Below are 48,751 nucleotides of genomic sequence, written 5' to 3'. Positions count from 1 at the left end.
GGCTGCGCCGAGGAGCGCAGACGCAGGCGGGATCAGGGCCGCAGCTGTTTGAGCGAAGCGAGTTCTGCGGACCCCCGTCGGAGTCGAGCACCGCAGGTTGCCCGCAGCGAAGCGAAGGGACGCAGACAGCAGGGTCGCCTTTTCTTTGGCTACTTTCTTTTGGCGAAGCAAAAGAAAGTAGCTCGCCCGCCGGGGCGAGACCCGGCCCCGGGAAGAAACCAACCAGCAAGCAGGCAAACGGTTCAAACCGCCTCCTCCTCGACCACGCGCCGCGTATTCCCCCCACCCAGCCGGTCGAACGCAAGATAGATCACCGGCGTGGTGAACAACGTGAGCAGCTGGCTCACGATCAGGCCGCCGAAAATGGCCAGGCCCAGCGGGCGCCGCAGCTCGGCGCCGTCGCCGAAGCTCAGCATCAGCGGCACGGCGGCGAACAGCGCGGCCAGCGTGGTCATGAGAATGGGCCGCAAGCGCAGCAGCGCCGCCTGGTGGATCGCCTCGCGCGCGGACTTGCCCTGGTTGCGCTCGGCGTCGATGGCGAAGTCGATCATCATGATCGCGTTCTTCTTGACGATGCCGATCAGCAGGATGATGCCGATGATGCCGATCACCCCCAGGTCGTTGCCGGTGATCATGAGCGCCAGCAGCGCACCCACGCCAGCCGAGGGCAGCGTCGAAAGAATGGTGAGCGGATGCACGTAGCTTTCATACAGCACGCCCAGCACGATGTAGACGCACACCACCGCCGCCAGAATGAGCCAGAGCTGGTTCGACAGCGAACGCTCGTACGCGCCCGAGGCGCCCAGGAAGCTCATGGTGATGCTGCTGGGCAACCCGATTTCCTTGGCCGCCGCGCGGATGGCGTCGACCGAGGAGCCGAGCGACACGCCCGGCGCGGTGTCGAAGTTCAGCGTGCTGGCCGGGTACTGCGCCACGTGCGTGATCTGCAGCGGCGCCTGCTGCTCGCTGATGTTGGCAATGGCCGAAAGCGGCGTGGCCGTGCCCGAGCCGGCAATCAGGCTGAGCTGGCCCAGGCTCTGCGGCGTGTTCACCATGCCCGGCATGGCCTCGAGGATCACCCGGTACTGGTTGGTCTCGGTGAAGATGGTCGAGACGATGCGCTGGCCGAAGGCGCTGTAGAGCGCGTCGTCCACCGTGCTCGCGGTGATCGACAGTCGCGCGGCCGTGTCGCGGTTCACGTTCACGAAGGCCGCCAGGCCCTGCGCGCCCGCGTCGCTGCTCACGTTGCGCACCTTGTCGGAGGTCTGCAGCCGCGCCACCAGCTTCGTCATCCATTGGGTGATGGCGGCGCTGTCCACGCCTTCGAGCGACACGCGGTATTCGGTCGGGCCGGTCTCGGCGTCGATGGTCAGGTCTTGCGTGGGCTGCAGGTAGAGCGTGACGCCGGCCACGCCGCGCACGCGCTCGCGCAGCCGGTCCATGATCTTCTGCTGGTTGTCGTGGCCGGGCTTCAGGTTGATCAGCATGCTGCCGGTGTGCAGCATGGTGTTGTTGGCCGCGTCCACGCCCACGAAGGAGCTGAGGTTCTCCACGTCGGCGTCTTCGAGGATGGCATGCGCCGCCTGCTGCTGCAGCTGCGCCATGCGGTCGAAGGACACGTCCTGCGCGGCCTGGATGCGCGCCTGCAGCTGCCCGGTGTCCTGCGTCGGGAACAGGCCCTTCGGAATCGAGAGGTACAGCACCACCGTGAGCACCATGGTGAGCAGCGCGACCAGCAGCGTGAGCGGCTGGTGGTCGATCACCCAGTGCAGCGAGCGGTCGTAGCGCACCATCACGCCGTCGAAGAAGCGCTGCGCCCGCGCGCCGAGGCCCTGGCTGGCGGTGTCGCGCTTCGGCTCGTGCTTGAGCCAGCGCGCCGACATCATCGGCACCAGCGTGAGCGACACCACGGCCGAAATCAGGATGGTGATGGCCAGCGTCACCGCGAACTCGCGGAACAGCCGGCCCACCACGTCGCCCATGAACAGCAGCGGAATCAGCACCGCGATGAGCGACACCGTCAGCGAGATGATGGTGAAGCCGATCTGCGTGGCGCCCTTGAAGGCGGCCTGCAGCGGTTTTTCGCCCTCCTCGATGTAGCGCGCGATGTTCTCGATCATCACGATCGCGTCGTCCACCACGAAGCCGGTGGCGATGGTCAGCGCCATCAGGCTCAGGTTGTTCAGGCTGTAGCCCAGCAGGTACATCAGCCCGAAGGTGCCGATGAGCGAAATGGGCACCGCGATGCTGGCGATGACGGTGGCGCGCAGGCTGCCCAGGAAGGCGAAGATCACCAGCACCACCAGCACCACGGCCAGCACCAGCTCCATCTCGACGTGCTCCACCGACGCGCGGATGCCGGCCGTGCGGTCGCTCAGCACGGAGATGTTCAGCCCGGTGGGCAGGCCGGCCTGCAGCTCCGGCAGCTGCGCCTTGATGGCGTCGACCGTGGCGATCACGTTGGCGCCGGGCTGGCGCTGCACGTTCATGATGATGGCCGGGGTCAGCCTGGTGCTGCCGTCGACCTTGCTGCCGGCCCAGGCGCTGAGCTGGGTGTTCTCGGCGCTGTTGACCACCTGGGCCACGTCGACCATGCGGATCGGCGCGCCGTTCTTGTACGAGACGATGAGGTTCTTGTAGTCCTCGACCGTGAGCAGCTGGTCGTTCGAGTTGATGGTGTAGGAGCGCTTGGGGCCGTCGAAGCTGCCCTTGGCGCCGTTGGAGTTGGCCGCCGCGATGGCGGTGCGCAGCGTGTCCAGCCCGATGCCGTTGGTGGCCAGCGCCTGCGTGTTGGCCTGGATGCGCACCGCCGGGCGCTGCCCGCCGCTCAGCGACACCAGCCCCACGCCGGAGACCTGGCTGATCTTCTGCGCGAGCCGGGTGTTGACCAGGTTCTGCACCTCGGTGAGCGGCAGCGTGTCTGATGTGATGGACAGCGTGAGCACCGGCGCGTCGGCCGGGTTGACCTTGGCGTACACCGGCGGCGCCGGCAGGTCGGCCGGCAGCAGCGAGCCGCCGGCGTTGATGGCGGCCTGCACCTCCTGTTCGGCCACGTCCAGCGTCTGGCCGAGCGAGAACTGCAGCGTGATGATCGACACGCCGGCCGCGCTGGTGGAGCTCATGCGGTCGAGCCCCGACATCTGGCCGAACTGGCGTTCCAGCGGCGCGGTGACGGTGTTGCTCATGACCTCGGGGCTGCCCCCGGGGTAGAGCGTCTGCACCTGGATGGTCGGGTAGTCGACCTGAGGCAGGGCCGACAGCGGCAGGAAGCGGAACGCCACCAGGCCGGCCAGCACGATGGCGACCATCAGCAGCGAAGTCGCCACCGGTCGAAGAATGAACGGGCGTGAGGGACTCATCGGTCGCGGCGCTTGCGGTCGGTCTGTCTGTCTGTCTGGAGCGCTATCGGTCAGCGCATCGTGCCGCCGGGCGCGGCGGGCGGCGTGCCCGGCTGCACCGCGGGCGCGGCCGGAGGCACAGATGGGGTGGCCGAGTCGGTTGAAGCCGGCCGCTGCCGCGTGCCCGCGCCTTCCGCGCCGCCTGCGCCGCCCGCGCCGCCCGCGCCACCTTCTCGCCGGCCACCTCCGCCAGCACCGCCGCGCTCGCCGCGATGCCCGCGGCGCTCCCCGGAGGCCGCGCCCGCCGGCGGTGCCGCCGGCCGGTCGACCGTGGTCTGCACCCGCGCGCCGTCCTTCAGGCGGTCGCCGCCCTCGGTCACGACCTGCTCGCCGGCCGCGAGGCCGGAGGTGATCGCGACGTTGTCGACGCTCGACTCGCCGCGCGTCACCGTGCGCTGCGCCACGGTGCTGTCGTCCTTCAGCACGTACACGTAGTCGCCGTTGGGCCCGTGGCGCAATGCCGTCACCGGCACCACCACCGCGCCGCTCACGGTGCGCAGCAGCAGCCGCAGGTTGACGAACTGGTTAGGGAACAGCGCGTTGTCGGCATTGGAGAAGCGGGCCTTGGCCTTGACGGTGCCGGTCGCGGTGTCGACCAGGTTGTCGAGCGTGGCGAAGGTGCCGGTGGCGAGCCTGCGCGTGCGCGTGCGGTCGAAGGCGGTGGCGTCGAGCTTCGCGCCCTGGGCCAGGCGGTCCTGCACTTCGGGCACGCGGTCTTGCGGTATCGCGAATTCGACGTCGATCGGCGCGATCTGTGTGATGGTGGCGATGCCGTTGGTGGCGCCGGTCGAGATGTAGTTGCCCGCGTCCACCGGCCGCAGGCCGATGCGCCCGCTCACCGGCGCGGTGATGCGGCTCCAGTTGAGGTTGAGCTTCGCGGTGTTCTCGTTGGCGCGGTCGATGGCCACGGTGCCTTCGAGCTGCTTGACCAGCGCGGCCTGGGTGTCGACGTCCTGCCGCGCGATGGAATCCTGCCCGAGCAGGGTCTGGTAGCGCGACAGCGTGACGCGCGCCGCCGCCAGCTGGGCCTCGTCACGCTGGCGAGCGCCGCTGGCCTGCGCCAGCGCGTTCTGGAACGGCTGCGGATCGATGGTGGCCAGCACGTCGCCCTTCCTGACCATCTGCCCTTCCTGGAAGAGCACCGCGGTGAGCACGCCCGACACCTGGGGCTGCACCACCACGTTGGCCAGCGGCGTGACCGTGCCCAGCGCCTCGAGCTGCACCGGGATGTCGGCCTGCCTGGCCGTCGCGATGCCGACCGTGCTGACGGCCGCGCCGCCGGGGCCGCCGGGACCGCCGCCGCCGCGTGCACCCGGGCCACCCGCGCCGCCCGGGCGCCCGCCCGGGGCCGCGCCCGGCGCACCCGCGGGCGTCTTCGCGCGCTGGATCAGGTACCACGCGCCGCCCCCCAGGGCCGCGAGCAACAGCAGCGTCAGCAACGCCCCGACCCAGCGACGCCTGCGCACCTGTGGATGTGTGGGAGACACGTTGGCGGGCAGGGGCTCGGGTGGTTTTTCTTGTTCCATGGGCTGTGCGTGCGAAGGGGGCGAGGTTCGACCTAGAGTACAGCGCGGAATGGTAGCCGCGGAGTTTGCTGCGCCGTAAAGCGTCGGTAAAGCTGCCGCCCGTGCCGCAGTTCACGCCCGCCTGGCGCAGTTCGCGCCGCCGCCCGGCATTTCGTCGCACGCCGGTGGCCGGCAGGGGTCGGGCCCGGCAAAGTCCGCTCCATCGATTCTTCTCCCGCCCTTCGGCTTTTCTTCATCTTTCAACGGAGCGCCACCATGCTGATGCAAGTCATCCTCCATACGCCCAAGTGGGTGTTCGCCGTTTTCTTCCTCCTGCTCTGGCTCGGCGCCAGGCAGCTCCTCACCAACGAAGTGAGCCTGTCCCGGGTCACGCTGATGCCCGTCGCCATGGGCGGCCTGTCGCTTTACGGCGTGATCTCGGTCTTCGGCGAATCATTTGGCGCGCTGCTTGGCTGGGCCCTGGCCGCTGCCGTGCTGCTGGCGCTGGTGCTGCAGCGCCCGCTGCCCGCGGCCACCCGCTACGACGCCGCCGAGCGCCGCTTCCACGTGGCCGGCAGCCCGGTGCCGCTGATGCTCATGATGGGCATCTTCCTGACCAAGTACGTGGTGGGCGCGGCCCTGGCCATGCACCCCGAGCTGGGCCACCAGGCCGCCTTCGGCATCGTGGTGCCGACGCTGTACGGTGCCTTCACCGGCGTCTTAGTGGCCCGCGCGGCACGCCTGTGGAAGCTCGCCATCCGTACTGACGCCATGTCGGCCGGCGTGCGCGCCGCCTAATATCGGCAACCGGCCCCAAGGAACTGCCACCATGAACGCGCTCTTGCTCATTCTCAAGATCTCCGTCACGGTGGTGCTCGTCGCCTCCATCGCCGAAGCGATGGTGCTTTCCCTGCGCAACGGCTGGCGCAGCTACGACTGGAAGGCGTCCGGCGTCTCGGTGGTCGACTTCCTGGTTCGCGAATACCCGCTGCGCTGGCTGTTGCCGCTGGCCTTCTGGACCGGCGCCATGGACTGGTTCTACGCCCACCGCCTGTTCACGCTGCCGATGGACCACTGGACCGGCTGGGCCGCCTGCTTCATCGGCCAGGAGTTCTGCTATTACTGGTACCACCGCGCGGCGCACCGGGTGCGCTGGTTCTGGTGCACCCATGCCATCCACCATTCGCCGAACCAGCTGAACCTGTCGGCCGCCTACCGCTTCGGCTGGACCGGCCGCCTCACAGGCACCCTGGCCTTCTTCATGCTGGCCCCGCTGCTGGGCATGCCGCCGAAGGTGATCCTGCTGATGCTCACGCTGAACCTGCTGTACCAGTTCTGGATCCACGCGACATGGATTCCGCGCCTCGGCCCGCTGGAATGGTTTCTGAACACGCCCTCGGCACACCGCGTGCACCATGCCTCGAACCTGGAATACCTCGACGGCAACTACGGCGGCGTGCTGATCGTGTTCGACCGGCTGTTCGGCACCTACATTCCAGAGCGCGCCGACCTGCCCTGCCGCTACGGGCTGGTGAACCCGATCACCACGAACAACATCTTCGAGATCGAGTTCACGCACTGGCGCTCGCTGTTCCGCGACCTGGCCTCGGCGCGATCGGTGCGCGCCTTCGTGGGCTATCTCGTGAAGCCGCCGGGCTGGAAGCCCGACGGCCCCGGCGACACCACGGAAGAACTGAGGCAGCGCGCGGCCCTGCAGGCAACGCCTCCGGCCCCGTCGGCCACCCCTGATTTCATTCCTGTCCAGTACAACAAGGAGCTGTCATGAATCCCTCCTCCGACAACACCCGGCCCTCCGACGTCGAACGCCTCGCCCGCCGCCGGGCCGGCGCCAAGATGGGCTGGTACATCCACGCTTTCGTCTACGTGCTGGTGAATGTGGGCCTGGTCACGATCTCGGCCGCCAACGGGCGCAGCTGGGCCATGTATCCGCTCATGGGCTGGGGCCTGGGGCTGCTGATCCACGGCGCGGTGGTCTGGTTCATCGCGCCCGGCGGCGGCTTCTACGACCGCCTGGTGGAACGCGAGCGCCGCGCGCTGGGCGCCGGGGACCGCGGGTGAGCCTGGAGCAGGCCCCGCCACTTCCCCGGTTCGGGTCGGCAAACCTGCGGGACATGCTCCGGCATGGCCTGATCACCGCCGTCTTCTGCTGCCTCATTGCCACGGCGCTCACCATCACCGAAGGCGGCGGATGGGCCGCGCACCTGGTCTATTCGCTGTCGATCGGCACGGTGAGCTGGCTGTTCATCGACTGCGGCCGGCTTCTCCTCACCGGGCACCATGAAATCCACTGGCCCGGCGGCCCCTGGGGCCTCCTGCTGGTGGTGGCGGGCGTGTTCGTCGGCTTTTTCGTCGGCAACCTCATCGGCGACGCATGGGTCGGCGCGCCTGCGTTCGACTTTCTCGACATCCGGGGCCACAAGCTGGCCACCGCCGCCGTCATCACCATCGTCGCCACGGTCTGCATGTGCTTCTTCTTCTACAGCCTCGGCAAGAGCAAGCACATGCAAAGCCAGATCGAGGTGGCCCAGCGCAACGCCACCGAGGCACGGCTCAAGCTGCTCGAAACGCAGCTGGAGCCGCACATGCTGTTCAACACCCTGGCCAACCTGCGGGTGCTGATCACCGTCGACCCGGCGCGCGCCGTGGCCATGCTCGACCGGCTCAACAGCTACCTGCGCATGACGCTCAGCGGCTCGAGGGCGCTGTCGCATCCGCTGTCGGCAGAATTCGAGCGGCTGGCCGACTACCTCGAACTGATGTCGGTGCGCATGGGCGAGCGCCTGCGCTACACGCTCGACCTGCCCGAAGCACTGCGCGACGTTCCCGTGCCGCCGCTGCTGCTGCAGCCGCTGGTCGAGAACAGCATCCGACACGGGCTCGAGCCCAAGGTGGAAGGCGGGGAAATCACCGTGCGTGCGCGCCAGGACGCAGGCCAGCTGGTCATCGAAGTGATCGACACCGGCGTCGGCCTCGATGGCGCGCCGCCCTCCGAGGGCAGCAGTTTCGGGCTGGAGCAGGTGCGCGAGCGGCTGGCCACCGTGTATGGCGCGCAAGGCGCCCTTCGCCTGGCGCCCGGCGGCACCGGCGGCACCTGCGCAACTTTGAATTTCCCCCTGCCCGTTTGAGATTCCAGGATGACCCCGACAGCCCTCATTGCCGAAGACGAGCCCCTGCTCGCACAAGCCCTCAAGGCCGAACTGGCCGCCGCCTGGCCCGAACTGCAGGTCGTCGCCATCGCGGGAGACGGCCGCAGCGCCGTGCGCGAGGCGCTGCGCCTGCTGCCGCAGGTGCTGTTCTTCGACATCCGCATGCCAGGGCTGGACGGCCTGGGCGCCGTGGCCGAGCTGGCCGACTGCTGGCCCGCCGACCAGGCGCCAATGCCGCAGCTGGTGTTCGTCACGGCCTATGACGAATACGCCGCGCGCGCCTTCGAGGCCCAGGCGATCGACTACGTGCTCAAGCCGGTGCAGCCGCAGCGGCTTCGCAAGACCGTGGCCCGGCTGCAGCAGGCGCTGGCCGCCCGCCAGCCCGCGGCCACGCCCGCCGTGGCCGACGAGGCCCTCGAGCGCACCCTCGCCCAATGGCGCCAGGTGCTGAGCGCCGCGGGCGCGGGCGCCGAAGCCGTCGCACCGCCGGCCGCCCCGCTGCGCATGATCGCCGCCAGCGACGCCGGCGGCAGCACCGTGCGCATGGTGCCCATCGACGAGGTTCTGTATTTCGAAGCCGCAGACAAATACCTGCGCGTGCTGACCGCCACGCACGAATACCTGATCCGCACGCCGCTGAAGCAGCTGCTGCCCCAGCTCGACGCCGACACCTTCTGGCAGGTGCACCGGGCGGTGGTGGTGCGCAGCGCGGCCATCGAGTCGGTGCACCGCGACGAGGCCGGCAAGATGCACCTCATGCTGCGCGGGCGCGCCGAGAAGATCCCGGTCAGCCGCCTTTATGCCCACCTGTTTCGCGCCATGTGAAAAACCGGCTTCCGCCGCACCCATGAAAAAAACCGGCCCTCGCGAGGGCCGGTTTTTCATTCAGTCACAAAAGCCGTTGCAAATTAGCGCCAGTGGCCATGACCGCGGTAGTAGCCACGACTGTAGTAGCGCGGGCCGTAATAGGCCGGCGGGCCGTAGTAGACCGGGGCCGGACGGTAATACACCGGCGGCGGGTTGTAGTAGACCGGCGCCGGCGGCGCGTAGTAGACGGGTGCCGGCGGCACGTACACAGGGGCCGGAGCCGGGTAATAGCCCGGGTTGCCCACGCCGACAGCCACGCCTGGCACGCCGACGCCGATCGACCAGCTCACGTCGCTGCGAGCGCTGGCCGAGGTGGCCGCAAACAGTGCACCGGCTGCCACGACACCTGCGGCGGCCCATTTGAAGAAAGTAGAACGTGTGAGGCTCATGATGTGGACTCCTTGTTTGGGGCGCTGCGTTCGGGTCTGAACCGCCCATGTACGTATTGAACGCGGCAAATGCAAACGGGGTGCACCCACCAATGTGAAGAGAGTTGCCAAAGGTAACGCCCAAAGGGCGCCCTCTAGAATGCCGCAATGACCTCCCCGACCGACAAAAACGGCGCCAAAACGACCGCTGCACCGAGCAATTTCCTGCGCCACGTGATCGAGAACGACCTCGCACAGGGCGCCTACGCAGGCCGCAAGTGGGGCGGATCGCCCGGCAGCGCCGCCCACCACGCCCAGGGCATGGCCGATCCGGCCAAGGTGCGCATGCGCTTCCCGCCCGAACCCAACGGCTACCTGCACATCGGCCACGCCAAGAGCATCTGGCTCAACTTCGAGCTGGCCAAGGAATACGGCGGCGTGTGCCACCTGCGCTTCGACGACACCAACCCCGAGAAGGAAGACCAGGAATACGTCGACTCCATCCGCGACGCGGTGAAATGGCTCGGCTACGAAACCTACCTGGCCGACCGCCCCAGCGCGCCCGGCACGCTGCAGGAGCACGAGTACTTCGCGAGCAACTACTTCGACTTCATGTACGAGGCCGCCGAATACCTCATCGGCGCCGGCCTCGCCTACGTGGACGAGCAGACTGCCGACGAAGTGCGCGCGAACCGCGGCGACTTCAACACGCCCGGCACCGACAGCCCCTTCCGCACCCGCACGCCCGAGGAAAACCTGGCGCGCTTCCGTGCCATGCGCGACGGCCAGGTCGCCGACGGCGCCGCCATCCTGCGCGCCAAGATCGACATGGCCAGCACCAACATCAACATGCGCGACCCCGCGCTGTACCGCGTGCGCCGTGCCCATCACCACAACACCGGCGACAAGTGGTGCATCTACCCGATGTACACCTACGCGCACCCCATCGAAGACGCGCTGGAGCAGATCACCCACAGCATCTGCACGCTCGAGTTCGAAGACCAGCGCCCCTTCTACGACTGGCTGCTCGACCGCCTCGCCGAAGGCGGCCTCGTCGCCAGCCCGCACCCGCGCCAATATGAATTCGCGCGCCTCAACGTCACCCACGTGATGACCAGCAAGCGCAAGCTGCGCCAGTTGGTCGAGGAGAAATACGTCGACGGCTGGGACGACCCGCGCATGCCCACCATCGCCGGCCTGCGCCGCCGCGGCTACACGCCCGAAGCGCTGCGCCTGTTCTGCGAACGCAGCGGCACCACCAAGTCGGGCGGCTGGATCGACTACGCCAGCCTCGAGGCCGCGCTGCGCGACACCCTCGACCCCGTCGCTCCGCGCGCCATGGCCGTGCTCGACCCGGTCAAGCTCGTCATCACCAACTGGGGCGAGCTGATGGGCGGCGACGACTCGCTCGACGAATGCTCGGCCCCCGTGCATCCGCACCACCCCGAAATGGGCAAGCGCGAATTCAAGCTCGGCCGCGAAGTGTGGATCGAGCGCAGCGACTACGAAGAAGTGCAGCCCAAGGGCTTCTTCCGCCTGTTCCCCGGCAACAAGGTGCGGCTGAAGTACGGCCACGTCATCGAATGCACCGGCGGCACCAAGGACGCCGACGGCAAGCTCGTCGAAGTGCAGGCCACGCTGGTGCCCGACACCAAGAGCGGCTCGCCCGGCGCGGACGCGATCAAGGTGAAGGGCAACATCACCTGGGTGGCCGCCGCCGATGCGGTGCAGGCCGAAGTGCGGCTGTACGAACGGCTCTTCGCGGAAGCCAACCCCGGCAGCGGCGAGCTGCTGGACGAACTGAACAAGGCCAGCCTGGAAGTGTGCTCGGCGTTCGTCGAGCCCTCGCTGGCAAAGGCCGAGCCGGGCGTCGGCATCCAGTTCGAGCGGCACGGGTACTTCGTGCGCGATTCGAAGGGCGGCGCCGACGGCAAGCTGGTGTTCAACCGCGCAGCGGGCATGCGGGACAGCTGGGGCAAATAAGTCGGCCCGCTGACCTCCAAGGCGAAAGCCGGGGCCTCGATGGCTCCGGCTTTTTTTCTTTTGTCAGTACGCGCCCGGCCGCTTGTAGACCACGCCCAGCACCGCGCTGTTCTCGTCCGTGGTGCAAACGGCGGGCCGCGCTTGCGGCCCGACCTTCAGGTTGATCGTGTAGACCCCGTCGCGCGGCGTCGAACCGCTGTCCACCACGATGCTGGCCGGTGGCACCCGCAATTCACGCGCGGCGGCGGCAACGCAATTCTTGACGCTCGCCTCGGGCGCGCCGCCGACGCGCAGGGACGTGCTGCTGCAGGCCGCCATCAGAAAACCCGCCGCCGCCACGCAAGCGAGATGAATAGAGCTTCGCATCGTCATTTCCGGGTTCTCCTTGGTGATGAACCCATTGGAGCCACCCACCGCGGCGAATGTTGCAGGACAGACCCGGGCTATCCTGTCGGCTCATGAACCTTCCGAGCCCTTCTTCCCGCCTGATCCGCTTCAACAAGCCCTATGGCGTCCTCAGCCAGTTCACGCCCGAGGGCCGCTGGCGCGGCTTGAAAGATTTCATCGACATCCCCGGCGTCTACGTGGCCGGCCGGCTCGATGCCGACAGCGAAGGCCTGCTGCTGCTCACCGACGACGGCAAGCTGCAGGCGCGCATCGCCGATCCGCGCTTCAAGATGGAAAAGATCTACTGGGTGCAGGTGGAAGGCACGCCCACAGAAGAGGCGCTTGCTGCGCTGCGCAACGGCGTGCAGCTCAACGACGGCCCCACGCGCCCCGCCAGGGCGCGCCTGCTCGACCCGCCGCCGCAAGTGTGGGAGCGCCAGCCCCCCATCAGGGAACGCAAGAGCATCCCCACCGCGTGGCTTGAACTGGCGATACGCGAAGGCCGCAACCGCCAGGTGCGGCGCATGACGGCCGCCATCGGCCTGCCGACGCTGCGGCTGATCCGCGCCGCCATCGGGCCGCACACGCTCGAAGGGCTGGCGCCGGGGAGCTGGCTCGGCTGACCCTGTCCCGCATCGAAGAACCTTCAACGACATCTATTCATGCCAATCAATTTCGACTTTTCCGACCGCGCGCCTTCCATGCTGAATCGCCGCTCTGCCCTGCTCGGCGGCCTCGGCCTGCTCGCGATGCCCGCCGCACAGCTCGCAAACGCCGCGTCGCCCAAAAAAGCGCGGCCACCCGCGCACGCCGATGTCTGGCCGCACGCATCCCAGGTGCCGGGCGGCGTGGCCCGCCTGTCGCTCGGCCCGGCTGCAAAGCGGCCTGCTGCCTTTGCAGGCGACATACCTCTGCTCGTGCTGGGCGACGCCATCGAATGGACCGCGGTGGTCGGCATTCCCCTCGCCGCCGAGCCGGGCGAAGCCAGCATCACAGTGCGCCCCGAAGGCCGCCCGGAAAGGCAGATCGCCTACACCGTCGCCCCCAAGCAATACCGGGAGCAACGCCTCACGGTCGCACCGCGCACCGTCGACCTGGCCCCCGAAGACCAGGCCCGCTACGAGCGCGAACGCGAACACCTGAGCGCCGTGATGGCCACGCTCACCGACATGCGCCCCGACGCAGCGCTGCAGATGCGCGTGCCCGTGCCGGGCCGCCGCTCCAGCTCGTTCGGCCTGCGCCGGGTGTTCAACGGCCAGTCGCGCAATCCCCACAGCGGCATGGACATCGCGGCGGGCACCGGCACGCCCGTGCTGGCGCCGCTGCCCGGCAAGGTGATCGACACGGGCGACTATTTCTTCAACGGCGGCACCGTGTGGCTGGACCACGGCGGCGGACTGCTCACGATGTACTGCCACCTCAGCCGTGTCGACGTGAAGGTCGGCGACGTGCTGAAGACCGGCGAGAAGCTGGCCGCGGTCGGCGCGACCGGGCGGGTGACCGGGCCGCACCTGCACTGGTCGGTGATGCTCAACCGGGCGATGGTGGATCCGGCGTTGTTCGTTGCGGCTTGAGGCGTTCGAGGCATTGCCGCACAGCACTACACTGCGACCATGCGCCCTTCGGAAGCCTTGTCCCTGCATCGCGCTCGCATTCGCGAGATCGTGCTGAGTCACCATGTCAGCGGAGTTCGGGTTTTCGGCTCCGTATCGCGCGGCGAGGACGGTGCAGACAGCGACCTGGATCTGCTGGTGGACCCCACCGAGCAAACTACGCTCATGGACATTGGCGCCATTCGCTACGAACTGAAAACCCTGCTTGGCATCGAGGTGGATGTACTCACCCCTGCCGGCCTGCCTCCCAAGTTCCGTGATCGTGTTCTGCGCGAAGCGGTGCCTCTATGAGTCGCAGCGATCCGCGGCGAGTCGTGGACTATCTGGGCCATATTCTTCAGGCCATTGACAACATCCTCGAGTACACGACTGGCTTCACGCTGGAAGGCTATCTCGAAGATCGGAAGACACAGGATGCCGTCGTCCGAAACCTGGAAGTGATCGGCGAGGCCAGCAACAACGTCGTCAAGCACCATCCGGAGTTTTCGTCGATGCACACTGAAATTCCTTGGCGCATCGCATACGAAATGCGAAACGCGCTCTCGCATGGCTATTTCACTGTCGATCACACCATCGTCTGGCAGACAGTGCAGAACGATTTGCGGCCGCTTCGCGTGCAGATAGCCAAGTCGACCCCGCTCGCCTAAGTCGCCTTCGGCCGCGCCGTACTCCAAGCAATCACCGCCAGCAACACCACCTGCAAAGGCAGCCGCGCCACCAGCGCCCAGTGGGGCACGTTCGCGAACAAGTCCGCCCGCTGCAGCATGTAGACATTCGCGGGCGTCACCGCAAGAGTCAGCAGGAACAGCCCGATCCCCGCAGCCCGGCGCATCGGCCGCCACAGCAAACCGGCCGCGCCCAGCAGTTCGAAAACGCCGCTCACCCACACGGTCTCGCGCGGCCATGGAATCCACGGCGGCACGATTTGCATCTCGGCTTCGGTCGCCACGAAATGCGCGACGCCGCCGATGGCGAACCACAGAAAGACGAACACCAGGCCCGCCACACGCCAGCGGCTCATGGCGGGCATCGTGGTCATCGAACAGCCGGCCTCACAGCGGCTTGGTCAAATACACCGCTTCGCGCCCGACGATCGTGCGCTGCGCGGGCATGAAGATCGTGCAGTCGTCGCACAGCGCGCGAATCTCTTCGTCGCCGTTGGTGGCGATCAGTTCGCCCTTGGCAAAGGTTTCGAAGCCGATCAGCGGGCGCACGAAGGCGAAGTCTTCCGACTTGATGACGTAGGTCTGCAGCAGTTGGAAGCGGCGTTGCGCCTCGGGCGGCGGCGTGGCCGGGTCTTTGTCGACGAGGCCGAAGTACGCGAGGAAGTCGTAGGTGACGGCGGTCGCGAGCTCCGACGCGGAGCGCAGGAAGTGCTGGCCGCACTCGACCACCATGGCCACGCCCTTGCCGTCCGGGCCGCCGTGGCTGCCGTACTGGATCAGCGGCGTGCCCGAGCCCAGGCCGTCGGGCATCACCAGGTGCACCGACGGGCGCCCGATGGCCAACGCGACCTTGGCGTTGCGCTCGAACGCCGGGTACACCCAGAACGGCACCACGGGCTGGCTGGTCGAATGGATGTCGAGGATGTGGTCGGCCGCCTCCACCACCGGGCGCAGGATGCGCGCGCGGCGCAGCTCGGGGCTGTCTTCCTTGCCGTCGAGCCACTCGGGCGACCAGATGCGGTTCAGGTTGTGCACGATCTGGCGGCTGTCGAAGGGCGCCTCTTCCTTGAACGACTCGTAGGCCTCGATGTTGGCGAAGGCCACGGTGAGCGTGCCGATCTTCGGGCGCACGTTGTTGTCGAGCAGGTGCGTGGCGGCGGTCATGCCGCAGATCTCGTTGCCGTGCGTGAGCGCGTTGATCAGCACGTGCGGGCCGGGCTTGCCCGACTCGAAGCGGTGCACGTAATCGATGCCGACGTTGCCCTTGCGGTAGGCGGAGAGGTCGCGGGGGAGGACTTCGAGGGCGGGAGGCGATTGGGTCATGGGGCTGTGGGGGAGTGAGCGGAGCAGCCGGCAAGTTTGCTACAGGCCGGGCATTCCTGCTTCAGACCGCGGCGCCAAGTCAACGAGCGCATACCGCGTCGCCTTGCCTTGCCCGCTTCGCTCGAGCAGCCCTGCTGCGACAAGCTCGGTCAGTTCGCGGTAGGCCGTGGCACGCGATACACCGGCAATGGCCACGTATTTCTCCGTGCTCATGCCGCCGAGAAATCCGCCCGGCCCCGCGTCGTACAGCTTGTTCAGCACCTTGCGCTGACTCGGCGTGAGCGCGGGGTGCGCGGCATCCAGCGCAACCCAGAAGTTGGTCTTGGCGCCTGCCGCCTGGATGTGCGCCACGGTCGACAAACAGGCTTTCTCGACACAGCCTGCAAACCAGCGCACCCACGCCGTGACATCCATGCCGTCCTGCGCGCTGGCCACCTGCAACTGGCTGTAGTAGCCCCCTCTGTCGAGCCACAGTTGCTGCGACATGCTGAAAAGCCGCTGATTGCTGCGCAGGTCCTGTGCGAGCGCCAGGTCGCTCAGCGCACGGCCGATGCGGCCGTTGCCGTCTTCGAAGGGATGGATGGTCTCGAACCACAGGTGCGCAATGGCGCTGCGGACAATGCCGTCCATCATCGGCTGCTCGCGGCCTGCCTCGAACCATTCGAGCAGAGCCTTCATGAGGCCCTGCACGTCGCGCGAAGGCGGTGCCTCGTAGTGCACCACGTCTGGCTTGCCAAGCCTTGGGGTGACGATCTGCATCGGCTCTTCGTGCACACGGTACCCCCCGGTGACGATGCGCGTGATGCCGCTGCGCCCGTTCGGAAACAGGGCTGCATGCCAATCGAACAGGGCCTCTTCCAACAGCGGTTCACTCCAGCGCGCAAGGGCCGCTTCGACGATGTCGAGCGTGGCTTCGGTGCGTTCGTCCCGAGGGACGCGGCTTGCGGGCGTCAGCCCCAGCCGACGGGCAGCGGAAGCACGCACCGAATTGACCTGCAGGGTCTCGCCCTCGATCTGCGCGGTGGCGATGGCCTCTTGTGTCCACTCATCGAGCTGAAGTTCGGCAAGGTCGACCAGTTGAAGGTTGCTGGCCACGCCCAGCATGCGCCCCTGTGCCAGCCGCGCCGCGGCCAGCGCGGGCTGCAAAGCATGCGCGTCCACCTCGAACCGAGGCCATTTCCTGTTTTGCCAAATCCACATGAAGCGCATCTTAGGCAAATACGCTTCAAAAATGAAGCGCATTTGCTCACAATACGCTTCAGCAAGACGGGACTACCAGTTCACTTCACGCTCCGGCGTCGCCGAAATATGGTGGATCGAAAGGTCCGCCCCGTCATATTCCTCTTCCTGCGTCAGCCGCAGCCCGACCGCCTTCTTCAGCGCGCCGTACACCGCCCATCCTGCCAGGCCAGCCCAGACGACGCCCATCAGCGTGCCGATCAGCTGCGCCCACACGTTCACCCCGCCCATGCCGCCCAGCGCCTGCGTGCCGAAGATGCCTGCCGCGATGCCGCCCCAGGTGCCGCACAGGCCGTGCAGCGGCCACACGCCGAGCACGTCGTCGATCTTCCATCTGTTCTGCACCAGCGTGAACATCTTGACGAAGATCGCGCCGGCCACGCCGCCCACCACCAGCGCGCCCAGCGGGTGCATCAGGTCGGAGCCGGCGCAGATGGCCACCAGCCCCGCGAGCGGGCCGTTGTAGACGAAGCCGGGGTCGTTCTTGCCCATGGCCAGCGCGACCAGCGTGCCGCCGACCATCGCCATCAGCGAGTTGACGGCGACGAGGCCGGAGATCTTGTCGATGCTCTGCGCGCTCATCACGTTGAAGCCGAACCAGCCCACGCACAGCACCCATGCGCCGAGCGCCAGGAACGGAATGTTCGACGGCGGGTGTGCGCTGAGCGAGCCGTCGCCCCGGTAGCGGTTGCGCCGCGCGCCCAGCAGCAGCACGGCCGGCAGCGCGAGCCAGCCGCCCACGGCGTGCACCACCACCGAGCCGGCGAAGTCATGGAATTCGTGGCCGGTGAGCGACGCTATCCAGCCCTGGATGCCGAAGTGCTTGTTCCACGCGATGCCTTCGTACAGCGGATAGACGAAGCCGACGATCACCGCCGTGGCGATGAGCTGCGGCCAGAACTTGGCGCGCTCCGCGATGCCGCCCGAGATGATGGCCGGAATGGCCGCCGCAAAGGTCAGCAGGAAGAAGAACTTGACCAGCTCGTAGCCGCTTCTTGCCGACAGTTCGGTGGCGCTCACGAAGAAATGGGTGCCGTAGGCCACGCCGTAGCCCACCAGGAAGTAAACGATGGTCGATACCGAGAAGTCGACCAGGATCTTCACCAGCGCATTGACCTGGTTCTTCTTTCGGACGGTGCCGAGCTCCAGAAAGGCAAAACCGGCATGCATGGCCAACACCATGATCGCGCCGAGAAGGATGAACAGCGCGTCAGCGCCCTGTTTGAGTGCGTCCATTGAAGCTTCTTGCAGTTTTTTGGTTTGATTTGGTGCAACGCACCCGAATTGCTCGGAGCGGCGCCATAAGCAAGCAAAAAAGGTGCCTGAAAGCTCCTTGATGGTGCAAAACGAACCAATAACGGGCTTGCCCAGCCCGGCCACGCACCGGATCAGCCCGCGCCGGCGCGCAGTGCGTCCCGGTAGCGGCGGCTGCAGGGCACCGTGGTGCCGTCGTGCATGTGCAGCCGGGCGTCGCCGCCGTCCAGCGGCTCGATTTCCTTGACGCGACCCAGGTTCACGGCGTGGCTGCGGTGCACGCGCGCGAAGCGGTCGGGGTCGAGCTGGGTCAGGAAGTCGGTGAGCGTGGCGCGCAGCAGGTAGTCGTGGCCGTTGACGTGCAGGCCCACGTAGTTGCGTTCGGCCTGCAGCCAGTCGATGTCGGTGGCGGCGATGAGGAATTCGCGGCGCAGCTTTCGCACGAGGAATCGTTCGGGGCGCGGGGGCGGCGGTGGGGCCGTCTCCGGCACGGAGGGCGCCGCCTCTGTCGCCCCCTCCTCCGACGCATCGAGCACCCGGGCCTCTCCCTGCAGCCGCAGCAGGAACCGCCGATACACCCAGATGCCGAAGATCATGCTGGCGTACACCCGCACGTCCTTCAGGTACTCATAGCCCCACTGGGCGGTCCAGCTGGAAAAGCCGTAGTGCGCGCCGGCCATCGAATAGACCAGCGAGCGCAGCCCGAACATGCCGGCCACGTGGACCACGCTGACCGCGACGCTGGCCGCCAGGTGCCAGGCCAGAAAGCGGACCCAGTGCCTGCTCGCCAGCGGCGCCAGCCAGCGTTCGATGGCCACCAGCGCCGGCACCAGCAGCAACAGCACGAAGTGGCTCGACACCTCCCAGGTGACGACTTCCCAGCGGGCATGCGGCACCGCGCGATTGCCGACATCCGCGATCGCGACCAGGGTGCTGAACGCGGCCTGAAGCGTCATCAGCACGATCCAGAAGCCCACCTCGACATAGCGGCGGATCGGCTCGTAGCGTTCGTAGAGGTTCTTGCGTGGATCGCCCATGCTCGGAATTCTCGCGAACTTGCCCCTGGGACCGGCGAATTTCGTCCCTTGGGGCCACCGCTCGTCACAAAGCGGGGGCAATCCGTCCCGGCGGCGCGCCGCCGCGGGGCCGTGCGGCCGAACATCGCGGCCTTCCAGATTCGAGGCCCCAAGATGCACCCCGCCGCCTACATTCCGCCAGACCATCGCCGCCACGACATCGACGCCCTGCGCGCGCTGGCATTCCTGTTCGTCATCCTCTATCACGTGGGCATGTACTACGTGGCCGGCTGGCACTGGCACCTCAAGAGCCCTCACGAGGCCGAATGGCTGCGCTGGCCGATGGCCATGCTCAACCTCTGGCGCATGGACCTGGTGTTCCTCATCTCCGGCGTGTCGCTGGGTTTCCTGAGCCGCGGCCAGGGCACCTGGGCGCTGCTGCGCAGCCGGGGCCTGCGGCTGATGCTGCCGCTGGCCTTCGGCATGGCGGTGATCGTGCCCTACCAGGCCTACGCGCAGGGCGTGGCCAACGGCATGGTGGCGCCGGGCTTCGGCGCCTTCCTGCTGCGCTACCTGTCGATGAGCGCGCCGTGGCCGAAGCAGGCCTTCGACGGCGCGGAGTTCGGCATCACCTGGAACCACCTCTGGTACCTGCCCTACCTGTTCACCTACACGGCCATCGTGGCGCTGACGCTGCCGCTATGGAAGTCCGCCGCCGGGCAGCGGGTGCGGCGCGGCTTCAACGGACTGCGCGGCTGGAAGCTGCTGTTGCTGCCGGCGGTGCCGCTGCTGCTGTGGACGATGCTGCTGGCCTCGCGCTTTCCGGCCACCCACAACCTGGTGCGCGACTTCCACCTGCACAGCATCTACTTCACGATGTTCCTCTACGGCTACTGGATGGGCGTGGACACCGGCGTCTGGAAGGAACTGGAGCGGCTGCGCCGGGTGTCCCTTGCGTTGGCGCTCGCGGTGATCGCCACTTTCTTCACGTTGCGCGCCGTCACCAGTGGGCCGCCCTCGGGGCTGTCGATGGACGTGCTGCGCGTGCTCTACCTGTGGCTGACGGTCTCGGCCATCCTGGGCTACGGGCACCGGTACCTGAACCGGACCTGGCCCTGGCTGCGTTGGGCCAACGAGTCGGTGTACCCGTGGTACGTGCTGCACCAGACGCTGATCATCGCGGGTGCGGTGCTGCTGGCCCCGCTCGCGCTCGGGCCGGTGGTCGAGCCCGCGCTGCTGGTGGCTTTGACCATCTTCGGCTGCTGGGCGCTGACCGACGGGCTGGTCCGCCGCGTCAACTTGCTGCGGCCGCTGTTCGGGCTGAAGCTCAGGCGGCCGGCTTCGCGGCAGCCTCTTCCACCGGAACCAGAATGGCGTTCCCCGTCGCCACGAGCTTGAGGGCATCGCCCTCGCCCTGCGCATAGAGCTCGGCCGCCGCAAACACCTGCTTGCGCCCGGCCTTCACCACTCGCCCCCGCGCCACGAAGGCGCGGCCAACGGCGGGCGAAATGCAGTTCACCGAGAAATGCGACGCCAGCACGCGGCCCGCCACGCTGGCGGCCGCGAAGCCGCTCACGGTGTCGAGCAGCGCGCCGATCATCCCCGCATGCAGGAAGCCGGCGTACTGGCCCATGTCTTCCTCGCGGAAGTCCATGCGCAGCTCGGCTTCGCCGTTGGCGGCGCTCGTGACTTCGAAGCCGGCCCAGCGGTTGAAGGCGGCGGTCTTGTTGATGGCCTGGATGGTGTCGAGCATGGCGTGCAGTCCCTTGAAAGCGATGCAGGCCACTCTACGAACCGCCCCCCGCATTCGTCGTCGCGCGCGTGACCGCCCACGCGCCGGCGGTTGCCTTGGCGACAGCGGCCGAAAATTTTCTTGCGATGCCTTAACCCCTTTCGCGCGGCCCGTCCGTAGCAGTGGGGGTCTGTCCCACTTCTTTCTTCGAAGGCATCCCATGAAAGCAACGACCCCCGTCTTCCTTCGCGCCACCGCCGGCGCCGCCGTCCTGCTGGTGCTGAGCTTCAGCGCGCAAGGGCAGGCCGCCACGCAGCCGGCAGCCTTTTCCGGCTCGCGCATCACCCAGGTGAAGGTCTATCCCGGCAGCGCCACCGTTGATCGCGAGGCGCGGGTGGCGGCCGGAAGCCGCTCGGTCACCTTCGCCTGCCTGCCGGCAGGGCTGGACGTGCAAAGCCTTCAGGTGTCGGCCGACGCATCGGTGCGCGTAGGCGAGACCTCGGTGCTGAGCGAGGCGCGCGAGCTTTCCGCGCAGTGCGCGACCAGCGCGCTGGATGGCCGCATCCGCGAGTTGGAAGATCAGAAGGCCGCGCTGCAGGCCGAGAGCGATGCGCTCGGCATGGTCAACGGCTACCTCAAGGGCCTGGCCGGCAGCGGCGGCGATGCGCCCCAGGGCGCCCGCGCACCCATGGATGCGCGCAACCTCGTCGCCATGACCGAGGCGATGCGCCGCACCGGGCAGGACTCGCTGCTCAAGCAACACCAGATCCAGCGCCGGCAGACCGACATCGACCGCCAGCTCAACCCGCTGCTCGCCGAACGCACCCGCACCCAGGGCAGCGGCGAGCAGGTGATGGCCGTGACGGTCACGCTGGCGGCCAGCGCGGACGCCGACGTCAGGCTCAGCTACCAGGTCAACGGCCCCGGCTGGACGCCCAGCTACCGCGCGCTGCTCGACAGCGGCACCGGCAAGGTCCGCATCGAGCGCCAGGCGCTGGTGGCACAGGCCACGGGCGAAGACTGGCGCGGCGTGAAGCTGGTGCTCTCCACCGGCCAGCCGCGCCGCGAAACCACCGGGAGGCTGCCATCGGCATGGCGCATCGGCGTGGAGCCGCCGCCGCCGCCGGCGCGCACGCGCAACGAAGAGCTGGCGCCGATGCCCGCCGCGCCGATAGCCATGGCCCCCGAGAGCGCCAGGCAGTTGCGGGAGCGCCGTGCGCCGCTGTTCGACGTGAGCGTGTTCGACAGCAGCTTCGCCACCGAGTTTTCAGTGCCGCAAAGCATCGACGTGCCCTCCAACGGCCAGCGCGTGACCCTGGCGCTGGGCCAGCATGAAGACACCGCCAGGCTGGTCGCCCGCACCAGCCCGCGCGTGGATGCCAGCGCCTTCCTGGTCGCCGACATGGCGCAGCCCGACGGCGTCTGGCCGGCCGGCCCGATGCTGCTGTACCGCGACGGCGCCTTCGTCGGCAACGGCCGCTGGAGCCCGCCCACCGATGCCCGCCTGACGCTGTCCTTCGGCCGCGACGAACTGGTGCGCGTGCAGGCCGAGCCCGAGCGCGACAACCAGGGCACCGGCGGCTTCGCCGGCTCGCGCGCCGAGCGCAAGGTGCAGCGCGCCTACGTGGTCGAGAACCGCCACCGCACGCCGGTCACGGTGGAGGTGCTGGAAGCCGCGCCGGTGTCGGTCGACGAGCAGGTGCGCGTGAGCTCGCAGTTCGCGCCCAGGCCCGACGACCTGTCGTGGAACAAGCAGCCCGGCCTCACGATGTGGCGCTTCGACCTGGACGCAGGCAAGTCCGCCCGCGTGGCGGCCGACTACACCATCGGCTACCCGAAGGACGCGCGGCTGCAGATGCGCTGAGCGCCTTCGTCCGCGGACCGAGCGCGTATGAACCTCGGGCTTGCGGGCCGCTCCTCAGATCCGAGTCAGGCCGGCGTGGCATCCTCATGGACCCAATCGCTTATCCATGGGAGAAAAAACGTGAGAAGGATTCATCGGCGAGGCGCGCTGGCCTTGTCGGCCGCGTGCGCGGCGTCCGCCCTGCTCGCCGTCTCGGGCTGCGAACGGAAAAGCGCGCCCGCCGCTGCCGCCGCCGCACCGCCGGAACCCGCCCTGCCGGCCACCGCCATCGGCAGCGTGGAAATCACGCAGGAAGACATCGACTGGTTCCGCCGCAGCAAGGCCGAGTGGATCGACTGCGAATCCGGCGCACCCGGCATCGTGCCGCCCGACCTGACGCTCGAGCAGTTCGGCGAAGCGCTCGACGGCGCCTCCTCTGCGGCAGTCGAGCGCTTCACCAATGTGGCCTCGGCCTTCTTCCTGCACGCGAGCTTCGCGCAGGGGCACTACGCCTTCCAGCCGCCCTTCGGCCAGCGCGATGCCTTCGACGTGACCGACGAGCACATCCGCCTGCTGCAGCGCGCGAACTGGCGCACCTTCATGATCGACTGCAAGCGCCCGTATGGCGACTTCACCCACTTCGAGATCGACATGGCCGACATCCTCGGCCTGCCGCTGAAGAAGGACGCCAAGGGCCGCGCGCAGATCGGCAAGGACGCCGAGCAGCGCATGGATGCGCTGCATGCCGACATGCTCTATGCGCTGCAGGCGTACATCCGCTTCGCGCGGCTCAACCCGGGGCGCTACGTGGTGCCGGGGCGCAGCTTCTCGCGCTTCGTGAGCCGCCCGCTGTGCCGCCCGGTCTCGGCCACGCGCGTCGCGCTCTACCAGCGCGCGCTGAAGGCCGCCGGCCCGCACCCGGATTCGCGTCGCACGGTGGCGCTCAACGAGGCGGCGGCGGCGTTGTTCGCGCTGGACTGAGGGCGCTCAGGCTTCCTGCCCGGGCGCCGTCTCCGGCTTCGGCTTGCCCTTCTGCTTGCGCGCGGCTCTCTTCGCGGCCCGCTCGGCGTCGCGGCGCTGCCCATCGGCCAGCCATTCGGCAAACTCTTCCGGTGTTTCGAGCGTGATGCGCCCGAGGTTGCCGGCGCGGAACTCGTGCATGACGATTTCCGCCGCCTTCTGCAGGTTGACGCGCCCCTTGCCCAGCAGCGCACCGCGCTTGCGGCCGATGGTGTCGAGCAGCGCCTCGTCCTTCATCTCGGCCATGGTGGCGGCGTCGAGCTCCACCAGCTTGAAGCGCGCGGCCACGCCGGCGCCGTAGTGCACCTTGAGGTAGTTGAGCAGCTCGAGCGCCACCTCTTCCTCGTCGAAGGCGTTGCGCCCCACGGCACCGCTGGCCGCCAGGTTGTAGCCGCTCTTGGGCACGATGATGCGCGGCCACAGCATGCCGGGCGTGTCCCACAGGTAGAAGTCGTCGGCCAGCGTGATGCGCTGTTCGAGCTTGGTGATGCCGGCCTCGTCGCCGGTCTTGGCCTTGCGCCCGCCGGTCAGCGTGTTGATGAGCGTCGACTTGCCCACGTTGGGAATGCCGCAGATCAGCACGCGCATCGGCTTGGCCATGCCGCCGCGGTTGGGCGAGAGCTGGTGGCAGGCCTTCACCAGTTGCTGCGCGGGCGTGGTCTGGCTCGCGTCCAGGCCGATGGCGCGGGTGTCGGGCAGCGCGTTGTAGTGCGCGAGCCACTGCACGGTGCGCTCGGGGTCGGCCAGGTCCTGCTTGTTGAGCACCTTGAGGCTGGGCCGCCCGGCCGTGAGCTCCGCCAGCATGGGGTTGGCGCTGGAACCGGGCAGGCGTGCGTCGAGCAGTTCTATGACCACGTCGATGTCTTTCACCCGTTCGGTGATGGCCTTCTGGGTCGCATACATGTGACCGGGGAACCACTGGATCGCCATCGGTAGGCTCTTTCTTTTCGCGCTGACTGGAATTCGGGGAAACGGACCGGCCTTCGGGCCGGGGTGCGAATTGTGAACCGGGAACCTGAACGCTAGCTGCGCGCTACGTTTTCGATAGCTGCGCTCGGCGATTCTGCCTACCCGCTGAGCCGCGTGTTCGCGTCGGCGCCGGCACAGCATTGATTTTTGGCGCACTGCGCGCGGGTTGCACACACGCGCAATCCCCTAGAGGGTTTTGCGACGCCCGAGGCGCGTCCGCCCCTATCATTTGAACGAGCGCGGCGCATGAGCGTCGGTCGAGTCGAAAACTTTTTTATGGAGTTACCGCGATGAAACCCGTCTCCGAACTGCTCAAGCGTCACGATTCCGCGGCCTGGCGCACCTCTCCCAACGCCACCGTGTTCGACGCGCTGGCCACCCTCGCGCGCTTCGAGGTGGGCGCGCTGATGGTGATGGAGGGCGAGAAGCTGGTCGGTTTTCTTTCAGAGCGCGACTACACCCGCAAGGTGGCGCTGCAGGGCAAGAACTCGAAGGAAGTGCGCGTTTCGGAGATCATGACGCCCGACGTGATGACCGTCACCCCGCAAACCCGCACGCGCGCCTGCATGACGCTCATGAGCCAGCGCAAGTTCCGCCACCTGCCGGTGGTCGACGGCGAGAAGGTGGTCGGCATGATCTCGATCCAGGACCTGATGGACGACATCATCTCGGACCACGAGGCCACCATCGAGCAGCTGACCACATACATCCAGAGCTGAGAAACCGCCGCATTGCGGACCCTGCCCGGCGCGTGGGTAGGGAATAGACCTACGCACGATGCGTCGCATCCGGGCGCACAGTGAGGCTTCGTTCATCCATCCAGCAGGGAGATTGCATGCAGATTCAGGTCAACACGAGCAACGGCATCACCAACAAGGACGCGCTGGAGCGCTGGGCCGACACCGAGATCAAGCAGCACCTGAGCCGTTTCGTCGACGACGTGACACGCGTCGAAGTACACCTGAGCGACGAGAACCACGACAAGACCGGCGGCGCCGACAAGTGCTGCGTGATGGAGGCGCGCCTGGCGCACCACCAGCCGCTGGCGGTGAAGCAGCACGCCGCCACCCTCGACGAAGCCTTCCGCGGCGCGGCCGACAAGCTCAAGCGGCTGCTCGACAGCACGCTGGGCCGCCTTCACAACCACCGGGACCGCGGCTCGATCCGCACCGACCCCAGCTTCATTGCGGAGTAGGCGGCGCTGCGGCGGCGGCTTTGCGCCTGCGTGCGCGAGGCCGCGCGGCCGTTGCCGTGCCGCCCGACTCGACCGGAATCGGCGGCGGCCGGTGGCCGCTGGCCATCCACTCGTCATAGAAGCCGATCTTGCTTTCGACCAGCGTGAGCGCCCTCTTCCATTCGGCGATGGTGCCTGTCACGCGTTCGCGGTGCGCCGCCAGCATGTCGCGCCGCTGGCGCAGCGTGGATTTTCCCTGCACCGCCAGCGCCGTGTACTCGCGCATCTCGGCAATCGACATGCCGGTGCGGCGCAGCCTTTCCATCAGGTCGAGCCAGCCGACGTGCGGCTCGCCGTAGAGGCGCCGTCCGCCCTCGTCGCGCGCCACGCCGGGTACGAGCCCCTGTGTCTCGTACCAGCGGATGGCGTGCACCGTGCGGCCGGTGCGGGCCGCCAGCTCGCCGATATGGAAGGGCGTGCCCCTGCTCTCAGCCGGCATGGGCATGGGCTGGGGCGGGAGGCGGCTGCAGCGCCTCCTGCACGAGCGCTGTGTCGAAGTATTCGGTCAGCTCTTTCACCTTGCCTCCTTCGAGTCGGTAGACGTAGCAATAGCGGTTGTTGTAGCGCTTGCCGGCCTTGGTGGGGACGTCGCCGCTGAACAGCACCACCACGCGGTCGCCTTCGGCGATGACGCGCTCCGTCCTGCTGCGGTAGGGCGCCGCGAACTGCGCGAAGAGCGGGTCCAGCAATTCCTCGCGGATCGCCTTCTTGCCTTGGTAGGTGCGCGACCACGCAGTGCTGCCTTCGAGCTTCCAGCTCGCGTCGTCGGCGAGGCTGTCGACGAAGGCCTGGCCGTTGCCCTTGTCCAGCTCGTCGTGGATGTGCTGGACGAGGGCCTTGTTGTCGATCGTGTTCATGGCTTGATTTCCTTGCGTTGAATGAATGAACCGAGCGCCCAGGAGGCGCCCGGTGAATTCATTGGAAATGCTCGAGTGCGCTCGAGGTCAAGCGCGCCATGAACAGAACAGGCGGCAGGCGGTGCCGTCAGCCCCGCTTCGCGTTGGCCATGCCCTTGGCCACTTCGTTGGAGCCCTGCGCCGCGCCGCTCTGCGGCACGATCTCGCCCTCGCGCTCGGTCACCTCCGACAGGCGCGCGGCCAGCTGCTCCGGCGTGTCGGCCTCGATGCCCAGCCAGGCGCCTTGCGTCAGCGTGATGTGCGCTGCCTCGAAGGTGCCGGCGCCGGCACAGAGGATGGTGCGGTTCGGCGCGTCCTGCGCGGCCAGCACCAGCATGGCGGGCACCACGGCCTCGGGGCGGAAGGCCTCGAGCATTTCCTTGGGGAACAGGTCCTCGGTCATGCGGGTGGCGGCGGTGGGAGCCAGGCAGTTCACGCGGATGTCGTTCTTCGCGCCTTCGATGCTCAGCGTCTGCATCAGGCCCACCAGCGCCAGCTTGGCGGCGCCGTAGTTGCTCTGGCCGAAATTGCCGTACAGGCCGGACGACGACGTGGTCATCACGATGCGGCCGTACTTCTGCTCGTTCATGAGCGCCCAGACGGCCTTGGTGCAGTTCACGGCGCCCATCAGGTGCACGTCGACCACCAGCTTGAAGTCGGCCAGTTCCATCTTCGCGAAGCTCTTGTCGCGCAGGATGCCGGCGTTGTTGACGAGGATGTCGACGCGGCCCCAGGCGTCAACCGCTTCCTTGACCATGGCCTGCACCGCCTCGAAGTCGGTCACCGAGGCGCCGTTGGCAATGGCTTCGCCGCCGGCCGCCTTGATCTCGTCGACCACCGCCTGCGCGGCGCTCACCGAACCGCCAGAACCGTCGCGCGCGCCGCCCAGGTCGTTCACCACCACCTTGGCGCCGCGCGCGGCCAGCGCCAGCGCATGCTGGCGGCCGAGCCCGCCGCCCGCGCCGGTCACGATGGCCACGCGGCCCTTGAAGTCGATGCTGCTGTTGCTGCTGCTCATGTCTCTTTGTCGCTTTCCTAGGGAGTTGCTTGCCGTTGTTCGTCGTTGCCGCCCGGAAGGCGGCAGCGTGGCGTTTTACCCCAGAAAGGCGCCGGTGCGCAGTCTTGCGCGCGTCAGCCGGCCGGCCCCGGTTCAACCGTGTTCAACCGTGGGCGGAGCGCACCTGCTCGCAGTACGCCACCAGCTGGTCGAGCTCGGCGGACTTGTCGAAGAAGGCATCGGCGCCCAGTTGCTCCGAGCGCTGGCGCATGTCGGTGGTGGCGTAGTTGCTGAGCACCACCACCTTCTGGTGCGGCGCGCGGTTGCGGCAGGCCTGGATCACGCCGAGGCCGTTGCCGCGCTTGAGGAACAGGTCGACGATGGTCAGGTCCCAGTCTTCGCTGTGCAGGCGCAGCCAAGTCACGGCCTCGTCTTCTGTGCTGGCGGAGGCCACGACCTCGGCATCGGCCACGTCCTGCAGGAAACCGACGAGGTTCTCGCGGATCACGGGGCTGTCTTCGACGAGGTAGGCCCTGAAGCTCATGGCGACAGCGCCGGCTCGGCGGCTGGCCGGCAAGTACTGGATGACGAAAATGGTCGGTGCATGCCCACATCGTCGCAACCCGGGCGACGCCCACGGTGAGCCATGCGGGCCAATGCCTGTAGGCCATCGGCCAGCACGCCTGTCGGCATGCGAGGCACGGGGCCGCTCGGGTGCCCCGCCGCAGCGGAGCCAAAGGCCTAGGCCGCCAGCGCCACCACGCGGCCGCGCGTCATGCCGAGCCGCGAGGGCGACACGTACTGCTCGCGGTAGATCTCGAAGGGCATGGTGTCGGCCGCCTCGATGCGCTTCTGCTCCTGGATCGACTCGGCAGTCATCCGCTCGAACGCGGCCTGCTGCTCGGCCGAGAACGGCATGGCCAGCAGCGCGGCGCGGGTCTGCTCCGACTGGGCGCGCACGAAGCCGACGAAGGAATTGCCGTGCTGCTGCTCGATGGCCGCCAGCACGCGGGCCGAAGGCAGGCTGTCGGGGTCCTGCAGCGCGGCCAGCGCGGCACGCACGGCATCGACATGCTGCGTGCCGCCGCCGTGCGCCGCGTCGAGCGCAGCGGCAATCGGCAGGCACTGCTCGGCCAGCTCCACGCCCCAGTCGGCCAGCGTCACTTCGCTGCCGCCGCGCGCAAGACGCAGGCCCGGCTCGCGCCCGCGCGCGGCGGTGAGGTGCTGGTTGCGCGCGAGGTCGGCAATTTCCTGCGGCGTGTCGTCGGGGCTGTCGCTCAGCAGGCAGTGCAGCAGGAACACGTCGATGAAGCGCATGGTCTGCGCGTTGATGCCGACGGTTTCGAAGGGGTCGAGGTCCATCAGGCGCACTTCGACGTACTCCACGCCTCGCTCGCGCAGCGCATGCAGCGGGCGCTCGCCGGGGTTGATGACGCGCTTGGGGCGGATGGTGCCGTAGAACTCGTTCTCGATCTGCAGCAGGCTGGTGGCGAGCTGGTTGTAGTCGCCGCCCAGGTTGCGGATGCCGATAGCCTCGTAGGCCGGCCACGGGCGCGTGAGCGCGTCCTGCAGCGAGGCGCCATAGCCCTCAAGGCTGTTGTAGCTCACGGCCAGCGAAGCCTGCGCGTCGCTCTGGTAGCCGAGCCGGCCCATGCGCAGCGAGGTGCCGTGCGGCATGAACATGCTGCCGTCACCCAGCGGCTGCAGCTCGTGCGGGCGGCCCGCCACGAAGCTCGAACACAGCGCCGGCGACGCGCCGAACAGGTACAGCAGCAAAAAGGCGTGGCGGCGGAAGTTGCGGATCAGCGCGAAGTACTGCTCGCTGGACACCTCGGGCAGCGACCAGTTGTAGTGGATGCCCGAAATGGTCTGCATGCGCCGGCCGTAGCGGTGGCTCAGGCCCATGCGGTAGACGCTCTTGGCGCGGCCCACGTTCGACGAGCCATAGCGGCCGATCGGAATGGTCTCGTCGGTCGGCAGGCCGCAGGGCATGCTCGACACCCACAGGCGCTCGTCGCCCAGCGTGTCGAGCACGCGGTAGGTGAACTGGTGCACCCGCGTGAGCTCTTCCAGTGCCGACTCGACGCCGCCGTGCACGCCCGTGATGAGTTCGAGCTGCGATTCGCTGAAGTCGGTCGTGATGTGCGGATGCGTGAGCGCGGAGCCCAGCGCCAGCGGATGCGGCGTGAGCGCGAGCTTGCCGTCCGGCAGCGCCCGCAGGCTTTCCTTCTCGATTCCGCGTCGCATGCCTTTCAGTCGTGTCGCTGAAAGAGCACCCAACCTCTCCTGCAATCTTTTGCTCATATTGTTATGACCCATCAATCTTCTGAGGGGCTGGAAGGTAGCACGGGCGCGCGCGCGTTGCTTGTGCAGGGAATCCCGCATTCGGCTAGCTTGCCGGGCGCTATTTTTTTGATAGCTTCACGCATAGCTGCCACGCGGGTTGAACGGCTCGACCGTCGCTCGATGTGGGCCGGAATCAGGCCTTGGCGCGGCCCGCCGAGAGGTCGATCTCGTCGGACTGGTAGACGTGCATCTCCGGCGTGCCGTCGGCCATGGCCGCCAGCGCCTTGGCGAAGGCGCGCGAGGCGTCCACCCGGAAGTGCGCCTGCAGCGCGGCCATGTCGCTCCAGCGCTCCACGAAAGTCAGGCGCAGCGGCAGCAGCGCGTCGGTCGTCACTTCATGCGAGATGCAGCCCGGCTCGGCGCGCGAGCGCTGCACGTGCTCGGTGCTGATGGCCAGCATCGCCTGCAGTGTGTCGGGCTTTGCCAGCGCGTGTCCGATGACCAGGATCATGGGGTCGTCTCCTTCAGCCGAGCACCCGCAGCAGAAAGCGGTTCAGGTCGGCAATTTCTTCCATGCACACCGAATGCGCCATCGCGTATTCGTGCCACTCGACGGTGTAGCCCAGGGCGGTGAGCGCGTCGCGCGAGCGCACGGCGGCGGCCAGCGGCACCACCGGGTCCTGCCGGCCGTGCGCCAGGAACACCGGCGTTTCGTGGTTGGCGGCGTGGCGCTCGGCCGCGGTCGTGGCCGCGATCGGCAGGTAGCCCGAGAGGCCGACGATGCCCGCCAGCCGCTCGGTGTGGCGCAGGCCCGTCATGAGGGCCATGGCGCAGCCTTGCGAGAAGCCCGCCACCACGATGCGGCCGGCGGCGATGCCACGGGCCTTCTCGCTGGCAATGAGCGCCTCGATCGTGGCCTGCGAGCGGCGCAGGCCGGCCTCGTCTTCGCGCGCCGCGAGATCGGCCACGGCAATGTCGTACCAGGCCGGCATCTGGTAGCCGCCGTTGATGGTCACGGGAATGACGGGCGCATTGGGGAACACAAAGCGCACGGGGCCCACGGCCGCCAGGTCGAGTTCATTGGCGATCGGCACGAAGTCGTTGCCGTCGGCGCCGAGGCCGTGCATCACGATCACCGTGGCGGTGGGGTTGGGGGCGGTTTCTATCTCGATGGGGGGACGGGACATGGTCGGGCAAAGGTATTCAGGAACGCGAATGACAGGACCTTAGCGCATTCGGGGCCTGCCAGAGGCATGGAAACGGCCGGTTGGCTGACTTGCGCACGGTTGCGCCGTGCCCAACATGGCCTGAAAAGACACCAAGGAAACCCGCGTGAGCCATTCCCCTCCCCTGGTAGAGACGAAGCTGGCCGGCGTCGTGCTGGTCTGCGGCGACTGCGAAGAACGCAAGGACGGCCCCACGAAGCTGAGGGCCAAGCAGGTCCGCAAGGAACTGAAGCACGGCCTGTCGCACCTGCCGGTGCGGCTGCGCGTGGTGCAATGCAGCTGCCTCGGCCTGTGCCCGAAGAAGGCCGTCGCGCTTGCCGCCGTGGCGCAGGGCCATGCCCCGCTGGCGGCCGAGGCGTGCACCGAGCAGGACGTGGACGCCTTCGCCAAGGCGCTGGCCCGGTCAGTCAAGTGAACGGGCGAGGCGCTATTCGGCCTTGATGCCGACCGCCTTCACGATCTGCGCATAGCGTTCGTACTCGCTCGACACCTGCGCCTGGAACTGGCGCTGCGGATGGCCGGTGGCCTCGATGCCCTGTGCCGCGAGTTCGGCGCGGGCGGCCGGTGTCTGCACGATGCGCCCGGCCTCGGCCGCGATGGCGTCGACCACGGGCTGCGGCGTGCGGGCCGGCGCGAACAGCCCGAACCAGGTGCCCGAGCGGTAGCCCGCGTAAGTCTCGCCCACCGTGGGCACCTCGGGCAGCAGCGCATGGCGCTTCTCGCCGCTGGTGCCCAGCGCCACCAGCCGGCCGCTGCGGATCTGCGGCAGCGCCGGGCCCACGGCGATGAACATCACGTCGACCTGCCCCGCGATCACGTCCTGCATGCCCAGCGGGCCGCCGCGGTACGGAATGTGGGTGACGTAGATGCCCGCCTTCTGCTTGAGCAGTTCCATGCTGAGCTGCTGCGGACTGCCGTTGCCGGCCGAGGCGTAGTTGATGCGGCCCGGATGGGCCTTGGCCGCGCGCACGAAGTCGGCCACCGTGCGAAAGCCCGTCTTCGGGTTGGCCACCAGCACGAAGTCGATCTGCCCGAGCGACACCACCGGCACGAGGTCGCGCCGCGCGTCGTAGGGCAGGCCGGCCTGGATGTTGGGGAGGATGGTGATCGGCCCGTCGGCCCCCACCAGCAGCGAATAGCCGTCTGGCTGGGCCTTGGCCAGTCCGTCGGCCGCCAGGATGCCCGCCGCGCCGGCGCGGTTGTCGATCACCACCGGCTGCTTCCATTGCTCCGACAGCCGCTGCCCCAGAAAGCGCGCCAGCACGTCGGGCGAGCTGCCGGGCGTGTTGGCGACCGTGATGTGCACGGGCTTCGACGGATAGGCAGGCTGCTGTGCCTGCGCGGCCAGGGGAAGCGACAGGCCGGCCCACAACGCGCCCAGGGCGAACATCGGAGTCAGCAGGAAACGGGGGCGCATGGTGAACTTTCGTTGGCGGAAGACAAAGCGCGCGATTCTGGAGCGCTTACGCACGCAGGCAAACGACCCATTTGTCAGATGCTTAGCTGCGTTCGGGCATATGCCCCGGCTTGCCGGCGCCCCCGATGGGGACGCGGGCACCCCGGATGCAACACAATGGCGTTTCGCATGAAGACCACCACCCCGCAACCGAAGCCCCCTCTTGCCGCCAGCGCCGCCGCGGCGCCGTTCGACAGCGAACGGCTGCTGCGCGACAGCGGCCTGCGCGTGACGCGCGCCGCGCAGACCGTGCTCGAACTGCTCGAACGCAGCTCCCAGCCGCTGACCCACGAGGAAGTGGCCGCCGCCTACACGGCCGCCGCCGGCGAGGCGCCCGACCGCGTCACGGTCTACCGCGTGCTCGACCGGCTGGTCGAGGCCGGCCTGTGCGACCGCCGCGTGGGCGCCGACCGGGTCAACCGTTTCTCGCGCCATGTCGAGGCCGCCTCGGGCAACACCTTCGAATGCGACCAGTGCCACAAGGTGCTGGCCCTGCCGTCCGACCCGGAACTGCCGAAGGTGATGGGCCGGCTGGGCAAGGCGCTGCGCAAGCAGGGCATCGACACCCGCAACACCGCGCTCACGCTGCACGGCACCTGCGGAGAGTGCGCAAGGTAGCTTCAGCCGTTCACGCGTTCCAGGACGGGAAGGGATCGGGAAAGTTCTGCCACCACGAGGCGCCGAAGCGCATCTCGTTTTCCGTCAGCAGGCAGGCGTCGAGCCGCGCGCGCAGCGCGTCTTCATCCATGCCGATGCCGATCAGCACCAGCTCCTGCCGCGCGTCGCCCGTGGCCGGGTCCCAGTTCCTGCGGATCAGCTCCAGCGCCTCCGGGTCGGTCGGCCAGTGCTCGCGCGGCACCGCCGCCCACCAGAAGCCCGCTGCACCGTAGCGGCAGGCGCCGCCGGCCTGCGACCACGAGCCCGCGCGGGTGGCGCGGCTCGCGAGCCAGAAGAAGCCCTTGGAGCGCACCACGCCCTCCCACTCGCTCTGCACCAGCTTCCAGAAGCGCATCGGGTGGAACGGCAGGCGCGAACGGTAGACGAAGCTGCGGATGCCGTATTCCTCGGTCTCGGGCACGTGTTCGCCGCGCAGCTCGGCGAGCCAGCCGGGCGCCTGCTCGGCCTCGTCGAAGTCGAACAGGCCGGTGTCCAGCACCCGGTCGAGCGCCACGCGGCCGAACTCCGACACCTCGATGCGGGCGCGCGGATTCAGGCTGCGCAGGATCGCCATCAGCCGCTCCCGTTCCTCGACGCTGACGAGGTCGATCTTGTTGACCACCAGCACGTCGCAGAACTCGATCTGCTCGATCAGCAGGTCGACCACGGTGCGCGTGTCCTCGTCGCCGAGCGACTGTCCGCGACTGCCGAGGCTGTCGGCCGAGCTGTAGTCGCGCAGGAAGTTGAAGGCATCGACCACCGTCACCATGGTGTCGAGCCGCGCCACGTCGGCCAGGCTCTTGCCGTCTTCACCGGCGAAGGTGAAGGTCTCCGCCACGGGCAGCGGCTCGGAGATGCCGGTGGACTCGATCACCAGCTGGTCGAAGCGGCCCTCCTTCGCGAGCCGGCCCACCTCCACCAGCAGGTCTTCGCGCAGGGTGCAGCAGATGCAGCCGTTGCTCATCTCGACCAGCTTCTCGTCGGTGCGCGACAGCTGCGCGCCGCCGTCGCGCACCAGCGCGGCGTCGATGTTGACATCGCTCATGTCGTTGACGATGACCGCCACGCGGCGGCCTTCGCGGTTGTGGAGGATGTGGTTCAGCAGCGTGGTCTTGCCGGCACCGAGAAAGCCGGAGAGCACGGTGACGGGGAGGCGATCGGCCATGGGGGCAGCTTCCATATATGCAACAGAATTGCATTATATGGATCAACGCAACTTGGTTGCGTTTGCCGCTCAGTATTGGAGTTGGGGATACCAGTCCTTGCCCCGCCCTTCGGGCGTCATGTCCAGCAGGTTCCAGATCGGCATGGCGTCGGGCGCGCCGCGCGGGTCCTGCCCCGGGTCGGCAGTGCCCGGGCTCATCTCGGCCGCCCAGAAATGGCGGATGGTCTCGCCGTCGCGCCGGAACACATTGAACGCCGGGTTGTCGCCGCCGTCGGGCTTATCGCCGGCGTAGTCGCGGTTGAAATCGTTGCCGCCCGACGAGTACAGCGGCAGGTGGCGCCAGCCGCGTTCCCGTGCAAAGGAAGCCATGCGGTCGATGGGCGAGGTGGCGATCACCGCGAACGCCACGCGCTGCAGGATGTCGGGCATTTCGCCGTCGTAGGCGCTGAGCAGCGACGTGCACATGGGGCATGGCCGCTCCCGCTTCGGCCCGAACATCCAGTTGTAGGTGATGAGGGTGCCGTGCTTTCCGAAAAGCTCGGAGAATTTCACCGGGCCGTCGATGCCCTGGAACAGGTAGTCCTGCGGCACGACGCCGCCCGGCGGCAGCGCGCGGCGCATCTCCGCCACGCGCTCGATGCGGCGGCGCAGATCGATTTCCTCGGCGAGCAGTTCGGTGCGCGCCTTGCGGTACTCGGCGCTTTCGCCGGGAAAGCGGACGGGGTTGGATCTTGCGAGCTGGCTGGCCGAAGCAAGGCCCAAGGACTTTGCACTGGAAGACATGGCGGATCACCTCCTGAAGCCCGGAAGATGGGCATTGACGTAGATCGCGGCGCCATATTGGCCCCGAACATTGCGCCGCGCCAGTACGCGCTTTTCCCCTGCCGGACCTGGAGTTGTCCTACGCCGCCCTACATCTCGAACGCCTCGACCTGCCGCCCGTCGATGTCGGTGAAGCCGTAGGCGCGCGCCAGGTCGGCCACGCGCAGCACTTCGCCGGTCTTGTCCATCACTGCGGGGTCGGCAGCCAGCGCGGCCACCGCCCGGCCCAGATAGCGCGGCGATTCGGTGCGCGCGAGTTCGGGCTTCTCCTGCCAGTGCGCCTCGTCGGTCTTGTGGCCGGCCAGCACGAATTCCGTGCGCATCCAGCCCGGCGACACCGCGAGGGACGCCACGCCGTGCGGCTTCAGTTCATGCGCCATGCCGAAGGCCAGCCGCGTCATCGACGCCTTGGCCAGGTCGTAGAACAGGCTGCCGCGCAGGTAGCGGCCCCGGTCCCAGAAGGTGGTGGTGACGATCAGCCCCTTCTTCTGCCGAACCAGCATTGGCGCGGCGCAGCGGCTGGCCACCAGATGGTTGCGCACGCCGCGGTCGAACATCGTGTCCCAGTTCGATAGCGGATGTTCCCAGAACGGCGCCTCGAACACGCCGTTGAAACTCTCGTGGCCGCCCCAGGCGTTGTTGACGAGCAGGTCGAGGCGGCCCTGCTCGCGGTCCACGCGATCGAACAGCGCGGCCACTTCGTCTTCACGGGTGTGGTCGCATTGCACGGCGATGCCCCGGCCACCCTGGCGCGTGACCTCCTCGGCCGTGTCGTCGATGCTTCCGGGCAGCGCCTTCAGGTCCGACAGGGCCAGCAGTTGGCCGTAGCTGGAGGCAGGCTGGTCTCGCGTGCTGCGTCCGGTGACGTACACGGTGGCGCCGGCAGCGCCCAGTTCGACCGCGATGCCGCGCCCTGCGCCCCGGCTTGCGCCCGTGACCACAGCCACGCAGTCCTTCAACGGACGGTCGGTGCTTTCTTCTTTCTGCATCTTTTCGGCTCCTTGCTTGAGAGCGCATGAAGATAGGCCGCGCTCAGCCGCCCGTCTTGGAAGAAACCGAAGCCGTTCGCCCTAGGAACTCGGTCGGCGTGACGCCGCACAGCGCGCGGAACTCGTTGACGAGATGCGACTGGTCGTAGAAGCCGCCTTCCAGCGCAAGGTCGGCCCAGTCCGGCGCCGGCCGCTGCCGCAGCGCGCGCAGGCAGCCGTGCATCCGCGCGAGCCGGCTCCAGGCGCGCGGCGACAGGCCGACGTGTGCATGAAAAAGCTGCTGCAGCCGACGTTCGCCGACACCAACCGCCGCCGCCGCATCGCGCAACGAAAGCCGCCCTTCGGACGCAGCGATCAACCGCGCCGCATGCGTGGCGATGTCGTTGCCCGCGATGCGGCTGCCGCGCAGGCGATGCAGCAGCGCGGCATGCAACAGCGCGACACGCTGGGCGTCGCCGGGCGCTTCGGCCATGCGCTCGAGCAGCGCCGAACCCTCCCCTCGCCACAGCGCATCGAGATGGACCGCGCCGCCGCCGATCTCACCGGCCGGCAGCCCGAGCAAGCAGGCAGCGGCGCCAGGGCGCAGCGTGACGGAAAGCCCCTCGACCTTGCCCCGCATGCGCACCACGACCGGTGCGGCCGAGGCGCCGATGGCCTCCACCGCCAGGCCGTCCCCGTCGCCAGCAGACGGCGCGTCGCCGAAGTTGAAGACCAGCCGCACCGCCCCGTCGGGCAGCACGCGCTCGCGCATCTCGTGGCCATCGGCAAAAGTTTCGCGGTACAGCATGAGGTGCGACACATGCCCGCGCAACGCGGCACCTAACGGAAACGCGCGCAGCGTGCCGGCGGGCACGGCCGATTCCGGCCCGTGCAGGGGGTCGTCTTCGAGCCGGAGGAAAAGGCGTTCGCCCATGGGTGCCGATTGTGTTGAAAAAGAGGCCACCTCAGGTCGCTGAAAATCGGCCTCTGCACTTTTTCGGTACCGTCCGCCGCATGCCCGCCACCGCCCTGCCCGTTCTCTACTCGTTCCGCCGCTGCCCGTACGCCATGCGCGCGCGGCTCGCACTGGCGGCCGCGGGGCAAGCCTGTGAGCTGCGCGAGGTGGTGCTGAAGAACAAGCCCGCAGAAATGCTCGCCGCCTCGCCCAAGGGCACGGTGCCGGTGCTGCTGACCGGCGACGGCACGGTGCTGGAGCAAAGCCTGGACGTGATGCTCTGGGCCCTGCGCCGCAACGATCCCCTGCGCTGGCTGGCGCCCGAGGCCGGCACGCTTGCGGACATGCTCGCGCTGGTCGCCGAATGCGACGAGGGCTTCAAGCCCCTGCTCGACCGCTACAAGTACCCCGACCGCCATGCGGACGGCGGCGTGCCGGCCCGCGAACAGGGCGCGCTATTCCTGCGCAGCCTCGAAGACCGGCTATCGGCCTCGCCGCAGCTCACCGGCGGCCATTCCACGCTGGCCGACGCCGCGCTGATGCCCTTCGTGCGCCAGTTCGCGATGGTCGACGCCGCATGGTTCGCCGCGCAGCCGTGGCACCGCCTGCTGGCCTGGCTCGACGGCTGGACCGGCTCCGGACTGTTCGAGCGCGTCATGCAGAAGTACGCGCCGTGGAAGGCGGGCGAGGCCGGCGTCCGGTTCTAGCCGGACATGACCGCCGCGGAAGCGCGCTGGATGCACTCGATGAAGTGCTGCGCCGCCGGCGTCGACAACTGTCCCCTGCGCCGCAGCACGCACACGTTGAGCATGGGCAGTGCCTCGTCGACATCGACCCGGCGGATGCCGTGGCGCTTGAAAGTCAGCTTGACCAGCGGCTCGACGAACAGGCCGATCAAATCCATGTTCCCCACCAGCCCCAGCGCCACCGTTACCGACTGCCCCTGGATGATGCGCGAGGGCGGTGGCAGCCCGAGCGGCGTGAACAGCGGCGCCACCGACTCGCGCCCCCGGTGGTCGTCGCCCGGCAATATCCATTCGGCCGGGTACAGGTCGAGCAGCGAGCGCGCCCCGCGCAGCGGATGGCGGTTGCGCATGCCCACCACCAGCTGCACCGGAAACAGCTCCAGCGCCTCGAACTGCGGATCGAGCGTGCCCGGCACCACGTGGGCCACCGCGAAGTCGAGGTAGCCGTCGCGCAGCCGCGCCAGCATCCACGGCAGCACCGCTTCGCTGAACTGCACGTCGACGGCGGGCAGGCGGGTGTGGAAATCCTTGAACGCGGGCGGCAGCACGGTGAGCGCGAACGATGCGCTCACCGCCATCGACACCGTGCCGGTGGCGCCGTCGCGGATCTGCGCGATCTCGTCCCGCGCGCGCTGCATGTCGGCCAGCAGCAGCCGCGCGCGCGGCGCAAAGGCCTGGCCGAACTCGGTGAGCCGCACGCCCTTGACGCTGCGCTCCACCAGCGGCGCGCCGACCTCGCGCTCCAGCTCGCGCACGATCTTCGTCACCGCGGGCTGCGACAGCCCCAGCACCCGGGCCGCGGCGCGGATGCTCATCTGCTCGACCACCGCCACGAAGGCGTGCAACTGATTGGGTTTCATGACAACCAAAAGTTATCGTTATGGCCCAATTATTGTCTTTTCATGACAGCGGCGAGTCTCTAGCATCCGGCGCGGCCAGGGGCATACATAACTCCGGCAGACATCCATACAAAGCAAGCACACACTGGAGAGACATGAGCATCCCAAGCAACCCGCCGGCATCGAGCCCCGCGCGCCGGCGCCAGACCATCGTTGCCACCACCATCGGCAACGGCCTGGAGTTCTTCGACTTCACCGTCTACGGCTTCCTGGCGCTCGTGATCGGCAAGCTCTTCTTTCCGACCTTCAATTCCTACGGGCAACTGCTGCTGACGGTGGCGAGCTTCGGCGTGGGCTTCATCATGCGGCCGCTGGGCGGCATCGTCATCGGCGCCTACGCGGACCGCGCGGGCCGCAAGAAGGCCATGACGCTCACCATCTTCCTGATGGCGCTGGGCTGCGCGCTGATCGCGTTCACGCCCACCTACGCGAGCATCGGCGTCGCGGCGCCGATCGTCATCGTGCTGGCGCGGCTCATCCAGGGTTTCTCGGCCGGCGGCGAGGTGGGCGCATCGACCACGCTGCTGGTGGAACACGCCACGCCGGCCAACCGCGGCTACATGGCGAGCTGGCAGTTCGCCAGCCAGGGCCTGGGCGTGCTGATGGGCGCCGTGGTGGTGGGCGTGCTCACGACCACGCTCTCGGCCGAATCCATGCAGAGCTGGGGCTGGCGCGTGCCCTTCGTGATCGGCATGCTGATCGCGCCGGTGGGCATGTACATACGCCGCCACCTCGAAGAGTCGCTGCACATCTCGCCGGCCGAAGCCGCCGCGCCGCGCGAAAGCAGCCTGAAGATCGTCTGCACGCAGCACGGCAGGACGGTGCTGGCCGCCATCCTCACGCTGGTGGGCGGCACCACGGCGGCCTACGTGGTCACGTTCTACATGCCGACCTATGCGGTGCGCGAGCTCGGGTTCACGCCCTCGGTGGCGCTGTTCGGCGCGGCGCTCACCGGCCTCATCTCTTTCGCTTTCGCGCCCTTCGTGGGCAAGCTGTCCGACGTGGTGGGCCGCAAGCCGCTGATCCTGTGGAGCCGCATCGCGCTGGCCGTGCTCATCTACCCGGGCTTCCTGTGGCTCAACGCCTCGCCCACGCCCACGGTTCTTTTCGTGGTGCTCGGCGTCTTCAGCTTCGGCCTGGTGGTGCAGACGGTGCCCGGCATCACGATGCTGCCGGAGATGTTTCCGAAGGCGGTGCGCGCGAGCGGCATGTCGCTGGTGTACAGCGTGGGCGTGGCTCTCTTCGGCGGCTTCGCGCCCTTCATCAGCACCTGGCTGCTGAACGCAACGGGCAGCAAGCTGGCGCCGGCCTGGTACCTGGTGGCGATGACGGTCGTCTCGCTGCTCGGCCTGCTCTGGCTGCGCGACCATACCGGCCGCGACATCGACGCCGCGGGCGCCCACGCGGCCTCGGCCTGAACAGTTCTTCCCGACATTCCAAGCACAGGAGTCCCCGCCTCATGACGACACAACGCTCCGCCGCCACGCGGCATTTCTCGGGCACGTATGCCGAAGCCCGCGCCAAGTTCCTCGACGCCGCCGCCCAGCGCGGCGCGGCCGTCGAGTCGTTCGTGCTCGATGCGCACCGCGGCGCGCTCGGCGAAGAGCTGGCCACCGACGTTGCGCTCATCGGCGCCATCGACGCGAAGAAGCTGCTGCTCGTGACCTCGGGCACGCACGGCCCAGAAGGCTTCAGCGGCTCGGGCGCGCAGATCGCCACGCTGAACGACGCCGACCTGCTCTCTCGCCTGGAGCAGGCCGGCGTGGCGCTGCTGCTGGTGCATGCCGTCAATCCGCACGGTTTTTCGCACCTGCACCGCACCAACGAAGACAACATCGACCTGAACCGCAACCACATCGACTTCAATGCGCCGCTGCCGGTGAACGCCGCCTACGCCGAAGTCGAGCCGCTGGTGCTGCCCGCCAGCTGGCCGCCCACGCCCGCCGACGAGGCCGCCGTGGGCGCCTATATCCAGAAGCACGGCATGACCGCTTTCCGCGCGGCCGTGACCAAGGGCCAGTACACCTCGCCCGACGGCCTGTTCTACGGCGGCACCGCGCCGTCGTGGAGCAACGGGACCATCCGCAAGATCCTGCGCAAGTACGCGGCCTCGGCCACGCACCTGGGCTGGATCGACGTGCACACCGGCCTGGGCCCCTACGGCCACGGCGAGAAGATCTACCCGGGCCGCAACACGCCCGAAGACCTGGCGCTGGCCCACGCCTGGTGGGGCGCCGACGTGTTCGCGCCGTTCGCGGGCGACTCGGCCTCGGCCGACGTGTCGGGCCCGGTCATCTCGACCGCCTACGACGAGTGCCCGAACGCCCGCATCGCGCCCATGGGCCTGGAGTTCGGCACCCTGCCCGACCTGGAGGTGCTGAACCGCCTGCGCGCCGACACCTGGCTGCGCCGCCACCCCGAAGCGCCCGACGCGCAGAAGCGCGAGATTCGCCAGCAGCTGCGCGACGCCTTCTACTGCGACAACGAGGAATGGAAGGGTATGGTGCTGGGGCAGACCCGCGTCGTGCTGCTGCAGACGCTACAAGGCCTGCGCAAAGCCTGAGGAGACAGTCAGCGTCCGGACTTCAGCCGAAGTTCGGCGCGCGCCGTTCGCGCAGCGAGGCAACGCCCTCGCGCACGTCGGCGCCCGCGAAGCCCATGAATTCGAGCGCCAGCGAGGCGTCGAAGGTCGGGCCGGCCTGGCGCAGCCAGTTGTTCAGCGCGTACTTGGTGAGGCGAATCGCGCTCTGGCTGCCGGCCGCGAGCCGGTCGGCCACTTCGTAGGCGCGCGGCAGCAGGTCGGCTTCGTCCACCGCGAGCGACACGAGGCCGATGCGCTCGGCCTCCTCGCCGCTCACCGGCTCGCACAGCAGCAGGTGGTACTTGGCCTTGGCCATGCCGCACAGCAGCGGCCACACGATGGCCGCATGGTCGCCCGCCGCCACGCCGAGCCGCGTATGGCCGTCGACGATCTTCGCGTTTTTGGTGGCAATGGAAATGTCGGCCAGCAGGCCCGCCACCAGCCCCGCGCCCACGGCCGGGCCGTGCATGGCGCTGACGATGGGCTTGTCGCAGTTGATGATGTTGTAGACCAAGTCGCGCGCCTCGCGCCACACGCGCTGGCGCACCGCGTCGTCGGTGGTCATGTCCTGCACCATCGCCAGGTCGCCGCCGCCCGAGAAGCCCTGGCCCTCGCCCCGCAGCACCGCGCAGCGCACCGTGTCGTCGGCCGACACGTCGCGCCAGATCTCGGCGAGTTCGCGGTGGCCGTCGTGGCCGGCCGTCGGCAGCTTGCCGTTGGCCGCGCGCATCTGGATGTCGAGCACCGCGCCGTTCGCGCCCCGGCGCGTGATGGCAAGGGTCTGATAGCGGGTGTAGTCCATGGCGGCTCCGTCTTTCTTATTTCTTGGCGGCGATCTCGCGGCAGCGCCGAACGTTGCCGTCGAAGCGCGCCGCAAGGCCGGGCTCGCACGCATCGTCGCCGGGGGTGAGCTTGCACATGCCGACCACCACGTAGTCCATGACCGCCGACGTGCACATCGGGTAGGCCGCAAGCTCGGGATTGGCCTTGACCTTGAAGCCCCAGCGGTCCGAGAACTCCACCGTGCGCGCCATCGCGTCGTGGAAGAAGCCGCGGTCCTTCGCGGCGATGGCGGCTTCCATGCGCGGCAGTTCCTCGTTCAGGTAGCCGACCGCATCGAGCGGGAAGTCGGTGGGATTCTGCTGCGCCGTGGCCATGGATGCGGCCAGCACCAGGGGCAAGGCAGAAAAGATGCGCAAGGCCGGAGCGAGCGCGGAACGAAGGGACGGGCTTTGAAGGTGCATGGCCGTGAATTCTGCAACGTTTTGAAGCACTTTTGAATGAGCGGCGATGCGCGGGCGCGACGGCGCCTACTTTCCCTTCTTCTGCTTGTCGTACTTGCGCCAGTACTGGAACTCGTCCTCGTGCACTTCGAGGTCGATCTCCGAAATGCGCATCTGCAGCCGTTCCTGCACCTCGGCCACGGCCTTGTTGTAGACCAGCGGGCCGACTTCCTCGAGGAAGAAGCCGAGCAGCGCGCCGGCGCCGATGTTGCCGATCGGCTCTTCCATGTTCTCGCGGAAATAGCGCTCGATGGAGGTGATGGCCTGCTGGCGCGCTTCCTTCGAAATCTCGATGGTCATGGGTGTGTGTCTGTCAGGGATGGAGTCGATCGATTGTGCCGGGCGCGGCCGCGTCCCGGCGTTAGCTACCATGCGCCCACAACAACACACAACCGGAGACAGACACCATGAAGATCCGCCCCGCCGCGCTCGCGGCCCTTGCCCTGGCCGCCCTCGCCTCGCTTTCCGGCTGCACCTCCATGACGCCCACCGTGGCGCAGCGCCAGCTGATGCTGGTGGCCAACGACGAGAAGCAGTCCTGGAACGACGCCGGCGCCGTCATCCTCGGCCCCATGGGGCGCGACACCGTGCAGGTGCTCGACATCGGCACCGACCCGCTCGCGCCCAAGGTGCTGGGCACGCTGCAGCTTGACAACACCATCGCCGGCCCGCCGACCAACCTGGCCATCACGCCCGGCGAAACGCTCGCGCTGGTCGCCAACTCGCTCAACGTGGTCGAGGAGAACGGCGTGCGCAAGCAGGTGCCCGACAACCGGCTGTTCGTGATCGACCTGACCACCACCCCGCCCAGGCTGCTGGACACGCTGCAGGTCGGCAAGCAGCCCTCGGGCCTGTCGATCAACCGCGCGGGCAACCTGGCGCTGGTGGCCAACCGCGCCGACAACTCGGTGAGCGTGCTGCGCATCGCGGGCAAGAAGGTCACGCTGATCGACACCGTGGCCATGGGCGATTCCGTGGCGCACGTGCGCTTCACGCCCGACGGCAGGCGCGCGCTGGCGGCCAAGTTCCCGAGCCACAAGATCGCGCTGCTCGACGTGGACGGCGAGAAGGTCAGCTACAACAAGCTCGACCTGGCGGCGGGCCTGTGGCCCTACAACGTCGACGTGACGCCCGACGGCAAGCTCGCGCTCACGGCCGACAACGGCAACTCGGGCGCGTCCGACGGCCAGGTCGACACCGTGAGCGTGATCGACATGGAAGCCGCGCCGCCGCGCGTGGTCGACAAGGTGGTGGTCGGCGACGGGCCCGAGGGCCTGGCCGTGAGCCCGACCGGAAGGCATGCGGTGGCGGTGATCCTGCGCGGCAGCAACGCGGCGAAGAACGCCTACTTCTACAACCGCAACGGCTCGGTGGTGCTGCTGAAGATCGACGGCAAGAAGGTCACGCGCGCCAACGAGGTGGTGGTGCGCGGCCTGCCCGAAGGCGCGGTGTGGAGCGCCGATGGCAAGTACCTCTACGTGGGCAACTTCATCGACAAGGACATCACCATCCTGCGGCTGGACGGCGACACGCTGGTGCCGACGGGCAAGTCGTTCGTGCTGGAAGGCCATCCGGCCGCGATGCGCGGGACAATGACGCACTGAATCCACTTTTCCCGAACGAAGAAGAAGCCATGGCGCAACCCAAACGACAACTCCGCACGCTCGAACGCGGCATCCTCTGCCTCGTGATCGGTGCAGCCGTTCTGCTGGCGCCGCGCTTCCTTCAGGGCACGCGCTGGTTCGAGATGGTGGCGGGGGCCTATATCGTGGGCTGGTTCGCGCTGGTGCTGGGCGCGGTGCTGGTGGTGGTCGAGCTGCTCAAGCGCGGCAAGCCGCGCCAGTAGCGCGAGGAGCGCAAGGAGCGCAGGCAGGCCCCGATAGGATCGCCTGTCAGGCCTTCTTGCCGCGCAGTTTGCCGACCAGTTCCACCACGGCCAGCACGATGGCGCCGGCCACCACGCCCACGCCGGCGTTCACGCCCATGGAGCCCAGCGTGCCGAACACGCCGCCAGTGGCCTTGGCCCAGTCCTCGACCGCATGCCCGAGTGCCGGCACGCCGTGCACCAGGATGCCGCCGCCCACGAGGAACATGGCCGCGGTGCCGGCCACCGACAGCGCCTTCATGAGCCAGGGCGCCGCCACCAGGATGCCGCGGCCCAGGGCCTGCGCACCCGCGCTGGCGCGCCGGCTCAGGTAGAGGCCGGCGTCGTCGAGCTTCACGATGCCGGCCACCAGGCCGTACACGCCGACGGTCATGATGAGCGCAATGCCCGCCAGCACGGTGAGCTGCGTGGTGAACGGCTGGCCCTGCACGGTGCCCAGCGTGATGGCGATGATTTCGGCCGAAAGGATGAAGTCGGTGCGCACCGCGCCCTTGATCTTGTCCTTCTCGACCGCGACCACGTCGACCGAAGCGTCGGCCACGGCCTGTTCATGGCGCCCGGTGTCTTCGGCGTGTTCCTTCTTGTGCAGGAACTTGTGGGCGAGCTTCTCGGCGCCCTCGAAGCAGAGGAATGCGCCGCCGACCATGAGCAGCGGCGTCACCAGCCACGGCAGCCAGGTGCCGATGGCCAGGGCGGCCGGCACCAGGATAGCCTTGTTGATGAACGAGCCCTTGCACACGGCCCACACCACGGGAATCTCCCGTTCGGCCCTGACGCCGGACACCTGCTGCGCATTGAGCGCAAGGTCGTCGCCCAGCACGCCGGCCGTTTTCTTGGCGGCCACTTTGGTAAGAACAGACACGTCGTCCAGGACGGTCGCGATGTCGTCGAGCAGCAGGAGCAGGCTGGAGGCCATGGGCAGGTCGGGAAGAAAAGAGAAGCGGCGAGCTTAGCCGTTGCCCTGGACCCGCCCCTCAATACCCATATGGGGCCGGTTCAGAGCGCGCTCAGCGCCAGTGCCAGCACCGCCACCAGCGAGGCGCCGAACACCGCCAGGCCCACGCGGCGGCGGCGGTGCGTGAGCAGCCACAGCGCCACGCCAGACACCGACAGGAAGATCAGGCTGCCGGCCAGCGTGTCGACCAGCAGGATCCACGGCAGCGGCATGCCGCCGCCCTTGTGCATGTTGGTGAGCGTGGCGACGAAGCCGTTGTGCGTGGTGGCCACGCCCACGGAGCGGTTGCCCTGCCAGTACTCGGCCTGCACCATTTCGTTCGGCCCGCCGAAATTGAAGACCCAGTGCGCCGGCTGCGTGAGCGCCGGTGCCCCGCGGTCATTCTTGTCGGCCCATGCCACGGGCTTGGCGGGCTCGATGCGGGTGGAGTTGGGCGGCCCGCTCATGCGCAGTGCCTCCTGCAGCCATCGGCTCATGGCCTCGGGCGTCTCGGGCGCGGGCTCGGGCAACGCCAGCTGGGCGCGGGTGCGTTCCTGCGCCTGCGGCAGCTTCAGCACGTTGCGGTGGTTGAGCCAGATGCCGCTGAAACCGAACAGCAGCCCCAGCACCGCGCCCCAGAGGCCGATCCAGCCGTGCATGCGGCGGATCCACTGCACGGCGGCCGTGCGGCGCTGGTGGGAGCGCACGCGCGCGGCGTGGCCCAGGGTGCTGCTGTCGTGGTCCATGGCAGCGGGTATCAGGAAACGTCGCGCTTGAGCCGGATTTCCTCGACACGCACGGTGCCGAAGGCGGTGGTCTTGGCGGTCTTCATCTCGCGCTTGAAGCCGGCGAGTTCGTGGAAGCGCATGGCGCGGTCGTTGCGAATGGGCACCCAGATCGTGACCGTGGTGCAGCCCTCTTCTTCCAGGCCTTCGCGCGCGGCGTCCCACAGGGCCACGCCGGCGCCCTTGCCCCAGTGCTCGGGCTTGACGTAGATGGCCCAGATTTCGCCGGTGGTGGGCGGGGTCTTGGGGTCGCGCGAGCGGTCGAAGCCGACGAAGCCGACGATCTGGCCGCCGTGCGTGACCACGTGCACCTGGGGTTCGCTGTATTCGATGGCTTCGCGCCACTTGGCTTCCCGCGACGCCGGGGCCAGGGTGCGCAGCTCTTCTTCGGGGAGGATGCCTTCGTAGGCAGCCTTGGCGGCCAGGGCGTGGACTTCGGCGACGGCCTTGGCGTCGCGCAGGGTGGCGGGGCGAACTTCGTAATCTGACATGAATGCGGGGAAATCAATGGAACCGCGTATTGTCGCCGCACCGCTAAACTGCCCGCTGCATCCGTCGTAACAACAGGAGAAATCGACATGGCCAAGGGTCAGCAACGCAGCACCAAGGAAGCGAAGAAACCGAAGAAGGACACCTCGCCGCCCAAGCCCGTCGGCACCGGCGGCATCGAACCGGTCCGCACGGTCACCACCGCAGTGATCCCGCGCGGCAAGCTCAAGAACAAGTGACCGACGCAGCACCGGCCCCGGCCAGGCCCGCGCAGCCGCGCAATCCGCTGCACGGGCTCACGCTGGAGGCCATCGTGACGGCACTGGCCGGCCACTATGGATGGGAACAGCTCTCGGAGCTGGTTCCCATCCGCTGTTTCGCGATCGACCCGAGCGTGAGCTCCAGCCTCAAGTTCCTGCGCAAGACACCCTGGGCGCGCGAGAAGGTCGAGAGCCTGTACCTCTTCATGCTGCGCGAGCAACGCCGCGAACAGCAGCAGCAGAATCCCCCCACCCCCTGATCCCTCCTGATCCCGCAACGATGAAGGTTCGACTCGAACCGTCGGGCCTCGGCTTCGAGGCCGACGCCGGCACCACGCTGCTGCAGGCCGCCGAGGCCGCGGGCATCGAGCTGCCCAGCTCCTGCCGCAACGGCACCTGCCGCACGTGCATCTGCCGGCGGCTGTCGGGCGAGACCCGCCACACCATCGAATGGCCGGGCCTGAGCATCGACGAAAAAGAAGAAGGCTGGATCCTGCCCTGCGTGGCGCAGGCGCTGGGCGACCTCACGCTCGACGTGCCGGGCGCGCGCGCCCTCTTCCCGGACTGAGTTCGCCGGCCAGGCTACGAAGACACGGGCCTGGCAGCGGCGGGCGCCGCCACCGTCAGCCGGTCGCGCTGCGCCAGCGAGGGGAACAGCTTGAACCAGGTGAGCGCCACCAGCATGGTGCCGACGCCGCCCACCACCACCGAGCCGACCGGCCCCAGCAGCGCCGCCGTGGCGCCCGACTCGAATTCGCCGAGCTGGTTGCTGGCGCCGATGAAGATGGAGTTCACGGCGCTCACGCGCCCGCGCATGGCGTCGGGCGTTTCCAGTTGCACCAGCGTCTGGCGGATCACCACGTTGACCATGTCGGCCCCGCCAGACACCGCCAGCGCGATCAGCGACACGACGAAGCTCTTGGAGATGCCGAACACCACCATGCACAGCCCGAACAGCGCAATGGCCATCAGCAGCGTGCGCCCCACGTGGCGCTCGACCGGCCGGCGCGTGAGCGCGATCGACATCACCAGCGCGCCCACGGCGGGCGCGCCGCGCAGCAGGCCCAGCCCCCAGGGGCCGGTGTGCAGGATGTCCTTGGCGTAGATGGGCAATAACGCCACCGCGCCGCCCAGCAGCACCGCGAACAGGTCGAGCGAGACCGCGCCGAGCACCGGCTTGCGCTTCCAGATGAAGTCGACGCCCGCGAACACCGTGGCCAGCGTGACCGGCTCGCGCGCAGCCGGCGTGTAGGCATAGCGCAGCCGCAGCACCAGCGCGCAGGCCAGCGCAAAGCACACCACGCTGGCGCCGTAGACCACCGCCATGCCGGCCACGAACAGCAGCCCGCCCAGCGCGGGCCCGCCGATGATCGCGCCCTGCATGCCGGCCGAGCTGAAGGCCATCGCGCGCGCCAGCATGGTCGGGGGCACCAGCTGCGGCGTCAGTGCCTGCTGCGCCGGCATCTGGAAGGCACGCACCGCGCCCAGCACCAGCGACAGGCCCAGCAGCAGCCCGCGCGTGTCGTGCTTGCCCATCACCGCCAGCAGCAGCACCAATGCGACCAGCCCCTGCACCGCGAAGCAGGCCGCGACGATGCGCCCCCGGTGATGGCGGTCGACGATGTGGCCCGCCAGCAGCGCCAGCAGCAGCGCGGGCACGAACTGGTAGAGGCCGACCAGGCCCAGGTCCCAGGCGCTGCCGGTGAGGTCGTACATGTGCCAGCCGATGGCCACCAGCAGCATCTGCGAGGCGGCGGTGCCGAAGAGCCGCGCCGTCCACATCTGCATGAAGGGACGTTCGCGCGTCAGGTCGGAAAAGCTGGGGGAGGAAGCCGCGCCGGCCGGAACGGCGGAGGCTGCGGGGGGAAAGGAAGCGGG

General features: G+C 68.3%; 56 protein-coding genes. 25 read left to right on the top strand and 31 right to left on the bottom strand.

Annotation, left to right across the window (positions count from 1 at the left end; all coding sequences use genetic code 11):
* Positions 1-242: 242 nt before the first annotated feature.
* Both AC1RVW_RS23295 and AC1RVW_RS23290 read right to left on the bottom strand, forming a co-directional pair.
* Positions 243-3,359 carry an efflux RND transporter permease subunit gene (locus AC1RVW_RS23295; protein ID WP_493202787.1) on the bottom strand — a complete coding sequence of 1,039 codons (3,117 nt, stop codon included), beginning with the start codon at positions 3,357-3,359 and terminating at the stop codon, positions 243-245.
* A 50-nt stretch (positions 3,360-3,409) separates the two neighbouring features.
* A complete protein-coding gene (locus tag AC1RVW_RS23290; RefSeq protein ID WP_493202785.1) occupies positions 3,410-4,924 on the bottom strand; it encodes an efflux RND transporter periplasmic adaptor subunit in 1,515 nt (504 codons plus the stop codon).
* A gap of 255 nt (positions 4,925-5,179) precedes the next feature.
* On the opposite strand from AC1RVW_RS23290, the gene AC1RVW_RS23285 reads away from it, so the two are divergent.
* From AC1RVW_RS23285 to AC1RVW_RS23265, 5 genes are read left to right on the top strand one after another with little or no spacing between them, the layout of a single operon-like run.
* Positions 5,180-5,701, top strand: a complete 522-nt coding sequence (locus AC1RVW_RS23285) for a DUF6622 family protein (RefSeq protein WP_493202783.1) — start codon at positions 5,180-5,182, stop codon at positions 5,699-5,701.
* Positions 5,702-5,732: 31 nt separating this feature from the next.
* Positions 5,733-6,689 carry a sterol desaturase family protein gene (locus AC1RVW_RS23280; RefSeq protein WP_493202781.1) on the top strand — a complete coding sequence of 319 codons (957 nt, stop codon included), beginning with the start codon at positions 5,733-5,735 and terminating at the stop codon, positions 6,687-6,689.
* Positions 6,686-6,982: a 2TM domain-containing protein gene (locus tag AC1RVW_RS23275; protein ID WP_081265870.1), complete on the top strand. Its 297-nt coding sequence runs from the start codon at positions 6,686-6,688 to the stop codon at positions 6,980-6,982. Before AC1RVW_RS23280 ends, AC1RVW_RS23275 begins: the two co-directional genes overlap by 4 nt.
* Positions 6,983-7,035: 53 nt before the next feature.
* Entirely contained in the window at positions 7,036-8,049 is a 1,014-nt protein-coding gene (locus tag AC1RVW_RS23270; RefSeq protein ID WP_493202779.1) for a sensor histidine kinase, read from the top strand.
* A 9-nt stretch (positions 8,050-8,058) separates the two neighbouring features.
* A complete protein-coding gene (locus AC1RVW_RS23265) occupies positions 8,059-8,895 on the top strand; it encodes a LytR/AlgR family response regulator transcription factor (RefSeq protein ID WP_285413018.1) in 837 nt (278 codons plus the stop codon).
* 83 nt (positions 8,896-8,978) lie between these two features.
* Here the strand turns inward: AC1RVW_RS23265 and AC1RVW_RS23260 are convergent, their stop codons facing one another.
* Entirely contained in the window at positions 8,979-9,326 is a 348-nt protein-coding gene (locus AC1RVW_RS23260; RefSeq protein WP_493202776.1) for a hypothetical protein, read from the bottom strand.
* A 147-nt stretch (positions 9,327-9,473) separates the two neighbouring features.
* On the opposite strand from AC1RVW_RS23260, the gene AC1RVW_RS23255 reads away from it, so the two are divergent.
* Complete coding sequence (locus AC1RVW_RS23255) at positions 9,474-11,288, top strand: glutamine--tRNA ligase/YqeY domain fusion protein (RefSeq protein ID WP_493202774.1); 1,815 nt, start codon at positions 9,474-9,476, stop codon at positions 11,286-11,288.
* A gap of 63 nt (positions 11,289-11,351) precedes the next feature.
* Here the strand turns inward: AC1RVW_RS23255 and AC1RVW_RS23250 are convergent, their stop codons facing one another.
* Complete coding sequence (locus tag AC1RVW_RS23250) at positions 11,352-11,660, bottom strand: hypothetical protein (protein ID WP_172839978.1); 309 nt, start codon at positions 11,658-11,660, stop codon at positions 11,352-11,354.
* 86 nt (positions 11,661-11,746) lie between these two features.
* Here AC1RVW_RS23250 and AC1RVW_RS23245 point away from each other — a divergent pair, with 86 nt between their 5' ends.
* The 4 genes from AC1RVW_RS23245 to AC1RVW_RS23230 are packed head-to-tail and all read left to right on the top strand — an operon-like array spanning position 11,747 to position 13,935.
* Positions 11,747-12,298 (top strand): pseudouridine synthase, encoded by a 552-nt coding sequence (locus AC1RVW_RS23245; protein ID WP_493202772.1) that lies wholly within the window; start codon positions 11,747-11,749, stop codon positions 12,296-12,298.
* Between the two features lie 39 nt (positions 12,299-12,337).
* On the top strand, positions 12,338-13,249 hold the full coding sequence (locus tag AC1RVW_RS23240; protein WP_493202770.1) for a peptidoglycan DD-metalloendopeptidase family protein: 912 nt from the start codon (positions 12,338-12,340) through the stop codon (positions 13,247-13,249).
* 39 nt (positions 13,250-13,288) lie between these two features.
* Positions 13,289-13,579: a nucleotidyltransferase family protein gene (locus AC1RVW_RS23235; protein WP_493202768.1), complete on the top strand. Its 291-nt coding sequence runs from the start codon at positions 13,289-13,291 to the stop codon at positions 13,577-13,579.
* A complete protein-coding gene (locus tag AC1RVW_RS23230; RefSeq protein ID WP_493202766.1) occupies positions 13,576-13,935 on the top strand; it encodes a HepT-like ribonuclease domain-containing protein in 360 nt (119 codons plus the stop codon). Before AC1RVW_RS23235 ends, AC1RVW_RS23230 begins: the two co-directional genes overlap by 4 nt.
* Here the strand turns inward: AC1RVW_RS23230 and AC1RVW_RS23225 are convergent.
* From AC1RVW_RS23225 to AC1RVW_RS23205, 5 genes are all read right to left on the bottom strand, one after another.
* Positions 13,932-14,327, bottom strand: a complete 396-nt coding sequence (locus tag AC1RVW_RS23225; RefSeq protein ID WP_493202764.1) for a DoxX family protein — start codon at positions 14,325-14,327, stop codon at positions 13,932-13,934. The genes AC1RVW_RS23230 and AC1RVW_RS23225 overlap by 4 nt on opposite strands.
* A 13-nt stretch (positions 14,328-14,340) precedes the next feature.
* Positions 14,341-15,276 (bottom strand): M14 family metallopeptidase, encoded by a 936-nt coding sequence (locus AC1RVW_RS23220; RefSeq protein ID WP_493202762.1) that lies wholly within the window; start codon positions 15,274-15,276, stop codon positions 14,341-14,343.
* Between the two features lie 39 nt (positions 15,277-15,315).
* A complete protein-coding gene (locus AC1RVW_RS23215; RefSeq protein ID WP_493202760.1) occupies positions 15,316-16,518 on the bottom strand; it encodes a Fic family protein in 1,203 nt (400 codons plus the stop codon).
* A gap of 30 nt (positions 16,519-16,548) precedes the next feature.
* A complete protein-coding gene (locus tag AC1RVW_RS23210; protein ID WP_409195191.1) occupies positions 16,549-17,751 on the bottom strand; it encodes an ammonium transporter in 1,203 nt (400 codons plus the stop codon).
* Between the two features lie 152 nt (positions 17,752-17,903).
* A complete protein-coding gene (locus tag AC1RVW_RS23205; protein ID WP_493202758.1) occupies positions 17,904-18,806 on the bottom strand; it encodes a LytTR family DNA-binding domain-containing protein in 903 nt (300 codons plus the stop codon).
* A 153-nt stretch (positions 18,807-18,959) separates the two neighbouring features.
* On the opposite strand from AC1RVW_RS23205, the gene AC1RVW_RS23200 reads away from it, so the two are divergent.
* Positions 18,960-20,183 (top strand): acyltransferase family protein, encoded by a 1,224-nt coding sequence (locus AC1RVW_RS23200; protein WP_493202756.1) that lies wholly within the window; start codon positions 18,960-18,962, stop codon positions 20,181-20,183.
* Here AC1RVW_RS23200 and AC1RVW_RS23195 read toward each other — a convergent pair.
* Positions 20,113-20,538: a PaaI family thioesterase gene (locus tag AC1RVW_RS23195; protein WP_081271546.1), complete on the bottom strand. Its 426-nt coding sequence runs from the start codon at positions 20,536-20,538 to the stop codon at positions 20,113-20,115. The genes AC1RVW_RS23200 and AC1RVW_RS23195 overlap by 71 nt on opposite strands.
* Before the next feature lie 199 nt (positions 20,539-20,737).
* Here AC1RVW_RS23195 and AC1RVW_RS23190 point away from each other — a divergent pair, with 199 nt between their 5' ends.
* Positions 20,738-22,381 (top strand): DUF4139 domain-containing protein, encoded by a 1,644-nt coding sequence (locus AC1RVW_RS23190; RefSeq protein ID WP_493202754.1) that lies wholly within the window; start codon positions 20,738-20,740, stop codon positions 22,379-22,381.
* 120 nt (positions 22,382-22,501) lie between these two features.
* On the top strand, positions 22,502-23,341 hold the full coding sequence (locus tag AC1RVW_RS23185; RefSeq protein WP_155742695.1) for a hypothetical protein: 840 nt from the start codon (positions 22,502-22,504) through the stop codon (positions 23,339-23,341).
* Between the two features lie 6 nt (positions 23,342-23,347).
* Here AC1RVW_RS23185 and ylqF read toward each other — a convergent pair whose 3' ends face one another.
* Positions 23,348-24,310 (bottom strand): ribosome biogenesis GTPase YlqF, encoded by a 963-nt coding sequence (gene ylqF, locus AC1RVW_RS23180; protein WP_493202752.1) that lies wholly within the window; start codon positions 24,308-24,310, stop codon positions 23,348-23,350.
* Between the two features lie 329 nt (positions 24,311-24,639).
* On the opposite strand from ylqF, the gene AC1RVW_RS23175 reads away from it, so the two are divergent.
* Complete coding sequence (locus AC1RVW_RS23175) at positions 24,640-25,068, top strand: CBS domain-containing protein (protein ID WP_081271529.1); 429 nt, start codon at positions 24,640-24,642, stop codon at positions 25,066-25,068.
* A 116-nt stretch (positions 25,069-25,184) separates the two neighbouring features.
* A complete protein-coding gene (locus AC1RVW_RS23170; protein WP_081271528.1) occupies positions 25,185-25,544 on the top strand; it encodes an HPF/RaiA family ribosome-associated protein in 360 nt (119 codons plus the stop codon).
* Here the strand turns inward: AC1RVW_RS23170 and AC1RVW_RS23165 are convergent.
* The 7 genes from AC1RVW_RS23165 to AC1RVW_RS23135 all read right to left on the bottom strand — a co-directional run bounded on the left by AC1RVW_RS23165 (position 25,531) and on the right by AC1RVW_RS23135 (position 30,949).
* Entirely contained in the window at positions 25,531-26,022 is a 492-nt protein-coding gene (locus tag AC1RVW_RS23165; RefSeq protein WP_493202791.1) for a MerR family transcriptional regulator, read from the bottom strand. The two genes, AC1RVW_RS23170 and AC1RVW_RS23165, sit on opposite strands and share 14 nt — an antisense overlap.
* Positions 26,012-26,440, bottom strand: a complete 429-nt coding sequence (locus tag AC1RVW_RS23160; protein WP_493202750.1) for a nuclear transport factor 2 family protein — start codon at positions 26,438-26,440, stop codon at positions 26,012-26,014. The genes AC1RVW_RS23165 and AC1RVW_RS23160 overlap by 11 nt, the downstream gene beginning before the upstream one ends.
* Positions 26,441-26,567: 127 nt before the next feature.
* A complete protein-coding gene (locus AC1RVW_RS23155; protein ID WP_285413040.1) occupies positions 26,568-27,497 on the bottom strand; it encodes an SDR family NAD(P)-dependent oxidoreductase in 930 nt (309 codons plus the stop codon).
* A 142-nt stretch (positions 27,498-27,639) separates the two neighbouring features.
* Complete coding sequence (locus AC1RVW_RS23150; protein WP_081271524.1) at positions 27,640-28,020, bottom strand: response regulator; 381 nt, start codon at positions 28,018-28,020, stop codon at positions 27,640-27,642.
* Positions 28,021-28,217: 197 nt separating this feature from the next.
* On the bottom strand, positions 28,218-29,780 hold the full coding sequence (gshA, locus tag AC1RVW_RS23145; protein WP_493202747.1) for a glutamate--cysteine ligase: 1,563 nt from the start codon (positions 29,778-29,780) through the stop codon (positions 28,218-28,220).
* 175 nt (positions 29,781-29,955) lie between these two features.
* The gene (locus AC1RVW_RS23140) at positions 29,956-30,273 is read right to left on the bottom strand and encodes a putative quinol monooxygenase (protein WP_493202745.1); all 318 of its coding nucleotides are present in this window, start codon (positions 30,271-30,273) and stop codon (positions 29,956-29,958) included.
* Positions 30,274-30,286: 13 nt separating this feature from the next.
* A complete protein-coding gene (locus tag AC1RVW_RS23135) occupies positions 30,287-30,949 on the bottom strand; it encodes an alpha/beta hydrolase (RefSeq protein WP_081271521.1) in 663 nt (220 codons plus the stop codon).
* A 145-nt stretch (positions 30,950-31,094) separates the two neighbouring features.
* Here AC1RVW_RS23135 and AC1RVW_RS23130 point away from each other — a divergent pair, with 145 nt between their 5' ends.
* Positions 31,095-31,403, top strand: coding sequence for a hypothetical protein (locus tag AC1RVW_RS23130; protein WP_159053632.1), 309 nt, complete (start codon positions 31,095-31,097; stop codon positions 31,401-31,403).
* A 12-nt stretch (positions 31,404-31,415) separates the two neighbouring features.
* On the opposite strand, the gene AC1RVW_RS23125 is transcribed toward AC1RVW_RS23130, so the two are convergent.
* Positions 31,416-32,405, bottom strand: coding sequence for a Bug family tripartite tricarboxylate transporter substrate binding protein (locus tag AC1RVW_RS23125; protein ID WP_493202743.1), 990 nt, complete (start codon positions 32,403-32,405; stop codon positions 31,416-31,418).
* Positions 32,406-32,573: 168 nt separating this feature from the next.
* On the opposite strand from AC1RVW_RS23125, the gene AC1RVW_RS23120 reads away from it, so the two are divergent.
* A complete protein-coding gene (locus AC1RVW_RS23120) occupies positions 32,574-33,062 on the top strand; it encodes a Fur family transcriptional regulator (protein ID WP_493202741.1) in 489 nt (162 codons plus the stop codon).
* 10 nt (positions 33,063-33,072) lie between these two features.
* On the opposite strand, the gene zigA is transcribed toward AC1RVW_RS23120, so the two are convergent.
* From zigA to AC1RVW_RS23100, 4 genes are all read right to left on the bottom strand, one after another.
* Entirely contained in the window at positions 33,073-34,266 is a 1,194-nt protein-coding gene (gene zigA, locus AC1RVW_RS23115; RefSeq protein WP_081271517.1) for a zinc metallochaperone GTPase ZigA, read from the bottom strand.
* 69 nt (positions 34,267-34,335) lie between these two features.
* Positions 34,336-35,049: a DUF899 family protein gene (locus AC1RVW_RS23110; RefSeq protein ID WP_493202739.1), complete on the bottom strand. Its 714-nt coding sequence runs from the start codon at positions 35,047-35,049 to the stop codon at positions 34,336-34,338.
* A 128-nt stretch (positions 35,050-35,177) separates the two neighbouring features.
* Complete coding sequence (locus AC1RVW_RS23105; RefSeq protein ID WP_493202737.1) at positions 35,178-36,077, bottom strand: SDR family oxidoreductase; 900 nt, start codon at positions 36,075-36,077, stop codon at positions 35,178-35,180.
* Positions 36,078-36,120: 43 nt separating this feature from the next.
* A complete protein-coding gene (locus tag AC1RVW_RS23100) occupies positions 36,121-36,990 on the bottom strand; it encodes a helix-turn-helix domain-containing protein (RefSeq protein WP_493202735.1) in 870 nt (289 codons plus the stop codon).
* Between the two features lie 80 nt (positions 36,991-37,070).
* On the opposite strand from AC1RVW_RS23100, the gene AC1RVW_RS23095 reads away from it, so the two are divergent.
* Positions 37,071-37,718, top strand: coding sequence for a glutathione S-transferase (locus AC1RVW_RS23095; protein WP_493202733.1), 648 nt, complete (start codon positions 37,071-37,073; stop codon positions 37,716-37,718).
* Here AC1RVW_RS23095 and AC1RVW_RS23090 read toward each other — a convergent pair.
* On the bottom strand, positions 37,715-38,617 hold the full coding sequence (locus AC1RVW_RS23090; protein ID WP_081271512.1) for a LysR family transcriptional regulator: 903 nt from the start codon (positions 38,615-38,617) through the stop codon (positions 37,715-37,717). The genes AC1RVW_RS23095 and AC1RVW_RS23090 overlap by 4 nt on opposite strands.
* 134 nt (positions 38,618-38,751) lie before the next feature.
* Here AC1RVW_RS23090 and AC1RVW_RS23085 point away from each other — a divergent pair, with 134 nt between their 5' ends.
* The gene (locus AC1RVW_RS23085) at positions 38,752-40,074 is read left to right on the top strand and encodes an MFS transporter (RefSeq protein ID WP_493202731.1); all 1,323 of its coding nucleotides are present in this window, start codon (positions 38,752-38,754) and stop codon (positions 40,072-40,074) included.
* A gap of 41 nt (positions 40,075-40,115) precedes the next feature.
* Positions 40,116-41,219: a M14 family metallopeptidase gene (locus tag AC1RVW_RS23080; protein WP_106935085.1), complete on the top strand. Its 1,104-nt coding sequence runs from the start codon at positions 40,116-40,118 to the stop codon at positions 41,217-41,219.
* A 22-nt stretch (positions 41,220-41,241) separates the two neighbouring features.
* Here AC1RVW_RS23080 and AC1RVW_RS23075 read toward each other — a convergent pair whose 3' ends face one another.
* The 3 genes from AC1RVW_RS23075 to AC1RVW_RS23065 form a co-directional block, all read right to left on the bottom strand.
* Positions 41,242-42,039, bottom strand: coding sequence for an enoyl-CoA hydratase/isomerase family protein (locus AC1RVW_RS23075; protein ID WP_285413055.1), 798 nt, complete (start codon positions 42,037-42,039; stop codon positions 41,242-41,244).
* 16 nt (positions 42,040-42,055) lie between these two features.
* Positions 42,056-42,436 (bottom strand): hypothetical protein, encoded by a 381-nt coding sequence (locus AC1RVW_RS23070; protein WP_493202729.1) that lies wholly within the window; start codon positions 42,434-42,436, stop codon positions 42,056-42,058.
* A gap of 111 nt (positions 42,437-42,547) precedes the next feature.
* Positions 42,548-42,820, bottom strand: coding sequence for a DUF2164 domain-containing protein (locus tag AC1RVW_RS23065; RefSeq protein ID WP_081271507.1), 273 nt, complete (start codon positions 42,818-42,820; stop codon positions 42,548-42,550).
* Between the two features lie 107 nt (positions 42,821-42,927).
* Between AC1RVW_RS23065 and AC1RVW_RS23060 the strand changes: the two genes are divergently transcribed.
* Together AC1RVW_RS23060 and AC1RVW_RS23055 are read left to right on the top strand one after the other, a co-directional pair.
* Positions 42,928-44,124 (top strand): YncE family protein, encoded by a 1,197-nt coding sequence (locus AC1RVW_RS23060; RefSeq protein WP_081271506.1) that lies wholly within the window; start codon positions 42,928-42,930, stop codon positions 44,122-44,124.
* Between the two features lie 29 nt (positions 44,125-44,153).
* Positions 44,154-44,366 (top strand): hypothetical protein, encoded by a 213-nt coding sequence (locus AC1RVW_RS23055; RefSeq protein WP_106935089.1) that lies wholly within the window; start codon positions 44,154-44,156, stop codon positions 44,364-44,366.
* 46 nt (positions 44,367-44,412) lie between these two features.
* On the opposite strand, the gene AC1RVW_RS23050 is transcribed toward AC1RVW_RS23055, so the two are convergent.
* The 3 genes from AC1RVW_RS23050 to AC1RVW_RS23040 form a co-directional block, all read right to left on the bottom strand.
* Positions 44,413-45,321 carry a DUF808 domain-containing protein gene (locus AC1RVW_RS23050; protein ID WP_081271504.1) on the bottom strand — a complete coding sequence of 303 codons (909 nt, stop codon included), beginning with the start codon at positions 45,319-45,321 and terminating at the stop codon, positions 44,413-44,415.
* Between the two features lie 80 nt (positions 45,322-45,401).
* Positions 45,402-46,085, bottom strand: coding sequence for a PepSY-associated TM helix domain-containing protein (locus AC1RVW_RS23045; RefSeq protein WP_493202726.1), 684 nt, complete (start codon positions 46,083-46,085; stop codon positions 45,402-45,404).
* 11 nt (positions 46,086-46,096) lie between these two features.
* Positions 46,097-46,615, bottom strand: coding sequence for a GNAT family N-acetyltransferase (locus AC1RVW_RS23040; protein WP_081271502.1), 519 nt, complete (start codon positions 46,613-46,615; stop codon positions 46,097-46,099).
* Positions 46,616-46,702: 87 nt separating this feature from the next.
* Here AC1RVW_RS23040 and AC1RVW_RS23035 point away from each other — a divergent pair, with 87 nt between their 5' ends.
* The 3 genes from AC1RVW_RS23035 to AC1RVW_RS23025 are packed head-to-tail and all read left to right on the top strand — an operon-like array spanning position 46,703 to position 47,441.
* The gene (locus AC1RVW_RS23035) at positions 46,703-46,852 is read left to right on the top strand and encodes a hypothetical protein (RefSeq protein ID WP_172839976.1); all 150 of its coding nucleotides are present in this window, start codon (positions 46,703-46,705) and stop codon (positions 46,850-46,852) included.
* Positions 46,849-47,133, top strand: coding sequence for a VF530 family protein (locus tag AC1RVW_RS23030; protein WP_493202724.1), 285 nt, complete (start codon positions 46,849-46,851; stop codon positions 47,131-47,133). The genes AC1RVW_RS23035 and AC1RVW_RS23030 overlap by 4 nt, the downstream gene beginning before the upstream one ends.
* 20 nt (positions 47,134-47,153) lie before the next feature.
* Positions 47,154-47,441: a 2Fe-2S iron-sulfur cluster-binding protein gene (locus tag AC1RVW_RS23025; protein WP_081271500.1), complete on the top strand. Its 288-nt coding sequence runs from the start codon at positions 47,154-47,156 to the stop codon at positions 47,439-47,441.
* A gap of 14 nt (positions 47,442-47,455) precedes the next feature.
* On the opposite strand, the gene AC1RVW_RS23020 is transcribed toward AC1RVW_RS23025, so the two are convergent.
* Positions 47,456-48,661, bottom strand: a complete 1,206-nt coding sequence (locus AC1RVW_RS23020) for an MFS transporter (RefSeq protein WP_493202789.1) — start codon at positions 48,659-48,661, stop codon at positions 47,456-47,458.
* Between the last annotated feature and the right edge of the window lie 90 nt (positions 48,662-48,751).

It is taken from the genome of Variovorax sp. MPBD4-3 (assembly GCF_058809745.1).
Note: the sequence above shows the minus strand (reverse complement) of the source record. Positions and strands in the feature narration are given on the sequence as shown.

What these genes read in the sequence shown, in the direction of transcription:
- AC1RVW_RS23295 (WP_493202787.1), bottom strand. Translation starts at nt 3,359, where the DNA reads ATGAGTCCCTCACGCCCGTTCATTCTTCGACCGGTGGCGACTTCGCTG.
- AC1RVW_RS23290 (WP_493202785.1), bottom strand. Translation starts at nt 4,924, where the DNA reads ATGGAACAAGAAAAACCACCCGAGCCCCTGCCCGCCAACGTGTCTCCC.
- AC1RVW_RS23285 (WP_493202783.1), top strand. Translation starts at nt 5,180, where the DNA reads ATGCTGATGCAAGTCATCCTCCATACGCCCAAGTGGGTGTTCGCCGTT.
- AC1RVW_RS23280 (WP_493202781.1), top strand. Translation starts at nt 5,733, where the DNA reads ATGAACGCGCTCTTGCTCATTCTCAAGATCTCCGTCACGGTGGTGCTC.
- AC1RVW_RS23275 (WP_081265870.1), top strand. Translation starts at nt 6,686, where the DNA reads ATGAATCCCTCCTCCGACAACACCCGGCCCTCCGACGTCGAACGCCTC.
- AC1RVW_RS23270 (WP_493202779.1), top strand. Translation starts at nt 7,036, where the DNA reads ATGCTCCGGCATGGCCTGATCACCGCCGTCTTCTGCTGCCTCATTGCC.
- AC1RVW_RS23265 (WP_285413018.1), top strand. Translation starts at nt 8,059, where the DNA reads ATGACCCCGACAGCCCTCATTGCCGAAGACGAGCCCCTGCTCGCACAA.
- AC1RVW_RS23260 (WP_493202776.1), bottom strand. Translation starts at nt 9,326, where the DNA reads ATGAGCCTCACACGTTCTACTTTCTTCAAATGGGCCGCCGCAGGTGTC.
- AC1RVW_RS23255 (WP_493202774.1), top strand. Translation starts at nt 9,474, where the DNA reads ATGACCTCCCCGACCGACAAAAACGGCGCCAAAACGACCGCTGCACCG.
- AC1RVW_RS23250 (WP_172839978.1), bottom strand. Translation starts at nt 11,660, where the DNA reads ATGACGATGCGAAGCTCTATTCATCTCGCTTGCGTGGCGGCGGCGGGT.
- AC1RVW_RS23245 (WP_493202772.1), top strand. Translation starts at nt 11,747, where the DNA reads ATGAACCTTCCGAGCCCTTCTTCCCGCCTGATCCGCTTCAACAAGCCC.
- AC1RVW_RS23240 (WP_493202770.1), top strand. Translation starts at nt 12,338, where the DNA reads ATGCCAATCAATTTCGACTTTTCCGACCGCGCGCCTTCCATGCTGAAT.
- AC1RVW_RS23235 (WP_493202768.1), top strand. Translation starts at nt 13,289, where the DNA reads ATGCGCCCTTCGGAAGCCTTGTCCCTGCATCGCGCTCGCATTCGCGAG.
- AC1RVW_RS23230 (WP_493202766.1), top strand. Translation starts at nt 13,576, where the DNA reads ATGAGTCGCAGCGATCCGCGGCGAGTCGTGGACTATCTGGGCCATATT.
- AC1RVW_RS23225 (WP_493202764.1), bottom strand. Translation starts at nt 14,327, where the DNA reads ATGACCACGATGCCCGCCATGAGCCGCTGGCGTGTGGCGGGCCTGGTG.
- AC1RVW_RS23220 (WP_493202762.1), bottom strand. Translation starts at nt 15,276, where the DNA reads ATGACCCAATCGCCTCCCGCCCTCGAAGTCCTCCCCCGCGACCTCTCC.
- AC1RVW_RS23215 (WP_493202760.1), bottom strand. Translation starts at nt 16,518, where the DNA reads ATGCGCTTCATTTTTGAAGCGTATTTGCCTAAGATGCGCTTCATGTGG.
- AC1RVW_RS23210 (WP_409195191.1), bottom strand. Translation starts at nt 17,751, where the DNA reads ATGGACGCACTCAAACAGGGCGCTGACGCGCTGTTCATCCTTCTCGGC.
- AC1RVW_RS23205 (WP_493202758.1), bottom strand. Translation starts at nt 18,806, where the DNA reads ATGGGCGATCCACGCAAGAACCTCTACGAACGCTACGAGCCGATCCGC.
- AC1RVW_RS23200 (WP_493202756.1), top strand. Translation starts at nt 18,960, where the DNA reads ATGCACCCCGCCGCCTACATTCCGCCAGACCATCGCCGCCACGACATC.
- AC1RVW_RS23195 (WP_081271546.1), bottom strand. Translation starts at nt 20,538, where the DNA reads ATGCTCGACACCATCCAGGCCATCAACAAGACCGCCGCCTTCAACCGC.
- AC1RVW_RS23190 (WP_493202754.1), top strand. Translation starts at nt 20,738, where the DNA reads ATGAAAGCAACGACCCCCGTCTTCCTTCGCGCCACCGCCGGCGCCGCC.
- ylqF (WP_493202752.1), bottom strand. Translation starts at nt 24,310, where the DNA reads ATGGCGATCCAGTGGTTCCCCGGTCACATGTATGCGACCCAGAAGGCC.
- AC1RVW_RS23175 (WP_081271529.1), top strand. Translation starts at nt 24,640, where the DNA reads ATGAAACCCGTCTCCGAACTGCTCAAGCGTCACGATTCCGCGGCCTGG.
- AC1RVW_RS23170 (WP_081271528.1), top strand. Translation starts at nt 25,185, where the DNA reads ATGCAGATTCAGGTCAACACGAGCAACGGCATCACCAACAAGGACGCG.
- AC1RVW_RS23165 (WP_493202791.1), bottom strand. Translation starts at nt 26,022, where the DNA reads ATGCCGGCTGAGAGCAGGGGCACGCCCTTCCATATCGGCGAGCTGGCG.
- AC1RVW_RS23160 (WP_493202750.1), bottom strand. Translation starts at nt 26,440, where the DNA reads ATGAACACGATCGACAACAAGGCCCTCGTCCAGCACATCCACGACGAG.
- AC1RVW_RS23155 (WP_285413040.1), bottom strand. Translation starts at nt 27,497, where the DNA reads ATGAGCAGCAGCAACAGCAGCATCGACTTCAAGGGCCGCGTGGCCATC.
- AC1RVW_RS23150 (WP_081271524.1), bottom strand. Translation starts at nt 28,020, where the DNA reads ATGAGCTTCAGGGCCTACCTCGTCGAAGACAGCCCCGTGATCCGCGAG.
- gshA (WP_493202747.1), bottom strand. Translation starts at nt 29,780, where the DNA reads ATGAGCAAAAGATTGCAGGAGAGGTTGGGTGCTCTTTCAGCGACACGA.
- AC1RVW_RS23140 (WP_493202745.1), bottom strand. Translation starts at nt 30,273, where the DNA reads ATGATCCTGGTCATCGGACACGCGCTGGCAAAGCCCGACACACTGCAG.
- AC1RVW_RS23135 (WP_081271521.1), bottom strand. Translation starts at nt 30,949, where the DNA reads ATGTCCCGTCCCCCCATCGAGATAGAAACCGCCCCCAACCCCACCGCC.
- AC1RVW_RS23125 (WP_493202743.1), bottom strand. Translation starts at nt 32,405, where the DNA reads ATGCGCCCCCGTTTCCTGCTGACTCCGATGTTCGCCCTGGGCGCGTTG.
- AC1RVW_RS23120 (WP_493202741.1), top strand. Translation starts at nt 32,574, where the DNA reads ATGAAGACCACCACCCCGCAACCGAAGCCCCCTCTTGCCGCCAGCGCC.
- zigA (WP_081271517.1), bottom strand. Translation starts at nt 34,266, where the DNA reads ATGGCCGATCGCCTCCCCGTCACCGTGCTCTCCGGCTTTCTCGGTGCC.
- AC1RVW_RS23110 (WP_493202739.1), bottom strand. Translation starts at nt 35,049, where the DNA reads ATGTCTTCCAGTGCAAAGTCCTTGGGCCTTGCTTCGGCCAGCCAGCTC.
- AC1RVW_RS23105 (WP_493202737.1), bottom strand. Translation starts at nt 36,077, where the DNA reads ATGCAGAAAGAAGAAAGCACCGACCGTCCGTTGAAGGACTGCGTGGCT.
- AC1RVW_RS23100 (WP_493202735.1), bottom strand. Translation starts at nt 36,990, where the DNA reads ATGGGCGAACGCCTTTTCCTCCGGCTCGAAGACGACCCCCTGCACGGG.
- AC1RVW_RS23095 (WP_493202733.1), top strand. Translation starts at nt 37,071, where the DNA reads ATGCCCGCCACCGCCCTGCCCGTTCTCTACTCGTTCCGCCGCTGCCCG.
- AC1RVW_RS23090 (WP_081271512.1), bottom strand. Translation starts at nt 38,617, where the DNA reads ATGAAACCCAATCAGTTGCACGCCTTCGTGGCGGTGGTCGAGCAGATG.
- AC1RVW_RS23085 (WP_493202731.1), top strand. Translation starts at nt 38,752, where the DNA reads ATGAGCATCCCAAGCAACCCGCCGGCATCGAGCCCCGCGCGCCGGCGC.
- AC1RVW_RS23080 (WP_106935085.1), top strand. Translation starts at nt 40,116, where the DNA reads ATGACGACACAACGCTCCGCCGCCACGCGGCATTTCTCGGGCACGTAT.
- AC1RVW_RS23075 (WP_285413055.1), bottom strand. Translation starts at nt 42,039, where the DNA reads ATGGACTACACCCGCTATCAGACCCTTGCCATCACGCGCCGGGGCGCG.
- AC1RVW_RS23065 (WP_081271507.1), bottom strand. Translation starts at nt 42,820, where the DNA reads ATGACCATCGAGATTTCGAAGGAAGCGCGCCAGCAGGCCATCACCTCC.
- AC1RVW_RS23060 (WP_081271506.1), top strand. Translation starts at nt 42,928, where the DNA reads ATGAAGATCCGCCCCGCCGCGCTCGCGGCCCTTGCCCTGGCCGCCCTC.
- AC1RVW_RS23055 (WP_106935089.1), top strand. Translation starts at nt 44,154, where the DNA reads ATGGCGCAACCCAAACGACAACTCCGCACGCTCGAACGCGGCATCCTC.
- AC1RVW_RS23050 (WP_081271504.1), bottom strand. Translation starts at nt 45,321, where the DNA reads ATGGCCTCCAGCCTGCTCCTGCTGCTCGACGACATCGCGACCGTCCTG.
- AC1RVW_RS23045 (WP_493202726.1), bottom strand. Translation starts at nt 46,085, where the DNA reads ATGGACCACGACAGCAGCACCCTGGGCCACGCCGCGCGCGTGCGCTCC.
- AC1RVW_RS23040 (WP_081271502.1), bottom strand. Translation starts at nt 46,615, where the DNA reads ATGTCAGATTACGAAGTTCGCCCCGCCACCCTGCGCGACGCCAAGGCC.
- AC1RVW_RS23035 (WP_172839976.1), top strand. Translation starts at nt 46,703, where the DNA reads ATGGCCAAGGGTCAGCAACGCAGCACCAAGGAAGCGAAGAAACCGAAG.
- AC1RVW_RS23025 (WP_081271500.1), top strand. Translation starts at nt 47,154, where the DNA reads ATGAAGGTTCGACTCGAACCGTCGGGCCTCGGCTTCGAGGCCGACGCC.
- AC1RVW_RS23020 (WP_493202789.1), bottom strand. Translation starts at nt 48,661, where the DNA reads ATGCAGATGTGGACGGCGCGGCTCTTCGGCACCGCCGCCTCGCAGATG.